This is a genomic window from Lactiplantibacillus garii, from assembly GCF_003885105.1.
GTDB lineage: Bacteria > Bacillota > Bacilli > Lactobacillales > Lactobacillaceae > Lactiplantibacillus > Lactiplantibacillus garii.
The window spans coordinates 1-43,435 of the sequence record NZ_QWZQ01000026.1; the positions used below are offsets into that span (position 1 = coordinate 1).

37 protein-coding genes are annotated in these 43,435 nt (G+C 50.7%); 29 read left to right on the forward strand and 8 right to left on the reverse strand.

Annotated features, from left to right (window positions below; translation table 11 throughout):
- Positions 1 to 341 precede the first annotated feature (341 nt).
- The 11 genes from D1831_RS08495 to D1831_RS08545 all read left to right on the forward strand — a co-directional run bounded on the left by D1831_RS08495 (position 342) and on the right by D1831_RS08545 (position 11,579).
- The gene (locus D1831_RS08495; protein ID WP_125072506.1) at positions 342 to 860 is read left to right on the forward strand and encodes a VanZ family protein; all 519 of its coding nucleotides are present in this window, start codon (positions 342 to 344) and stop codon (positions 858 to 860) included.
- A gap of 188 nt (positions 861 to 1,048) precedes the next feature.
- Positions 1,049 to 2,026 (forward strand): NAD(P)-dependent oxidoreductase, encoded by a 978-nt coding sequence (locus tag D1831_RS08500; protein ID WP_125072507.1) that lies wholly within the window; start codon positions 1,049 to 1,051, stop codon positions 2,024 to 2,026.
- 295 nt (positions 2,027 to 2,321) lie between these two features.
- Positions 2,322 to 3,167 carry a BglG family transcription antiterminator LicT gene (licT, locus tag D1831_RS08505; protein WP_125072508.1) on the forward strand — a complete coding sequence of 282 codons (846 nt, stop codon included), beginning with the start codon at positions 2,322 to 2,324 and terminating at the stop codon, positions 3,165 to 3,167.
- A 117-nt stretch (positions 3,168 to 3,284) separates the two neighbouring features.
- Entirely contained in the window at positions 3,285 to 5,168 is a 1,884-nt protein-coding gene (locus D1831_RS08510) for a beta-glucoside-specific PTS transporter subunit IIABC (RefSeq protein ID WP_125072509.1), read from the forward strand.
- A complete protein-coding gene (locus D1831_RS08515) occupies positions 5,161 to 6,621 on the forward strand; it encodes a glycoside hydrolase family 1 protein (RefSeq protein WP_125072510.1) in 1,461 nt (486 codons plus the stop codon). Before D1831_RS08510 ends, D1831_RS08515 begins: the two co-directional genes overlap by 8 nt.
- Before the next feature lie 316 nt (positions 6,622 to 6,937).
- A complete protein-coding gene (locus D1831_RS08520) occupies positions 6,938 to 7,522 on the forward strand; it encodes a TetR/AcrR family transcriptional regulator (protein WP_125072511.1) in 585 nt (194 codons plus the stop codon).
- 178 nt (positions 7,523 to 7,700) lie between these two features.
- Complete coding sequence (locus tag D1831_RS08525; RefSeq protein WP_125072512.1) at positions 7,701 to 8,078, forward strand: nuclear transport factor 2 family protein; 378 nt, start codon at positions 7,701 to 7,703, stop codon at positions 8,076 to 8,078.
- A 10-nt stretch (positions 8,079 to 8,088) separates the two neighbouring features.
- Entirely contained in the window at positions 8,089 to 9,543 is a 1,455-nt protein-coding gene (locus tag D1831_RS08530) for an MFS transporter (RefSeq protein WP_125072513.1), read from the forward strand.
- Between the two features lie 125 nt (positions 9,544 to 9,668).
- Positions 9,669 to 10,109, forward strand: a complete 441-nt coding sequence (locus D1831_RS08535; protein ID WP_225422833.1) for a nuclear transport factor 2 family protein — start codon at positions 9,669 to 9,671, stop codon at positions 10,107 to 10,109.
- A gap of 1 nt (position 10,110) precedes the next feature.
- On the forward strand, positions 10,111 to 10,713 hold the full coding sequence (locus D1831_RS08540) for an NAD(P)H-binding protein (protein WP_125072515.1): 603 nt from the start codon (positions 10,111 to 10,113) through the stop codon (positions 10,711 to 10,713).
- Positions 10,714 to 10,724: 11 nt separating this feature from the next.
- Positions 10,725 to 11,579, forward strand: a complete 855-nt coding sequence (locus D1831_RS08545) for an aldo/keto reductase (RefSeq protein ID WP_125072516.1) — start codon at positions 10,725 to 10,727, stop codon at positions 11,577 to 11,579.
- A gap of 682 nt (positions 11,580 to 12,261) precedes the next feature.
- Here D1831_RS08545 and D1831_RS08550 read toward each other — a convergent pair.
- Positions 12,262 to 12,606 carry a DUF2200 domain-containing protein gene (locus D1831_RS08550; RefSeq protein ID WP_125072517.1) on the reverse strand — a complete coding sequence of 115 codons (345 nt, stop codon included), beginning with the start codon at positions 12,604 to 12,606 and terminating at the stop codon, positions 12,262 to 12,264.
- 163 nt (positions 12,607 to 12,769) lie between these two features.
- The gene (locus tag D1831_RS08555) at positions 12,770 to 15,646 is read right to left on the reverse strand and encodes a mucin-binding protein (protein WP_125072518.1); all 2,877 of its coding nucleotides are present in this window, start codon (positions 15,644 to 15,646) and stop codon (positions 12,770 to 12,772) included.
- A 284-nt stretch (positions 15,647 to 15,930) separates the two neighbouring features.
- Between D1831_RS08555 and D1831_RS08560 the strand changes: the two genes are divergently transcribed.
- Complete coding sequence (locus D1831_RS08560) at positions 15,931 to 16,350, forward strand: hypothetical protein (protein WP_125072519.1); 420 nt, start codon at positions 15,931 to 15,933, stop codon at positions 16,348 to 16,350.
- A 174-nt stretch (positions 16,351 to 16,524) separates the two neighbouring features.
- Here the strand turns inward: D1831_RS08560 and D1831_RS08565 are convergent, their stop codons facing one another.
- Positions 16,525 to 17,439: an NAD(P)H-binding protein gene (locus D1831_RS08565; RefSeq protein WP_125072520.1), complete on the reverse strand. Its 915-nt coding sequence runs from the start codon at positions 17,437 to 17,439 to the stop codon at positions 16,525 to 16,527.
- A gap of 129 nt (positions 17,440 to 17,568) precedes the next feature.
- On the opposite strand from D1831_RS08565, the gene D1831_RS08570 reads away from it, so the two are divergent.
- Both D1831_RS08570 and D1831_RS08575 read left to right on the forward strand, forming a co-directional pair.
- Entirely contained in the window at positions 17,569 to 18,150 is a 582-nt protein-coding gene (locus tag D1831_RS08570; protein ID WP_125072521.1) for a TetR/AcrR family transcriptional regulator, read from the forward strand.
- A 405-nt stretch (positions 18,151 to 18,555) separates the two neighbouring features.
- The gene (locus D1831_RS08575; RefSeq protein WP_125072522.1) at positions 18,556 to 19,650 is read left to right on the forward strand and encodes an Ldh family oxidoreductase; all 1,095 of its coding nucleotides are present in this window, start codon (positions 18,556 to 18,558) and stop codon (positions 19,648 to 19,650) included.
- Between the two features lie 69 nt (positions 19,651 to 19,719).
- Here D1831_RS08575 and D1831_RS08580 read toward each other — a convergent pair whose 3' ends face one another.
- Entirely contained in the window at positions 19,720 to 19,908 is a 189-nt protein-coding gene (locus D1831_RS08580; protein ID WP_125072523.1) for a hypothetical protein, read from the reverse strand.
- A 320-nt stretch (positions 19,909 to 20,228) separates the two neighbouring features.
- Between D1831_RS08580 and D1831_RS14395 the strand changes: the two genes are divergently transcribed.
- The 3 genes from D1831_RS14395 (at position 20,229) to D1831_RS08590 (ending at position 22,350) form a co-directional block, all read left to right on the forward strand.
- Positions 20,229 to 20,372: a hypothetical protein gene (locus D1831_RS14395; protein ID WP_158610654.1), complete on the forward strand. Its 144-nt coding sequence runs from the start codon at positions 20,229 to 20,231 to the stop codon at positions 20,370 to 20,372.
- 217 nt (positions 20,373 to 20,589) lie between these two features.
- A complete protein-coding gene (locus tag D1831_RS08585) occupies positions 20,590 to 21,930 on the forward strand; it encodes a sensor histidine kinase (protein WP_125072524.1) in 1,341 nt (446 codons plus the stop codon).
- Positions 21,931 to 22,002: 72 nt separating this feature from the next.
- The gene (locus tag D1831_RS08590) at positions 22,003 to 22,350 is read left to right on the forward strand and encodes a hypothetical protein (RefSeq protein ID WP_125072525.1); all 348 of its coding nucleotides are present in this window, start codon (positions 22,003 to 22,005) and stop codon (positions 22,348 to 22,350) included.
- A 98-nt stretch (positions 22,351 to 22,448) separates the two neighbouring features.
- On the opposite strand, the gene D1831_RS08595 is transcribed toward D1831_RS08590, so the two are convergent.
- Positions 22,449 to 23,072, reverse strand: a complete 624-nt coding sequence (locus tag D1831_RS08595) for a GyrI-like domain-containing protein (RefSeq protein ID WP_125072526.1) — start codon at positions 23,070 to 23,072, stop codon at positions 22,449 to 22,451.
- Between the two features lie 181 nt (positions 23,073 to 23,253).
- On the opposite strand from D1831_RS08595, the gene D1831_RS08600 reads away from it, so the two are divergent.
- The 4 genes from D1831_RS08600 (at position 23,254) to D1831_RS08615 (ending at position 26,000) form a co-directional block, all read left to right on the forward strand.
- Positions 23,254 to 23,919 carry a nitroreductase family protein gene (locus D1831_RS08600; protein ID WP_125072527.1) on the forward strand — a complete coding sequence of 222 codons (666 nt, stop codon included), beginning with the start codon at positions 23,254 to 23,256 and terminating at the stop codon, positions 23,917 to 23,919.
- A gap of 381 nt (positions 23,920 to 24,300) precedes the next feature.
- Positions 24,301 to 24,615 carry a metalloregulator ArsR/SmtB family transcription factor gene (locus tag D1831_RS08605; RefSeq protein WP_125072528.1) on the forward strand — a complete coding sequence of 105 codons (315 nt, stop codon included), beginning with the start codon at positions 24,301 to 24,303 and terminating at the stop codon, positions 24,613 to 24,615.
- Positions 24,616 to 25,045: 430 nt separating this feature from the next.
- Positions 25,046 to 25,369, forward strand: coding sequence for a hypothetical protein (locus D1831_RS08610; RefSeq protein WP_125072529.1), 324 nt, complete (start codon positions 25,046 to 25,048; stop codon positions 25,367 to 25,369).
- Positions 25,370 to 25,493: 124 nt separating this feature from the next.
- On the forward strand, positions 25,494 to 26,000 hold the full coding sequence (locus tag D1831_RS08615; RefSeq protein WP_125072530.1) for a thioredoxin domain-containing protein: 507 nt from the start codon (positions 25,494 to 25,496) through the stop codon (positions 25,998 to 26,000).
- Positions 26,001 to 26,060: 60 nt separating this feature from the next.
- On the opposite strand, the gene D1831_RS08620 is transcribed toward D1831_RS08615, so the two are convergent.
- The 3 genes from D1831_RS08620 to D1831_RS08630 all read right to left on the reverse strand — a co-directional run bounded on the left by D1831_RS08620 (position 26,061) and on the right by D1831_RS08630 (position 28,017).
- Complete coding sequence (locus D1831_RS08620) at positions 26,061 to 26,957, reverse strand: peptidylprolyl isomerase PrsA (protein ID WP_125072531.1); 897 nt, start codon at positions 26,955 to 26,957, stop codon at positions 26,061 to 26,063.
- A 250-nt stretch (positions 26,958 to 27,207) separates the two neighbouring features.
- On the reverse strand, positions 27,208 to 27,552 hold the full coding sequence (locus D1831_RS08625; protein WP_125072532.1) for a hypothetical protein: 345 nt from the start codon (positions 27,550 to 27,552) through the stop codon (positions 27,208 to 27,210).
- Positions 27,553 to 27,564: 12 nt separating this feature from the next.
- The gene (locus tag D1831_RS08630; protein ID WP_125072533.1) at positions 27,565 to 28,017 is read right to left on the reverse strand and encodes an HIT family protein; all 453 of its coding nucleotides are present in this window, start codon (positions 28,015 to 28,017) and stop codon (positions 27,565 to 27,567) included.
- 184 nt (positions 28,018 to 28,201) lie between these two features.
- Here D1831_RS08630 and D1831_RS08635 point away from each other — a divergent pair, with 184 nt between their 5' ends.
- From D1831_RS08635 to D1831_RS08670, 8 genes are all read left to right on the forward strand, one after another.
- Positions 28,202 to 28,939 carry an ABC transporter ATP-binding protein gene (locus D1831_RS08635; RefSeq protein WP_125072541.1) on the forward strand — a complete coding sequence of 246 codons (738 nt, stop codon included), beginning with the start codon at positions 28,202 to 28,204 and terminating at the stop codon, positions 28,937 to 28,939.
- A complete protein-coding gene (locus tag D1831_RS08640) occupies positions 28,932 to 30,137 on the forward strand; it encodes an ABC transporter permease (protein WP_125072534.1) in 1,206 nt (401 codons plus the stop codon). Before D1831_RS08635 ends, D1831_RS08640 begins: the two co-directional genes overlap by 8 nt.
- Positions 30,138 to 30,251: 114 nt before the next feature.
- A complete protein-coding gene (locus D1831_RS08645; protein WP_125072535.1) occupies positions 30,252 to 31,037 on the forward strand; it encodes a phosphotransferase family protein in 786 nt (261 codons plus the stop codon).
- Between the two features lie 84 nt (positions 31,038 to 31,121).
- Positions 31,122 to 31,772, forward strand: coding sequence for a tRNA (guanosine(46)-N7)-methyltransferase TrmB (gene trmB / locus D1831_RS08650; protein WP_125072536.1), 651 nt, complete (start codon positions 31,122 to 31,124; stop codon positions 31,770 to 31,772).
- Positions 31,773 to 31,974: 202 nt separating this feature from the next.
- Positions 31,975 to 38,670 (forward strand): immunoglobulin-like domain-containing protein, encoded by a 6,696-nt coding sequence (locus D1831_RS08655; protein WP_125072537.1) that lies wholly within the window; start codon positions 31,975 to 31,977, stop codon positions 38,668 to 38,670.
- A 214-nt stretch (positions 38,671 to 38,884) separates the two neighbouring features.
- Complete coding sequence (locus D1831_RS08660) at positions 38,885 to 39,352, forward strand: PH domain-containing protein (protein WP_125072538.1); 468 nt, start codon at positions 38,885 to 38,887, stop codon at positions 39,350 to 39,352.
- The gene (locus tag D1831_RS08665; protein WP_125072539.1) at positions 39,342 to 40,811 is read left to right on the forward strand and encodes a PH domain-containing protein; all 1,470 of its coding nucleotides are present in this window, start codon (positions 39,342 to 39,344) and stop codon (positions 40,809 to 40,811) included. The genes D1831_RS08660 and D1831_RS08665 overlap by 11 nt, the downstream gene beginning before the upstream one ends.
- Positions 40,812 to 41,392: 581 nt before the next feature.
- A complete protein-coding gene (locus D1831_RS08670; RefSeq protein ID WP_125072540.1) occupies positions 41,393 to 43,267 on the forward strand; it encodes an FAD-binding protein in 1,875 nt (624 codons plus the stop codon).
- Positions 43,268 to 43,435 lie beyond the last annotated feature (168 nt).

Genomic DNA, 43,435 nt, shown 5'->3' on the forward strand with positions numbered 1-43,435 from the left:
GTCTCAATGATTATTAATACAATATAATTTGATAAAAATAAATATTTATACACAAATTGAATAAACCAACGCTCTTAAAATCGCCCGTAGCGGGGCATCAGACTAAATTGACGGGTGGTCGTTTGCATAAAAATAATTATTAATCAAAATCAAATTAGCGATTAAAAATCGGCGAAACTGTGACCAAAGTTTTAATAATCGGGGAAGGCCGTTCGCGGGACCTTGCGTTTTTTTTAAGGCAACGAAGAAACGCTAAAGTTCACGGAAAACGGCCCCACCTTTCCCGGTTATCAGTTAAGATGGTGGCACACTTTAAATTTACCGAAAGGAGCGTGGTGCGGATGCGTTGGTTACCACTTGTCATCATTTTAAGCTTAGCCGGATTAGTGGGGGTCCGGTTGGTGCACAATAACCGGGGGACGCGTCAGTTGACCTGGCGCCTGCTGATCCTCAGTTACTTTACCGGTCTTGGGGTGATCCTCTTCACCCCGTTGTCCTTTGACGGCACCGCCGTTTACGTCATGCCGGCGGGAACTGGGCAAGTCAATTTGACCCAGCTCAACCTGTTGGACGTCGGTTTTGGACAAAACATTATTCTGACGATGCCGCTGGGCTTATTAATCAAACGGGCGTTTCCGCGCGCCAGTCTCCTGACGGTCGGGGTGCTGGGGTTGATGATCGGCAGCAGCATTGAGATCACCCAACACTACCTGTCCATTTACTGGCTGATCAACCGCAGCAGTGACATTAACGACGTATTAGCCAACGGCATTGGCGTCGCGCTTGGCGGATTGGTGATGGCCGGCGTGGCCCACGCTTTCCCGCGGACCCCGATGAAACACGCCTTGACGACGGATTAAACGCAAAATAAACCGGATGAGACCGGGATAAAACTATAAAAATCGCCAATGACTCACCATCAATCTGAGTCATTGGCGATTTTGGGTTGCCGCGATGCCCAACCGTTTTTCCGGTAGTTGACAGCGCTTAACTAAATCGACATACTAGGGTTAACTAAGTGATTAAGCTAATAAAGGAAGCGGTTACGATGAGTAAGGTATACATTGCGGGACGAATTCCGAAGGCGGCCGAAGCGACCCTGCGGCAAGTCGAGTTAGACGTGGACGTTTATGATGGGGAGCAATTGATTGATCCGCAGACGCTTCGCAGCCACGTCGCCGACGCCGATTACCTAATTACGCCCTTATCAACGCCGGTGGACGCGGCTACCTTGGCCCACGCCCCCAAACTCAAACTGATTGCCAACTTTGGTGTCGGCACCAGCAACATTGACGTGCAAGCCGCGCTGGACCGGGGGATTGCGGTGACCAACACCCCGGACGTGTCGGCGGTGGCGACCGCGGAATCGACGGTCGGTCTGATCGTTAGTTTGGCTCACCGGATCGTGGAAGGCGACCAGTTGATGCGCACCCGCGGCTTTAACGGCTGGGCGCCGCTATTTTTCTTAGGCCACGAGTTGCAGGGCAAAACGCTCGGGATCGTCGGCCTGGGCCAAATTGGGCGCGAAGTTGCCAAGCGGCTGCACGCCTTTGACATGCCGATCGTGTACTACCAGCGCCACCGCCTGCCGGTCGAACAGGAGGTCCAGTACGGGGCCCGCTACGTTTCCTTCGACGAGTTGTTGACGCAAGCCGACGTGGTATCACTGCACCTGACCAATAACGCGACGACCCGCCACATGATCGGAGCGGCTGAATTTAAGAAAATGAAACCCAGCGCGCTCTTCATTAACGCGGCGCGCGGTCAGATCGTCGACGAAGCGGCGTTGGTTAACGCGTTGACCGCTCACGAAATTGCCGGGGCGGCCCTGGACGTTTACGAGCACGAACCGGCCGTGGAACCGGCGTTAAAACGCATGGCCAACGTCATCCTGACGCCGCATCTAGGCAACGCGACCGTCGAAGCTCGTAACGCGATGGCGGCCATCGTGACCAATAACGTGCTGGCCGCGGAAAGTGGTCGCCCGCTGTGTCACCTGGTGACCGGGGTGCAGGGCATCGACTGAGATCGAAGCGGGGCGGGAAACCCGTGCGCGGCAATTTTTTTGCATCGGCGGCAACCCGCGTCACGGCGCGTTCGCTGGAAGAACTTTTCATCAAAAGCGTAAATAATTGAAACTTAGCCCTTGCAATCGTTTTCGGTAACCGCTATACTTGCTAATTGTAAATAAGGATTGTTACCGCTATCAATGGTAGTGGGCAAAACCTAACGTTTTCCAACCGTGGTACACTAGGTGTATCAGAATTGGTGAACTTTAGGTTTTTTTCTTTATTTAGGTATGAGAGTCGAGGAGCGTGCGCATGCGAATCAAAAAAGTTTTTAACAACAACGTGTTACTGGCTGACAAGCAGGGGCGCGAAGTTGTCCTGATCGGTAAGGGGATCGGGTTTCAGAAAAAAAGTGGCGCGACGGTTGATGAAACCAAGGTTACCAAGGTTTACACGCCGGCGGGCGATAATTGGATCGCCAATTTTCAAACGCTGATGGCTGACATTCAGCCGGAATACTTCGAAGTGGCATCGCAGATCATTGAGTCGGCCGAACAGCAGTTGCAAACGACCTTTAACGTTTACCTGTTGATCTCGCTGACCGACCACATCCACTTCGCCGTGTACCGCCACTTGCACCAGATGGATATTCGCAACGAGATCCTGTGGGAAACGAAACGGATCTACCACCGTGAATTTCAGGTCGGCTTACAAGCCCTTGACCTGATCCAAGCCCATTTTGACGTCCAGTTGCCGGAAGACGAAGCCGGCTTCATCGCGATGAAGTTCGTGGAAAATAGCATGACGAATTCCAACGCGGACCAAACGCTGGCGATGACCAAGCTGATCAACGACGTGTTAAACATCGTGAAGTACCAGCTTTCGTTGACCATGCCGGATGACAGCATCAGCTTGCAGCGGTTCTTAGTCCACCTGCGTTTTTTCGCGGAACGGCTAACGCTCAAACAACCGGACCGTTATTCGGGCAACGACGATAATTTTTTGTTTGAACACTTGTCAAAGCAGTATCCGCGGGCCTTTGCCTGCGTGCAAAAGATCGCCTTGTTCGTTAACAAAACGACCGAACAAACCGTCTCGGTCAACGAGCGGATCTACCTGATCATGCACGTGCAGCGGATGTTAAACGAGGCCCAATAAAATATCGGGATTGTTACTATTCAATTAGGCAAAACCCAAACAGTTGTGAACCGCACCTAAACTAGGTGACGAGCGCACGCTGTTTGGGTTTTTGTGTTTTTTAAGGAGGAACCTTTCATGGACTATTCAGCTTTAGCCCAAGCCATCTTAACCAACATTGGTGGCAAGGACAATATTAGTAAGGCGTGGCACTGTGCCACCCGCTTACGGTTTAATTTGAAATCAACTGACCAGGCCAACACCGAAGCCATCGAAAATTTGGACGGGGTGATCACGGTCGTTCAAAGTGCCGGCCAATACCAGGTCGTCATTGGTAACGCGGTCGCCAAAGTGTTTGCGGCCTTAGCGGAACTGGCCGGGTTAGATAACCCGGACGCCGCGTCCACCAGCGCCCAACCGGCCGAACCAGCGGAAAAACAGAACGTGCTCAACCGCTTCATCGCCTTTATCTCCGGCGTCTTTTCACCGTTCTTGGGGGCCTTAGCCGGTGCCGGGATCTTAAAGGGGTTATTAGCCCTCGCCGTGGCCTTTAACTGGATCGCCACCAGCAGTGGTCAGTATAAGATCTGGTACGCTGCCGGCGACGCGCTCTTCTACTTCCTGCCGGTGTTCTTAGCCATTACGGCGGCCAAACAGTTAAAGGTCAACCAGTTCGTGGCGGTGTCACTGGGGGCGGCGCTACTTTACCCGACGTTGGTGACGGTCATGAGTCAGTCCACCACGCTACACTTCTTCGGTATTCCGGTGATGCCCACGACGTACACGTCGACGGTCATTCCGATTTTACTGACCGTGTGGGTCTTGTCCTACTTGGAACCGTTGTTGGATAAGTGCTTCCCGAGTTCCATTCGCAACATCTTTACGCCGCTGTTTTCACTGGTGATCATGGTCCCGTTGACCTTACTCGTTGTTGGTCCAATCGGTGGTTTGATTGGGAACGGGTTAGCCACCGGCGTGATGGCGATTTACAACTTCATGCCGATCGTTGCCGGCATTATTATGGGGGCTTTCTGGCAAGTCTTTGTCATTTTCGGGGTGCACTGGACCTTCGTGCCGCTGATGATGAACAACATTGCTAAGATGGGTTACGACACGTTACTGCCAATTTTAAGTGCCGCCGTATTATCCCAAGCCGGCGCGGCGTTGGCCGTCTTTTTCCGCTCAAAGGATACCAAGATGAAGGCCTTGGCCGGTTCCTCGTTTGTGACCGCCTTATTCGGGATCACTGAACCGACAATCTACGGGGTCACGCTAAAACTAAAACGGCCGTTCTACTGTGCCATTGCCGGTGGGGCGCTCGGGGGTGCCATTATTGGTGCTGCCGGGACCCACGCCAGTTCGTTTACTTTACCAAGTCTGTTAGCCTTACCGACCTTCTTAGGTCGCGGCTTCATGGGTGAAGTCATCGGTTTATTGGTCGCCTTTTTAGGGGGCTTGTTCTTCACCATGTTCTTCGGGATGGGCAAAGCCACCGCAAACAAACCCGCCGATAACCAAACACCGGTCGCGCACTTGGATAACGATACCATCACCGCGCCGGTTGACGGGACGATCATCCCGCTAACGAGCGTGCACGACGAAGTGTTTGCTTCCGAAGCGATGGGGAAGGGTTTAGCCATCGTGCCGACTAACGGGGAAGTCAAGGCCCCGGTCGACGGGACGATTACCGCCGTTTACCCGACTGGTCACGCAATTGGGATCACGTCTAAGAGTGGCGCTGAGATCCTGATCCACGTGGGGATCAACACCGTCCAACTCAACGGCAAGTATTTCGAGACCTTAGTCAAACAAAACCAGGCCGTTCACCGCGGTGACGTGCTGACGAAGTTTGACGCCGCCAAGATCAAGGCCGCTGGTTACGATACGACCGTGATGGTGATCATCACCAACACCAACCAGTACCAGGCCGTGACGGCGACGGATGCGACCGAAGCCGACCATAACTGGTTATTGAAGTTACAACCAAAGCCAAATTCAAAAGGAGCGACTGTTAATGTATAAACCAAGTTTTCCCAAAACGTTTCCCAAGGACTTTTTGTGGGGCGGCGCGACCGCTGCCAACCAGGTCGAAGGGGCCTGGAACGTTGACGGCAAGGGGCTGACCACCGCCGAAGTCGTTAAAAAGACGACCGACCGCAAACACATGTCAATGGACGACGTGACCACGGAATCGATTAAAACCGCGGTCGCGGATAAAACCGACACCCTGTACCCGAAGCGCCGCGGGGTCGACGCCTACCACCACTACCAAGAAGACATTAAATTGTTTGCCGAGATGGGCTTTAAGGTCTACCGGTTCTCAATTGCCTGGTCCCGGCTGTTTCCGCAGGGCGATGAAACCGAACCCAACCAGGCTGGTTTGGCCTTTTACGACCGGGTGATCGATGAGTTGCACAAGTACCATATCCAGCCGTTAGTCACCTTATCCCACTACGAAATGCCGATCGGGTTGACGCTCAAACAAAACGGCTGGGCCAGCCGCGACACGATTGCCGACTTTAACCGCTTTACGCGGACCGTTTTCACTCACTTTAAGGGCCGGGTCCCGTACTACTTGACCTTTAACGAGATCAACACCGGTACCTGGGGCTTTCACGCGACCGGGGCCATCGACACCACGTTGTCTAAGCACGACCAGCTGCAACTGCGCTACCAAGCCTTACACCACCAGTTCGTGGCCAGTGCCTTAGCGACGAAGCAGCTCCACGAGATCGACCCGGACGCCAAGATTGGCTCCATGCTGGCCCGGATGCAAACGTACCCGGCAACGCCGAACCCGGTGGATGTCCGCGCGGCTCAGTTGGAAGATGACAAGAACCTGTTCTTTACCGACGTTCAGGCCCGTGGCGAATACCCCGAGTTTATGAACCGTTACTTCGCGGAAAACGGGATCAAGTTGGCGATGGCGCCGGACGATCAGGCCACGTTAGCCAAGTACCCGGTCGACTTCATTAGTTTTAGTTATTACATGACGACCGTGACGAAGGCCGACGCCGCCGAGCAGGTCAACGGGAACATGGCCACCGGCGGGCGCAACCCGTACTTAAAAGAATCCGACTGGGGCTGGCAAATTGACCCCGTTGGTCTGCGGATCACGTTGGACGAACTCTGGGACCGCTACCGCAAGCCGCTGTTTGTCGTGGAAAATGGGTTGGGGGCCGTGGACCAGTTGACGGCTGACCGGCACGTGCACGACAGCTACCGGATCGACTATTTACGGCAACACATTCAACAAATGAAGGCCGCCGTCGCTGACGGGGTCCAACTCATGGGTTACACGATGTGGGGACCCATTGACTTGATTAGCTTCTCAACGTCCGAAATGTCGAAACGTTACGGTTTCATTTACGTTGACCAGGACGACGCTGGCAAAGGTAGTTTGGAACGCATCAAAAAGGATTCCTTCTACTGGTATCAAAAAGTGATCAAGTCAAACGGTGAAGATCTTGACTAACTTGTAAACTGATTGAACTGAACGGCCGTTTTTAACTGACTTGCCGCTGGACAACCGCCTACCCGGGAAATGATACTGGGCAGCGTTGTCCCAGTTGGGGACGTTCGGCCGGTTTAAGCAGAAACAAGCAAAGTTCGGTACGGAGCCGGAGAATTGATAAGTTAAAAAGTTGTTCCGTTGGCCTACGATTGAGGCCGTTGGCGGGACAACTTTTTTTGGTTGAACGCGGTTTTTAGATGCTGAGTGGTTAAAGCTTAATTGAAGGTTAGTTTTAAAGTATAATTAACCTAATAGTTTAACGATGGAGGTCAATGGTATGCAGGTGAATGACTATCAGGATTTACGCGTTCAGCGGACCATCAACAGTATCTACGACGCGTTTAAGCAGTTAATTTGTGAAAAGGATTACCAAAAAATTACGGTGACCGAGTTGGCCAAACTGGCGCAGGTTAATAAGAAGACGTTTTACCGTTATTACCCGACTTTGGACGATTTATTGAGCGAATTACAGGCACAATATTCCCAGGATTACTTAAAAGAGGTCCGGGATTTTCAATATCCCCGGGACCTGGCTAAGAGTGTAACGACCTTTTTTACGTACTCGGCAAAGCAGGGGGAAGCTTACGACCGGATCACCACTTGTGCGGTGGGGTCGTACGTGGGGATTCGCCAACAAATGATTGACGAAGTGATGAATAAAACTTGGGGGCAATCGCCGGAATTTAATCAGTTGGCGGATTGGCAGAAACGAATTTTACTTGATTTTGTGCAACAAACCGGTTTAAAAGTCTACACCACCTGGGTTAACCAGGGGCGGGTGGAGCCGTTGGCGGCCGTCATTAACGCCGCGACCGCTTTAATGCAGGGCGGAGTTGAACGGTACTTAAATGCAAATAATTAGCAAGTTACGGTGATTATCGGAAATCTATTCCGCTTAATCACCGTATTTTTTGGTTTTATGCGCCTACTTTAAGGAAAGCGTGGCATATGTCCCGCTTTTGAAAAGATTGCCCATTTTTTCATGACGGCCGCCGTTGCATAATGAATTCATCAACAAACGAAGTAACGGGGGTTATGAAATGACAGCACAAATTAATGAAGAACGGGCGGTCGCCCAAATCGTGCACCAACAAGTTCAGGGCATGTTAACTAAGGACCTGGACTTACTTGACCGAGTGATTGCATCCGACGCTAAGTTCGGCCACATCACGGGTCAGGTACAGAGCAAGGCGGAATGGCTACAGCAGATTCGGTTGGGCCGGATGCGTTATTTCGGCAGCCGGGAAGTGCTGTTTCAAGTTACAATCCACGGTGATCAAGCTCAAGTGGTTATGCGTAACGAATTGGACGCCCGGATTTACGGCTTTCGGAATACGTGGCCCTTACAATCCACGGTGAAATTACTTAAAGGTGCCCACGGTTGGCAAATTGTTGAATCGCGCGCTTCCATGTATTAGGGGGGAAATTATGACAAAAAGAAGAATGGCAATCGCCACGGTGGCGTTGTTGATTGCAAATTTCATGGGTGGTCTCGACGCCACCATCGTTAACACGGCGTTGCCGGCCATTACTAGTGACCTGAACGGAATTCGCCTGATTGGTTGGATCAGTTCCGTCTTTTTACTGGGAACGGCGGTTACAACGGTTTTGTGGGGTCGGGTCGGTGAAGTCATCGGCAACAAGTTAACTTTTCAAATTTCAGTTGTTTTATTTATCGTTAGTTCACTAATTGGCGGACTGTCCACCAACATGTTGATGCTAATTATTGCGCGGGCCTTTATGGGAATTGGCGCCGGTGGGATGGTGTCCATTCCGTTCATCATTTACGCCGACCTGTATGAAAATCCCGCCGAACGGGCCCGGGCGTTGGGCTGGGTGACCGCGTTTTACACCCTCTCAACGGTCGTGGGACCACTAATTGGGGGCTGGTTGGTCGATACGTTATCTTGGCACTGGGTATTCTTTATTAATTTACCGATTGGGATCGTCTCACTACTATTGTTACAGTTCTCCTACCAAGAAGGGGCGCGCGCTACCAACCAAACCCGGTTCGATTACCTGGGGTCGGGAATGCTGATAACGACCCTGGTTGTCCTACTATTCGCCAGCGACGCGATTGCGACGAACGCCACGCAAGCCCTGATTTTATTCATTATTGGGTTAGCATTGATGGTCGTATTCTATCAAGTTGAAAAACGGCAATCGAACGCCCTGGTTCCGACCGAACTCCTCAAGGACTGGCGGATTCAGTCACAAAACGTCATCATGTTTTTGATCAACGGCTTTTTCATTGGTTACAGCGTTTACGCGCCGATGTGGTCGCAGGGGTTGTTAGGAACCAACGCGACGCTCGGTGGTTTAACGCAAATTGCCGGTTCGGTGCTATTACTGATTGGGACCCGCTACACTGCGCATTTAATGGGAAAATTACCGTATAAGCGCATCGTAATGATTGGGAGTTTCAGCGTGCTGCTTTCAGCGCTGGCGATGGCCCTAGCCACCCAGTTCGCGCCGTACTGGTGGTTACTGGTGAGCGGCGGCTTTAACGGTTTAGGAATGGGCTTGTCGTTTACACCGATGCAGGTCTCATTGCAAGACGGAGTTCGCCGGGAGTTGATCAGTGTATCAACGACCTTTGGTTTATTGTTCAGAACGTTGGGTCAAACCTTCATGTCCGCTATCTTTGGGGCGGTGCTCAGTTTGAGTACGGCCAGCCAAGTTGGTGGTCGGGTGACGACCCACATGATTAATCAGTTGACCGATGCGAGTTCGGCGCGGACTTTACCACAAGCTCTGTTACCACAATTACACACCATTTTGTTTAACGGGATTCATTTGATCATGGTCACTGGTTTAGTCCTCGTCGTGGTGGCAATTGTCATTAACCTGACCCGTAAAGAACCGGTTAAACAACCGCGATAAAAACGATAAGCGTCGTTTACGGGCCAAGCGTGGCATAAGCCCCGGTTTTAAAAAAATTGCCCATGTTTTTCGTGGGGAGAACGACCGATAATAAGGTTGTTAATTAAGAAAGGAAGTTACAAATAATGAATACTCAAGAAATTGCGGACCGATTAGCTTTAAAGGAAGTCGTTGATTTATTCTCAAATTATTCCGATACCAAGGAAAATGACAAGCAGGTTCAACTGTTTACGCCTAACGGTAAAGTCAACATTATCAATGACGGCAAGGTAACGTTTACGCTGAACGGTCGTCAGGAAATCTTAAACGCTTTTAGTTCTTCGATGGAAGACTACGTCGCCGTTTTTCACATGAGCGGACAACAAACGGTTAGTTTTAACGATCACACCCACGCAGACGGGGTTGCCTATAACTACGTCACGTTAGTTAAGGTCAATGATCAGGGTCAAACAGTCACGACTAACGAAGGAGTCCGTTATCAGGACAAGTACGAAAAGATCGATGGTCGGTGGTACATCGCTGAACGAAATTCCAACTTTATTTGGCATACCGAGGAGGTTCACTAGCATGAAAAAAGGCTTGATTATTGGCGCGACCGGTTCGATTGGGAGTGCCGTTCGACAAACGTTATTAGCCCAAACCGACGTTCAGTTAACATTGTATTCTCGCCGGGCAGACCGGCTCAAACTTACGGCTGACCGCGAAACGGCCATTGCCGGCAGTGCGACAGATGATGACCAGCTAGCGCGGGCTGTTCGGGGACAGGACTTCGTGTTCGTAGCCCTGAGCGGTGACATGGCGAGCTTCGCGGCCCACATTGTTGCGGTAATGGAGCGGGCTAACGTTCAGCGGCTGATTTTTATCACCACCATGGGAATTTACCAAGAAATCCCGGCGTGGTTGGGTGATTCACCGGAACCGTACCACAACCCAATTTTAAAATCGTTTCGAGAGGCTGCTGACCAGATTGAACAATCGGGTTTAAATTACACGATTATTCGACCCGGCTGGTACACGAATGGTCCGGTTAATTACGAGCTGACCCAGAAGGGCGAACCGTTTGGGGGTCACGACGTTTCACGGGCAAGTATTGCGGCGTACGTCGCTAAGTTAGTGTTGGAACCGACGCGTGATAATCGCGCCAGTGTGGGGATCAATACCCCGGAATAGGAGCATAACTCATGAAAAATGAAGTCACTTTAAATAACGGACTCAAGATGCCTGCGTTGGGATTCGGTGTTTTTCAAATTCCTGATTTTGATGAATGTAAACGAGTGGTCTTAACGGCCTTGAAGCAGGGCTACCGGCTGATCGATACGGCCGCCGCGTACGGTAACGAACGGGCGGTCGGCGCGGCCATTCGTGAAAGCGGCGTTGCCCGCGACGAAATTTTTGTGACGACGAAGCTATGGATTCAAGATGCCGGGGAGCAACAAACGAAGTTAGCCATTCAAGCTTCCCTCGACCGACTGGGGTTGGACTATATCGACCTGTACTTGATCCACCAACCGTTAGGCGACGTTTACGGTTCGTGGCGTGCCATGGAAGCCGCATACCGCGCGGGTCAGTTGAAGGCTTTGGGAGTTGCTAACTTTGAAAACGACCGGTTACAGGATTTAATGATGCATAATGAAATTAAACCGGCAGTCGACCAAATTGAATTGCACCCGTTTTACCAACAGCCGCAACGTGTTCAGTGGTTATTAGAACACGACATTGTACCGGAAGCCTGGGGACCGTTCGCGGAGGGCAAGCAGGGCGTGTTCACCAATCCCACGATTCAAGCAATCGCGACGGCGCACGGTAAAACAACCGGTCAAGTCATTTTAAAATGGTTGAACCAGCGACAAATTGTGGTGATTCCTAAATCAGTTCACGAAGCCCGAATTATTGAAAATGCTCAAATTACGGACTTTGAGTTAACGGAAGCCGAAATGCAACAAATGGCTGATTTGGATGAAAAGCAGAGTTTGTTTGGCAACATTCATGATCCGGAAGCGGTTAAACAACTTGGAAACTTTAAATTTAACTATTAATTGAAGAGTGGCTAAATTTCAGTCGCTACTGGATGTCGATGGGACACTCGGTAGTGACTTTTTTGTACAAAAAAGGGCTCGACCGTCACGCGGCGAGCCCGAGGAGTGAGCGTGAAACAAGGCAAAGATTGATGTCTGCTGACCTTGGCATTGATTGTAGCATACGCCCGTCACGCGTGAAAAACTAGGGTTTACATGCTTTTTACGACTGATTTTTGGGCGTTATGCGGGCCTTGCGGTTAAATAAATGAACTTATAAAACGGGTGATTGATTTTTAGGAGCCGGTCTTTAGTTAAACGCAATGATTGGTGGACCAAGCTTGTTATTGAATTAAAATTGGTGTTGGAGGAATTTGTTACTAACAATTAATTTAAATTTGACGGATAAAGGCGCTCCGCCTGAAGTGAAAGTATAGCCAATTTTGGGGATGCGCTGAACCGCTTAAATACCACGCAACCTTGAAATTGCTAGATACAATTAATAGTCAAATTCGTGCGGACGATGGCGAAAGGACGGCGCCTATCCTGGGACGGTTAATTCGGCAGTCGTTCTGCTATCACGTGTAGCGAACCGGTGGCTGGTCGTGGCGGTGCCATTTTTCTGTGCGGTATTATCACGAACTTGGTGCGTACAACTAAAAAATATGGTTGGCGTTGGCGGGCAAGCTTATTAATACGAGGACTAGCTGCGCAGGACCTTAGTAAGCGGGCGTCCCTTGGCCAGCTCGTCGACCAGTTTATCGAGGTAGCGGATACGTTGCATTAGCGGGTCCTGCACGTTTTCGACCCGGACGCCACAGACGACGCCCGTAATTTTACTAGCGTTGGGGTTGAGCTGTGGAAGTTGGCCAAAAAAGGTGGCGACACTGACGTCGTGAGCCAGTTGAGTTTGTAAGTCGGCATCCGAATAACCACTCAGCCAGGTGATGACTTGGCGTAATTCGGCCTCGGTGCGGTTTTTACGCGTCAGTTTATTGACGTAGGCACCGTAAATGGTCTTAAAGGACATTGTAAAAATTTTTGTCATAGCTGCGGCACACCTCCAGTTGTTTGCTAACAGGATAGCACGGACTAGCCCGATTAAGCGAATTATAGATAAGAAAACGTCCGGTTACGATGGCTCCTCGTGGAACCTCGTGACCGGACGTTTAACCGTTTAACTACAACCTGATTTTAATCCAAAATAAGCCCTATTTATGCGCCGGGTGCCGCCGGAACAACCGACCGGCCGCGGCTAATAAACCCGTGCCGGCAAGCAGTAACCAGCCGATTAACGTGGTTGGCCGCTGCTCACTAGTTTGTGGGAGGGCAGTCGTCGGTTGGGCCGCGCTTGTGGCCGGCCGGATTCGACTAGGCGTGGTAAGTTTGGCCGCTGGCTGCGGTGATGCCGGTTGAGCGGTCGTCGTCGTTGAACGCGTTGGTTGGCTAGTTGTTAAGTGCGTTCTCGGCGTGCTGGTCGTGCTTGCGGTTGCCGTAGTTTGCGGTGTCCCGTGCGCCAGCTTAGTTGGCGCTACCGCGGTCGCAACGGACGTAGCCGGGTTGGTTGGTTGGCCGCCCGTGGTGTTAGTTGACGTTGGCCGGTACGTGATTGTACTCGTCACGTCCGGACTCGTCGCGGCAACGGTGTTGACGGCGCTAGTGGCTGGGCTGGTAGCTTGATAACCACTAATTGTCGGTGCCGTGACGGCCTTAAAGCTGGTAAAACCAGTGGCAATCCACGGCCCGTAAGTAATTTGCCCGGTCACCTCGTCCAGCTCGCCCAGGCGGTCAAAGGTCACCGTTTGGGTGGTAGCCGGTGCCAGGCTCTGCCCGGTCGTGGTTTGGTAACTCGTCGTGTCGGTCACGGTCTTTTGTAAGTCAGCGTCGCTGGGCAAATCCGTGCTACCCGGCGTGAGCGGCCGCAGGACGTGACTGAGTTCAATGGTGTAAGTCCCGGTTGGTGTCGGCGTTTCAAAAATCTGGCCGTCACTCGGGAACGGGTCGGCGACGAGTTGGTAACCGGTGGCCAAGTACTCGCTGATCGGCACGACCGGTGAGTACGGTGATTCACTCAGGTACGGCCCGCTCAGCGTTGTGGTTTGGAGTGTTTTGCCGGTTGTCGTGTCCAGGTAAACGACCGTCCGCTGCAAGGTGTCGGGTACGTACTGGTAATCAACGCTGGTGGGCGTGGTGGTGACGGTCACGTCGTCCGGCAAAGTTGTGGTGGTGTAACCGCTAAACGTTTGCGGCGTGGTGTCCACCGTATCGCCCACGTAGTCCCGGAACGTTTCGGCGGGGGCCAGCGCCTGACCGGTAGTGCTGAGGTAGTTGACGGTCACGGTCCCAACCGCCCGCGGGTCGAACCGGAACGTCAACGTTTGCGGATCCTGAGTATAAGTCCCGGTTGGTAAACTGCTGCGGGTTTGGTCAAACAGGTAGTCGGTCGCCGGCGTCGTCAGGTCCGTTAAGTCAAATTTTTGACCGATGGTGGTCCCGTCAAGGGTGGTCGGGGCCTTCAAAGCTTGGCCGGTCGTGTTGTTGACAAACTGAACCGTCACGCTCGGCGCCGTTTGCCAGTTGGCCGGCTGGTAGACCGTGGTGTCGTAACGGAAGGTCGTCCCGTTAGGATAGTTGATATTGATGTAGTTAGCCGGGTCACCGGTAAACGGGAACATCCCGTGGAACCCGTACTCAAACCACTGACTGCCGCTCGCTGCCGGGTAGGCGGCCGCAATGTTAAAGGTGTGGCCGCTGACTAGTGTGATCGGCGTGAGCGTCGTGTTGGTCGTGCCGTCGGTTGGGGTGGCGGTGCCGTCAAACGTGTCCTGGTAGTGACTGGTGAGGTCTTCACCCTGCATCCCGGTCAGCGGGATGGCCGTAAAGTTGCCGGGTTGCCCAATGACAAAGTTGGTTGCCGGGACCTGGGCGTCGGTGCGCTGACCGATGGCAACGAGGTAGGTCCCCTTGGTAAAGTTAGCCAGTGGAGCGAAGTCGGTCAGCGAGTTATCGTCCAAGTTGATGCTGTACAGGGTGCCGGTCGCGTCCATCGCGGTCAACCACGGGCCTAATTGAGCGAGTTGCGCGTTGGTCATGCCATCGGGGTTGGTCAAATAGTCGTCGTTGCCGCCGTCCTGGCTGGACCCGACCAGTTGAAGTTCGTCGATGGTCGCGGGATTGATCAGGGTCAGCGGCGTCAGGTCAACTTGGCCGAGGTCGTGGTCCATCAGTGAAAAGTCGGAGAAACGGTCCTTGATCAACGGGGTGAGATCAACCTTGGGCGTGTTATAGGCCGTCACGAAACTAATGGTGGCCTTAGTTGGCAAACACTGTAAGTACTGCATCCCGGCTAAGGTGCCGGTGACGGTGAGTGGCGTGTTGTCGTTGCCGATGGCTAAGCTTGTGCCCTTGTAATTGCGAATATCACCGAGCGTGACGTCCCCGGTCACGCCCACCCCGGTTTGAACCGCCTGCTGGATGCCACTGTCGCCAAACGTCACGACGGTGGTGTCGGGCATGGCCGCGATGGCGGCACTGGTACTGTCCGCGGCGGCCGCCATCGCGCTAGTAGAAAGGGAGGTCGCGCTGCTTGGCGCGCTACTGGTTGCTAGCGAATCGCTTGTCGAACCGCTTACTGCGGAACTAGTGGGGTTAGTCACGGTTACCTGGACTGTACTGGTCACGCTGCTCGAAGCAGCCGTGGATTTGACCGCCGTCGCACTGACGGCGCTGGCCGTGGGTGCCGACAAACTAGCTGTGCTGGTAGTGGTTGCGCTAGTAACGGACGGACTCGCGGAAGCCGTGGCAACGGCGGGGTTGCTGGTGGCCGCGGTCGCACTGGCTGGGACCGGGGCACTGCTAGTGACCGCTGGCGCGCTACTCGTTGCCGCCGACGTCGTTAACGTGGGCGCGGCGCTGCTAGGTGCGACCGTAGTCGGCGTGCTGGCGTGGACCGGTTGGGTCAAGAACACGCCCCCGAGGCTGGCACTGCTAAGTAAAATAATTAACGCTGCCGTCCAGCTTGCTGGCGAAGTTTGCCGGTGGTAGCGCCGACTAATGGTTTCAATTTGTTGTAATTTTTGTAAACGCATTCAATAAAACTTCCCCTCGAACCTATTTTTGCTACGTCTCTGGTGTACAACTTTTAACGGGAAACCCCCACTCTGCGGTTCAGAATGGGGCCATTCGTGGGTGATTCGTGCCCGGATTCGGTTTGGAAAGCTAACTTAAATTAACTGGGGGGGGTGGCGGTTAAACGGGCTATTGGTCGGTAAAATGGTCCTGAAAGTGACTGCCATTTTGAGTTAAATATTGCTAAAATAATAACTAGAAAGAGTTGGTGACACCGTATTGAACTGTGAAGGGGGAACTCAGCATGCAGCTGCACCGTAAAGTGGGGAACGTTTTTTTCATAAGTACATTATTAATTATTATCATCGGTTACGCGTTGAATTTAGACCAAGTCGTTCCGCTGCCCGTGATCATTAGTTTGTTAATTGTCCTGTGGTTGGTGATGGGCCTCGGGTGGGATGAACAGGGTTTGTTGAACCAGTACGTGGTCCAAAGGCTTACTGGACACCGGGTCCGCCTGCAGTGTCAACATCGGCAGTTGTCAAAATTGTCGCCAAAACGGGTACTGATCGGCGTGGTCGCATTAGCAGTGACCGTGTACGTGCTACGCGTCTTCACGCTGGATACTAGCTGGCATATTTTGATAACCGTAGTTTTGGTAGCGGGACCGTCCTGGCTAAGTCGGGAGTTGAGCCGCCACTTTGGCTGGATCACGGTAAAATAATTTTGGGCGATATCATATGGATAGTGATGAATATCATAAATCTCAACCTAAACGTCAAGGGAAGGTTGTTAATGTGCGCCTTGTTAAATTAATTATTGATAAAAACGCGGCCCCACCAGTTACTCATTTGAAGTAAGCTGGCGGGCCGCGTTTTTATAACGATTGATGTTGAAGTTAGTCCGCAATCGTATGTGAACGGTGCTGCCCCTGACCGTTGTATGCCTCCACGTAAGTTTGAACGAAGTCGGCTAATTTAACCTGACCGGCGGGGGTGTGGCGGGCCGTTAAGTCCGCGTAAACTTGTTCGGGCTGGCGTTGATAGTGGCTGGTTTGCAGCAGCGCCGCCGCGATTTTAGTGGGAACGCCGTGGCTGGTCAAGTTGGCCAAATACTGGTCGTCGGAAAGCTGCACCCACTTCAGGTCGGGCAAGTTTAGCGCGGTTCGCAGCGCTGCCACAAAGTCGTTACCGGTGAAGGTGTCGCTAAAGGCGTAGTGCACGCTGGTGCCGGCGGGTGTGGCGGTGATCAGCGGGTAAACGACGTTGGCGATGTCGATTGGGGCGACGTATTTTTGTGCTAAGTCTGGGGCGTTATTGGCGTAGATGGCGTGGTCGGTTTGAATACTGGCTACGTTGGCGAATAGGTTGGCGTAAAAACCGGTCGGGCGCACGCAGGCGAGGTTGACGTCCGGGATGGTTTTTAAAATGCCTTCAATCAAATTGTAAGCATGCAGGGAACCGGCAACGGGTCCCGCGTCGGCACCGACACTGCTTAAATCGACCACGTTTTTCACGCCGGCGGTAAGTAACGCCCGTTTCCAAATTTGAGCCTGAGTGACGGCGCTAGCGAACGGATCGTCACCCACGCCGCCGGATAACATTAGATAAACCACGTCCTGACCGCTAAAGGTGTGGGCCAAAAAGGCCTCGTCCTGCATGGTACCCACGGCCGCACGGGCACCGCGGGCTTCAATGGCGGCGCGACGCTGCGAGTTGGTGGTGACGACGGTGACGGCGTGACCAGCAGCGACTAAGCGGGGAAGCACGAGCCGGTTGATGTTTCCTAGCGAACCTAACATTGCAATTTTCATATAAGTAACCTCGAATTTTATAAATTTAGCAGTTAAAAGATAGGACTATCTTTAACGGTTATTATCATAAAAGATAGCTCTATCTTTGTCAACCTTGAAAAAGATATTGTTATCTTTTATACTTAAAATATGAAAAAGAAAGATATGAGTAAACAAGCAAAAATTCAAGACGCCGTGGCGGCTATCATCTTAAAAGAGGGGCCGGCGGGCGTTTCCACTACCAAGGTGGCGCGACGGGTGGGCATTGCCCAGTCAAACGTGTACCTGTACTTTAAAAATAAGCAGGCGTTGATTGACAGCGTTTATCAGCGGGAGACCCAGCGAATCATTAACACCACCGCCTTAGCCGCGCTGGCGGACGAAACGGTGGCTTTACCGGAACGGATTCGGATGTACGTGCAACAGGTCTACGACTATTCACTCGCCCACCCGGACAGCTTGACGTTGTTACAGCAAATTAAGTCGTTAAAGGGTCAGGGGATGGAACTAACGGTGGGCGCGGACGATCCAAATAACGTGGTCGTCCGGCTCTTGACGGCGGGCGTGACGGCCGGGGTGTTAAAGCCGTTACCGGTCAACTTATTTATGAGCCTAGTCTTTGCCGTGATCCACACCCACACGACCAACGTTAAAAACGGGCTGACATCATCAACCGCGGTCAACTTTGACACCCTTTACCCGCTGATTTGGGACGCCATCCGCCTTGGATAACGGGACGGTCGGTACTAAGTTGTATTGCAAGTGAGGAACGTTCTGCATCGGCTACTTAATAAAAACTACTGTAAACCACGCTGATGGCTATTCATTGGCGTGGCTTTTAGTTTGCTAAAAATTGGGCCACTTACAGTAGGTAGCGTCTTCCTTAACCGGGAAGTAGGGTCTCTTAACCGTGGTCTAAAACTAAACTTCGCGTCACGTGACTTAAAAATGAGTAAACCTATTAGTTAAATGAGATTTAGACTTGAAGTTTCTCATTAAAAGCGACATAATTAGCTCTGTTGATGTCATTTTTGTTTAGAAAATAATGAATTTACGGTTAAAACGTTTGCTAATGAAAGTAATTACATCTAATTAATAGACGAACGCAACGTTTAACGAATAAGGGAGCGGTTTGAGATGCGAATTAGTGCAGAAACGGAACGAGAATTTTTACAGGCGGTTTTTAAGGCCCAACATTTTAGTGATCAGGACGGGGCGTTACTGGCCGATACCTTAGTTGACGCCGACTTGCGGGGAATTTCTTCCCACGGGATCCAACGCCTAGCTTGGTATACCCGGATGATCAAGGACCACACCCTGGAACCCGAACAACAACCCAAGATTTTAAAGGAATCGTCAACTAGTTTATTGATCGACGCCAACAAGAGCATGGGCCAAATCGCGTCAGCCTTCACGATGAACAAGTTGATTGCTAAGGCAAAGCAATCGAGCATTGCGATGGCCGTGATTCGCAACTCCAACCACTTCGGGACGGCCGGGTACTATTCCCGGATGGCCGCCAAGCAGGGTTTGATTGGGATTTCAACCACCAACACCCGGCCACTGGTCGTACCAACCAATTCGCTGGAAGCTTTCCTAGGTTCCAACGCGTTGGCCTTCACTTTCCCAGCCGACCCGCACCCGTTCGTGTTTGACGGCGCGACCGCGGTCGTTTCGAGTGGGAAGATTCAAGTTTTGGCCAAAAAGGGTGAACAGATCCCCGGTGACTGGGCGGTTGATGAGAACCGCCACGTCCTCCACGATGCCAAAACGGTTGAAGACAACCTCGCCAAAATCGCCTTTTCCGAGGAACGGCCCGGTGGTGGGGTGTTAACGTTAGGTGGTCAGGACGAAGTCAATTCCAACTACAAGGGCTTCGGGAACTCCTTGATCATTGAATTATTGACCGGGATTTTGGCTCAGGGGTCGTTGTCGGCCGATACCAACACCGGGAAACACGACTTCAGTCAATTCTTCATGGTCATTGACCCGGCCTTCTTTGGCGACCTCGACGTTTTAAAGGCCAACGTCACCAACATGTTTGACCGGATTCGCCACTTAAAGCACTTACCGGGCACTAAGATCATGATCCCGGGCGACCGTGAATACAAACACTATGATGAAAACCTCGTTCAAGGGGTTTCAATTGACGAAGCCACCCTGGATGAAATGCGGGCGGTCGGTGATGAATTTGGCGTGACCGTGCCAAGTGAAGCGTCCGTCGAAGACTAATTCAAACCAAATCAAGGACCCGTTGCGAGCAACTAAACGCTCACAGCGGGTCCTTTTTGGTTGGGCTAACTAGATTGAAAACAGGTGGTCGTGCGCGATGCGTGTGGCGGGATCCCCGGCGCGTTCGCAGTAGTCATCCAGCCAGTTCAGGCTGAATAAATTGACGACGGCGGCTAGTTCACGGGCAACGCTGGTGCTTAACCGGGCGGGATGCGCTTTGACAACGGTTGGGGTGCTAATATAACTGGAGTTTTTCATGGTAACGCCTGCCTTCCGGGTCCTTAAGGAAAATCATTATGGTTAAGTCTAACGGTTAAAAATTACGCGCCAGTGCGTAAATTGTGGGGGTTATCTGAACAATTTGTGATGCTGAACGGTTAGTGAGTAAATTTGGCCACTTTGCACGGGTTGCTAACTCGACGACTTGAACTGGTCGCAGACGAGTGAAAAAATGAAAAGGCTTCGTTGACAAGTTGGGGGCTAATTATTAAGCTATTGATGATGCGGCAACTTGGGTCGTTAGCTGGGCTCAGCGACTACTGGAAGCGAATGCTCAGGAGGGCGAGATTAGGCAGCAATTGAAGGCGGCGGTTACGACGTTTAACGGCGAACTGTTCCAGCTCTTGAACCGTTACCCGTGGCTCGTGCCGGCCACGGTCGGGACGTACGGTTTTTGGAAATTTGCCCAGGAATGGCTGGCTCAGCGGTCGGGGACGAAATGATTGTCCCGTGTGGCGACTTTTGCTTAGTGCTAACTTTAACTGCTTAGCATAATTTTTTTAATGTGCCACACCGCTAACTTGCAGTAGAATGACAACTAGTAACGTATAATATAAATAGTTGATGACACTAGTTGAAGTGAGTAAAGCCATTCCACGGGGTGGTGGACTTAGTTTAGTAAATTAGCATAATTAACAATTAATGGACGGGGGTCGTGACATGTCGGTAGGATGGTTATACGTTTTAACGTATATTTCGGGAACGTATGAATTTCTTTTTATGATCATTACTTTCCGGGAATACTTAACGTGGAAAATTGGGTTAGTCTGGTTCGGTTTAGTGGTCGGGGTGTGCTTAGTGCTGTTTCCAGCCATTAGCAGCCTGTTACCGGGTGTGCCGCTGGTGTTCTTCTACATCATCCCGTTAGTCGTGACAACGACGGTGATGAGTTCCAAAATGTTGCAGACGAACTGGTTATTGATGTTACCACTGGCAATTTTTCTAAACGCGGCGAAGCGGTTGATTGGCGCCATCTTTGGCAACCTGGTGAAATATTTAACGCAGTCCACGTCACCGATGCTCACGCAGCAGGTGCTCCATTTACAGCGGGTCGAGGATCTCAACTTGTTTTGGGCGGTGGTGATCGGGCTACCGTTCATCATCATTTTGGCGTTGGCGGCCCACCACTGGGTCGTTAAAGTTTCGGCGGCGGACTTTTTGCGGCGGACCCGGGTGGAGCGGAGTGACTACTTATTAGTCAGTTTGTGTTTCATTATGTATATTTTTGTGTACACGTTTGCCATGGAGTCGTCGATCACCAACCAAACATACGCCGCCATCGTTGCCAGCATTGTTTTTGGCGGGGTGGGTCTTTATTTGGTCTTGAATAAGAGCTCCCGGTTGAACGACCAGCAATTAATGGACTCTTTAGGAAAGTATAACCAACTACTAAGTCACCACAACCAAACGCTGCACCTGTTTAAACACGACTACGAAAACATTCTACTCAGCTTAGCGCACTTCATTGAAACGCGGGATATTGACGGTTTGAGCCGCTATTTTAAAGCTGAAATTGAACCGACTAAGGAATTATTTGGTGAAAACACGGGCTTAAGTAGTCTGCGGTTTTTGGAGATTCCCGAATTAAACGGCTTGATCTATTCCAAGTATGACGAGGCGCTGGCCCGCCACGTGGACCTGCGGATTCTGGTGTTGGAGCGGGTCAAATTAGTTGATCAGCCGCTCGTGCCGGTCATCCGGATCTTAGGGAACTTATTGGACAACGCAATTGACGCGGCAGAAAGCGCGGACCACGTCGTCCGGTTGACGATTGACCCGAGTACGCCGAACCAGTTGCGTTTCAGCGTCCAAAACCAAGTGGCTCCCGGCACGGACGTGGACTTGCAAAAACTAAGTAAGAGCCGCTATACGACCAAACCCGGCCACCTCGGTTACGGCTTACAGAGCATTCAATCGTTGACCAACGCGCACGTTCAGGTCCATTACCAAGTGCAGGACCAAACTTTTAGCGCCACCTTGACCTTGACGGCTAGTCACTAATTGCCAAGTGGGGTTTACTTGCCATATAATTTAAATAATAAGAGCGGTAAAGGCTGACGATTGGCAAGGGGGATGAGCGTATTGGATTACACGAAGTTATATTACCGGCAAGCCTATTCCGCGTACTGTTTTTTGGCGGACTTGCCCGAAGCAACGGCGAAGTTTCAAGCGGACCGCAAACTCCTGTGGGCGTTAAACGACGGGCCAACGGCGGATGCGGCCCAGCGGGTGGCGCTAGAACTGACGGATAACGTTGCGGCGTTAGAGGTGGATGACCACCGGCATTCGCCGGCAGCGGTTCAAACCATCAACTTGCAACGGGACAACGCAACGCAGGGGCTTAACCAGCTCGCCCGGCTATTCGGTGCCTATCCCGCTAACACGGTGATTGGAACGCTGGATAACTGGGACTGGCGGTAAGGATTGCCGCGTCGTTAAGTAATTATGATTTTGGTTGATAATAGGAAAAACAGGCGCGTGAGGGTCCAACACCATCACGCGCCTGTTTTTTAAGTTGATCACTGGACTTGGTACCGGAGCACGGTCCTGAGGCGTTCCGGGGCGACCCGGCGCGCGTCCGATAAGTAAATTTCACGGTGGACTTTGCTGACCCGGGTCAGTCCGCGCTCGGCCACCAGCTGGTCGATCTTAGCAAAACTGGCCGGTTCGTCGTCGTAGCGGCCCACGTGCAAGACTTCGGCAGCTTGCATAGCCGCAAACCGTTTGAGGCCGAGGTCCTGGGCTAACGGGACGTCCGGTTTGGCTTGAACGGTCGCTAAAACTGAGTTGATCAGGTCGGTGGGGACGAAATCCGGCACGCGGATCATCAGGTCGTAACTGAATTCGTTTTTGTCAAGGTGGTCGAGTTGTTGGCCCTTACTCGTCAGTGACCAGACGCCTTCCAGCGGGAAAACGACGTAATCGTTGTACGGCAGGTCGCCGGTGGCCGTCTTTTTAAAGGTCATCTTGATGCCGTACGCCGCGGCGTAGAGGGCTTGGACTTGTGCCTGAAACGCCGGGTTAGTGTTCGGGTTGCCGGTACCGTGGAGGCTCACAAAACGTTGTGCCGGCACGTCGAGAATTACCGGGGTCGTTTTGGGGAGGTAGCGGGCTTTTTCCAGTTTGCGCCATTCGTATTTCATTTAAATCAGCTCCGTTTCACGAAAAATATATTGGTTATTTTTATTATACGTGAGGGTCGCTACCAGGTGGTAAGTAGTTGGTAAAAAAGTTTTAGTTTAAAAGTTTAAGCTTTTAAACGTTTGAACGATGTGCTATACTGCAATTGTTCAAATCAATTAATCAACATTGGAGGAATTGACAATGACAACTAAACCAGACGCAGCACTTGGTAAGGCAATGGAAACGCGGCAATCTGTTCGGAATTTTGACCCGGACGTGCGCATTCCGCATGCTGAGGTGACAGAGATGATTCAAGAAGCGATTTCCGCACCGTCCGCTTGCAACTTACAATCGTGGTATTTTGCCGTGGTGGATACGCCGGCGGGTAAGGAGCAGTTACGGTCGTTTTTCCTGCCATTTAATCGGCCACAGCTGGACACCGCTTCGACGATCGTGATGATTTTTGGTAACACTAAATCGCACGAGGCTTACCGGGACTTGTGGCAAAAGGCGTATGAAAATGGTCAAGTCACCGCTGAAAAGCGTGATGAGATCCTCAAGACTTTTTTACCGTTTTATGAAAGCGCTACCCAAGACTTCCTGAAGAATGATGCCACCGTTGACGCGTCGCTAGCAGCGATGCAGCTGATGTTAGCCGCGCAACTGCACGGTTACGTTACCAACCCAATTGGCGGCTACGATCCAAGTAAGGCGGCGATTGCCATGGGACTGGATCCTAAGCAGTACGTCCCCGTGATGGCCGTAGCCATTGGGAAACCAGCACCAGCCGGCAACTTGGGTGAAAATTTAGCGGTCAAATCGATCCGCTACGCGCCGGAACAAGTGATGAAGTTCATCACGGATTAGGTTCAGGGGGCACCCCTTACAATTTGGATCATCGTAAGGCGGGGCCTTATCAAGTCGTTACTTGGTCACGGACGTAACCAGTTTATCAAATCCCTAATGAGGCTGTGACAAAAGTCACAGCCTCTGTTGTATCTCCGTACAATTATTATCGAAACGTGCGCCAAAAGTCAGCGGCCTCCGCTTAACCACGTATGCCAAACAATCCAAGACCAGGATTATTCGTCATACGCCGTTAATGCTCACCAGCTAACCGACTTTTGGCACACTCTGATTTTTAATTTAAATTGTGCAACCGGGAATAATTGACATCACAGCCGAAAGAGGGTTTAATGGTTTAAAACCATTAACGTAAACCAAGCGTTCTCGTAAGGAGGAAACTGAATGTCTGAAGAAACCTTAGCATTATTTAAAACGGGTATTCCGATTTTTACGATGTTAACGGATGAGAACCGGCAAAAAATTTTAGTGATGCTCTGCCAAGTTGATAAGATGAGTGTCTCAGAGATTACGGAAAAACTGGCATTATCTCGGCCGGCAGTATCCCATCACCTAAGTTTATTGCTTAACGCCGGGTTACTAAAAGTGACTAAGATTGGAACTGAACGTTACTACAGCAACAGTATGGGGGCGACCCTGACGCTGTTAAAACGGTTGACCAATTCGTTAGAGGCGGATATTGCTGAGCACAACCGGTAAGCATTGCGTGAAAAAATAATAGCGAGATGTTCAATGGCATTACCAAGACTAAAGCGGCTAGGTAGTGCCATTTTTGTCGTGTTGGCTGTCATGACAAAAAAAGTCCCCCCAAACTGTTCCAGCAGTTTGGGAGGAGACAACGAAACATCAGTTTCGCTAACGATTTTCGTCTTTGATTGTACCAAGTCTGGCGCTGGCATACAATTGTTTTTTGAAGAAAATTGCAATTACGCGCGAACGAACTAAAAATACTGTCAGGGTTATCGTGTCAAAATCAACGGCAACGACTTCGTTAGCTAGTTTAGAGTGATGTTTAGCATAAATGAGTGGCGTGATTAAAGAGCCCGTGAAAACGCTTTAATTTAGTTGCTCACAGCCGCACAAATGGGTGTATAATCAATAGAAATGAGCCAAAACGGAGGAAAGCATCATGACTGAAACCACGGTATGTCAGCAATTTGATCGGGTCGTGCGCCAAATGCCAGCTAAGGAACGGGTCGCGTTTTATCACTTCTGGCAGGCGTTTTTGGACGCGCACTTGGAACGGCTGATGATGAAGTACGACTGTACCGACGTTTACGAATTAGCGACCCACCATCCCGAAGTTTACCGGGAATGGATCGTCCAGTTTAAGACCCTGCTGTACGTGCACGGGGTCAACGAGCACCACGCCGCCGATCTCGGGTACGACGAGGTTGGTAACCTCAAAATTAATAAAGCCCACGGCACGCTGACCATTCCAGTCGGGGCGTAGGGGCAGTCGGTTCGTTTAGCGATACGCTGACGGGCCGTTTTTATTGTTACGAAAGGGCTGGCGGTTGACACGCCGTGAAGCGGCACCGTATACTGACAAAAAGCAATGCAGAAAGGGTGATTTCATGGCAACTTATCAAGTTGATACGCGCGCGGCGACGACCCTTAATTTAGGTGTGGCGAACGCGCCGCATACGCTGACGGCGTTTTTTAACCTCGTGTGCCCCGATACCCTACAGTGGTGGGCGAATAACCACGCGGTCATCACGGACGCGGTGGCGGCGGGCCAGCTGGCCGTCCACCTCAAATTCTGGAATAAACCGAAGGAAGCGTTGGCCAACGGTAACGTCGCCCACCGCTACGTGGATTACGCCCACCCGCAAGCGGCGTTGGCGTTTGTCACGACGATCTTTGACCACCAGGACGACCTACGCGAACTGTCGAGTGGGGACGTGCCGCAATACCTCGAAACCCACTACCAGGTGAAACCGTACGGTAACGCGGCCAGCGTCCAAGCGGCGGTTGACCAAGACGTCGTGACAAACGGCGTTTTAACGGTACCAACGCTGATTCTAGACGATCAAAAGTACACCGGTGACAGTTTGCCGCTGCTTAAACCCGCCTTAGCATAAGCTCAAACCAAAAGGGCCCCGCAAATTAATGCGGAGCCCTTTAAACGTGGTCTAATTTAATTAGTTCGAGCTTGATGAAGATGAGGTTGAAAGGTATGAAGATAAGATATCTTTCAAGTCGCTATCCTTGATAGAAACGTTCCCACCCTTAAGCACTTTAGAAACAACGTTGTGCAAGACGGTTGAGTCGCTCATGTCGTTGTCCCAGATTTGTTGCTTCAAGTCACTGGTATGATCAGACATCTTACCCTTACCAGGGTTCTTGATCATCCGAATGATTTCGTAACCGTTGCTGGTCTTAATGGCAGAAGTGGTGTATTCACCGTTCTTCAACTTGAAGGCTGCGGTCAAGAATTTGGATGAATAGCTGGTGTTCGTGTTATCAAAGGCGGATAATTTCCCACCATCGTTCTTGGTAGTGGTATCAGTCGAGTACTTCTTAGCTAACTTGGTGAAGTTGGCTTGGCTCGAATCCTTCTTCAACGCCTTCAAAACGGTGTCAGCCGTTGAACTCTTGGCAACTAAAATGTGTTGAACCGTTACTTTAGGTTCGTAAGACTTCCACTGTTTCTTCAAAGCGGCGTTCGTGATCTTGACCTTATCCTTAACGGCTTCCTTTAAGAGTAAGTTAGAACGTAATTGTTCCTTGAAGCCCTTAGCCGTCAAACCGTTTTGTGATAAAACGGTTGAGAATGAACTCCCGTATTGGGACTTGTAAGTGTTGTATTGCTTGTCAACGGCCTTACTTGAAACCTTGGAACCGTAGTCCTTTTCAAGAACCTTGTTCAGGATCATTTGTTGCAAGACTTGCTTACCTGAAGAAGTTCCCTTCATACTACTGTAATATTGACTTTCGGTGATCTTACCACCGGAAGTTGACGCAACTGTCTTGCTACCGCAACCGGCCAACGTAAACGTCATTAAAACGCCGGCAAGGGCAATAAGCCATTTTTTCATACCAAAAACACATCCTATTCTTGAAATCTTCTGCACTAGCAGACTTACCAGACTACTATACCATATCTAGCAGGGCTTCTGCAGGTCGTTGCAAATCTTTACAAAATTTTCAGAGAATTCACAACGTCTTCACAAGTGTAACGTTTTAACTAATTATTGCAAGCAATTATTCGGAATTAGCTCGATTTTGCCCGGGTTGGTTGAGCACATTAAAAAGGCCGTGAACACTAGTTGCTCACGGCCTTAACGCTTATTTTGATTGGTCGCCGCTTAAATGGTCCAGCGTCGCTTGCAAGTGGTCGGCGTGTTTTTGCAGCAGGGCGACGTGCGGTTCGATTTTAAACTGAAACTTATCGATGTCGGTCTGAATGTCGTCAAACACTTCGGCGGCGTGTTGCAGCTGCACGCCCAAATTACTGGTCGCGTCACTGAAGTCTTCGCGCGCCGTTTGTAAGTCGTCGGCCGCGTCCAACACTTCCTGGACGTAACTTTTAACGTCGTGGTAAACGTCCTTGGGCGTTTTTTGATTGATCAGCATGTACGCCGCGGCGCTTAAACCGATCCCAATCAATCCGTTGCGAATAAATTTAGCCATTGCGAGGACCTCCTAGTTTTGCAATTCCGCCTTAATGGCGTTTTGTAACCGGGTATAGTCGGTTTCGTCGTACTTTTTGGCGTTGTCCTTGAAAATCATCCGGAAATCATCCTTGTCACTGTAACGCGGAATCAAGTGGAAGTGGGAGTGGAAAACGGACTGGTAAGCCACGGCGCCGTTGTTGTTAACGATGTTCATCCCAATGATCCGGTCGTCGGCCGCTTTGATGGCGCGGGCGATTTCGGGGATGCGGGCGAACACGAGACTGGCTAAATCGCGGTCGTAACCGAAAATGTCGGCGACGTGGGTCTTCGGAATCACCAGCGTGTGACCGGGCGTTCCCTGGGAAATGTCGAGGAAGGCCTTGACCATGTCGTCTTCGTAAACGGTGTAGCTGGGGATGTCCCCCTTAATAATTTTGCAGAAAATACAATCATCATCGAGTTGCGGTTCAAAAGCGTTCATTCGATAACACCTTCTAGTTTAAGATTTAGTTAATTGAAAAGTTGCTTTCATTATACACTAATCCAAACACCGTTATCAAAGGGAGTTGGCACCGGTTGCAGTTGTCGGGGGAGCGCGGTTCAACCATTGGCGCGGCCTATGCTATAATGGATGCACTTAGATGATACAGAAAGAGGTTAAGACCATGGCATTAACGGTGAGTCACTTAGTCGGTGGCTATTCACAAATTCCGGTTTTAAAAGACATTAGTTTTGAAGTTCAACCCGGCGAATTAGTCGGGTTGATTGGGTTAAACGGGGCTGGTAAGTCGACCACCATTAACCACATCATTGGGTTACTCACGCCGATGAAGGGAAAAATTACACTCAACGACGTGACGTTAGCGACCGATCCGCAGGCCTATAAGGCCCAGATTGCCTACATTCCCGAAACGCCCATATTATATGAAGAATTAACTTTAAAGGAACACTTGGAAATGACGATGCTGGCGTACGGCCTGGACCAAACGGCGGCCTGGGAACGCGCCAACGAACTGTTAAAAATTTTCCGGTTGGATAATAAGTTGGACTGGTTCCCGGCGAACTTTTCCAAGGGGATGAAACAGAAAGTCATGATCGTTTGCGCGTTCATCACCAACGCAAAGTTGTTTATCATCGACGAGCCGTTCTTAGGACTCGATCCGCTGGCGGTCCACGACCTGTTACATTTGATTGCGACCGTTAAACAGCGTGGCGCCGGGGTTTTGATGTCAACGCACGTGCTGGACACCGCCGAAAAGGCCTGCGACCGCTTCGTCCTGCTGCATTCCGGGGAAGTCCAGACCCAGGGGACTTTCCAAGAGATCAAGGCCAATTACCCGGACGCCGGGGAGTCCTTAAACGACATCTACCTGAGCTTGACTGGGGTGACCCGTCATGAATGAGTTATACCAACACCGTTTACAACGGCACTTGCGGCAAATGCTGCGCTACTTACGGTTGGTGTTTAACGACCACTTTGTGATTGCGCTGATGTTTTTCGTGGGTGGCCTGGGCTTGACCTATTCCAACTGGCTTAAAACGGTCGGGCCGCAAGATACTTGGATCATTGCCGTTGTGGGGCTGCTGTTGTGGGGCGGCCTCGGCATTGGCCGGGTGGCGACGCTGCTGGAACCGGCCGACACCGTCTTTTTGTTGCCGCGTGAACGCGACCTGCACGGCTACTTGGTGCACGCCTGGCATTACAGCTGGTGGCTGGCCCAGATCGTGCAGGTTTGCTTAGTGATTTTAACGCTGCCGTTACTCGTCCTCGTTGATAAAATTGCCGGCGCGGCACTGGTGGCCCTCCTCGTGACCCAGTTGGCGTTAAAGGATAGTCAGATGACGTTAGCCGTGACCCACCTGTACCGATTGACCGTGACCGCTAAACGCTGGTCGAAACCACTTAACTGGTTAGTCGCCCTCGTGATCTTAGCACTCGGGTTATTAGTGTCGCCGTGGCTCAGCTTAGTGCTGGCGTTAGCGTTGGCCGGGGTTCAGCGGGTTTGGCACAACCGGCTGTGGCCGCACAGCGTGGTTGCTTGGCGCGACGATGTTAAACTGGAAGCCAACCGGATGCTCGGCATTTACCGTTTCTTTAACCTGTTTACCGACGTGCCGATGGTGCAGGGGAGTGTCAAACGCCGGCGCTACCTCGACTGGGTGCTGCGCTGGTTGCCGAAAGACCAGGCCCACGCGTTTGGGTACCTGTTTAGCCGCGGGATGTTGCGCGGGACCGAATTCAGCGGGTTAGTGGCCCGTTTGACCGTGATCGGCGCCATCCTGCTGTATTTCAGCGGTCACGGCTGGTTAGCCATGGCGTTGGACGTCGTTTTTATCTACTTAATTGGGTTCCAACTGTTGCCGTTTTATAAGCGTTACGATAATATAGTTTTTACACACATTTATCCGTTGAGCGCGAAACGGCGCTTGGCAAACTTTCAACGGCTGCTGACAAACGTGTTAAGTGTGACCGGGGTCATCTTTTTAGCGGCCTTCTGGTTAAGTAACGCACCGTTAGTCCAAGTCGGGTTTTTACTGGTGATCAACGCGGTTGAAATCTATCTCTTAGTTGCTTGGTATGCCAAGTTGCGATTAGCTTAAAACGCCGACGTAGCAACGCTTAAAAAGGACTTGACGCGAGCCGGTTTGGTCTTTAGAATGTGATTGTTGAGTAAGTTGAATGAGTAAATAAATTTTTTGAGAGGAGTGGGGCTGATGGATTTCGAACTCGATGACGGCTGGGACATTTATCCGATTTATGGGAATACGAACAAGGCGTTCATGGGCAAAAAAGATCACCAACGATTGTTCCTTAAACGTAACGCTTCGCCGTTTTTAGCGGCGCTGTCGATGGAAGAAATTACCCCGCGATTGATCTGGACAAAACGTATCTCGAGTGGGGATACGTTAACGGCCCAAGAGTGGCTGAATGGTCAAACTTTAACGAAGCAACAAATGCGGCTGCCTGAAGTGGCGCATTTATTGGCACGTGTGCACAATTCCAAGTTGCTTCACCGGATGTTAACCAAGGTTGGCGGTCAGGTCGTCCGACCGCACCAATTTATTCGCGAATATTTGAGCGATTTACCAGATGATTTGCGTCAACACCCGTTGATGGCAAACGTCTTAACTGAATTACAAGGGACCCTGCCGACTTTACCAGTGGCGGATTACCGAGTTTGTCACGGCGATTTGAACCATAAGAACTGGTTATTATCCGATCACCGGCAGCTCTACTTAGTTGACTGGGACTCCGCGCGCTTCGCGGACCCGGCCTCCGACATTAGCATGTTACTGTGCGAATACGTGCCGCTAAGTGCTTGGCAGGCGTGGTTCAAGGAGTACGGCGAAACCATGACCGCGGATCTGCGGACCCGGGTGGTTTGGTACGCTAAAATTAATTTATTATTGAATATTAAGGACAACTACTACCGGAATCAGTACCACCAAATGAATCACGAGATTATTTTTTTGGAAGAACTTTCCCAGTACGAAGTCTAATTAAATGGCAAGCAAAGGTCGCCGCGAGTCCCGGTTGGAATTCGCGGCGATTTTACGGACACCGATAAGGAGTTATTAATAGTTATGCGTGTAAGAAATAAACCGTGGGCGCCAAAGTTAATTGCCGCCCACCCGGAACTGATCACCGAAGACCCGACCCAGTTAAAGGGTCAGTGGCAGAGCCGTTTTGAAAAGGCCCAACCGTTACAAATTGAAGTCGGCAGCGGCAAGGGCCAGTTCATCATCAACATGGCCAAACGCCACCCCGAGATCAACTACGTGGCCATTGAAATTCAAACGTCGGTGATCGCCGTTATTTTGAAAAAATTGGTTGAAGAACCGTTACCGAACTTGCAGCTGGCCCACGCGGACGGTCAGGCCGTCACGGCGTTCTTTGAACCCCACGAAGTCGACCGGTTATACTTAAACTTCTCCGACCCGTGGCCGAAAGCCCGGCACGAAAAACGGCGCTTGACTTACAAGTCGTTTTTGCAATCGTACCAAGAGGTTTTAAAGCCCAACGGTCAAATCGAATTTAAGACCGATAACCGCGGCCTGTTTGAATTTTCGTTGACCAGCATGAATAACTACGGCCTGCACTTTGAACAGGTCTGGCTGGACCTCCACGCGGTCGTGACGCCCGAAGAAAACGTCGAGACCGAATACGAACAAAAATTTAGCGCCAAGGGTCCGATCTATAAGATCATCGCGACTTTCCCGGCGGACAAAGAATAGTGACCATTAAATATTGAAGTTTCCCAAGCAATTTCGGGGAAGCTTCTTTTTGTTTATAAACTGGTCGTTATTATGGGGTAAGAATTTAAAATAAAATGGTGTAAGCGCTTTATATCGTCCGCTCTTTCGGCTACAATGTCGTTAGGTTTATTTTATTTTACATTAGTTGCAATCGAATCAACCTTTGGAGGGAGCGAACACCTTGGAGAGTAAAAGTCAGGTTACGATGACGCGGGGCAAGGCGACGAGCCGGGTTTGGTTAATGACCGGTGCGGCGCTTTTGGCGTGGCAGATCAACCAGCAGTCCGTGCAGGCCGATACGGGGAACGCGGCACAAACGAGCAATGACAAGACGCTAACGGTCACCCAACCAGATACGACAACGGCTGGAACAACCGTGTTGCGTACGGGGCAGACGGCTAGTCCAACTAGTGAAAAAATGAATAATTCTGCAGAAAACGTTACCAACGAAACTGAGCAGTCGGGACAGTCAACACCGCCCGCAACCACGAGTACAACGGATGATGGTACTGGGGCCGACGCTGCGGCCGACCAGGTAAATGCGGATACGGTTAGTGAACAACCGGCAACGAGCGCAGACGCTAAGTCAGCCAATACACCGGAAGTTTCGGCAACAAACGGGGCCACCACGACCAGTGAAGTGCCGGTAAGTGCGACGGATAACCCGTCGGCAACGAATGTTACGCCGACTGCGGCTGAAGAGGAGCCCGTAACGAACAATACCGAACCGGAAGTGACCGAATCAGAGCCAACCGAAGTCGAACCGACTACTCCTGCCGAACCTGAATCCACGACATCGGGGACGTCGTCGGAACCAGTCATCGCAGTGAGTGGGGAGGACGCAACGGTGACGCCAAATGGACTTAAGGGAGTCCAGCTGGCGCACGGTTCCGTGCGACCGTTGATGGCGAAAGCCGCGCTGGTGGCTGCTGAACCCGTAGCGGTAACGGACTACGACGGTTACAACGCGGCGGCAGAAGACCGTCGTGGTATTTGGGGAACCAGTGAATGGTGGCTGGACGAAAACAACGTTTTAAACATTGGTGGCGGTCAGTTAACGGATACCAATGTGAAAATGGATCAAGACGGTAAGGTGACGGACTGGGGGAACATTGGGTGGCAAAAGTGGCTGACTAAGGATCCCACCAAGGACGAAAACTTACTTATTCAGGATGTTAAAATTTGGGACACGGTCCGGGTTGGTAGTGACGCAACCCACCTATTTTCGGGTCTTAGATTAACTGGTGACCCGGAGTTTAATGATGAGAATCTTGACACAAAGGGTACGACCAACATGGCCTATATGTTTTCAGAAATAGCTGGTAATCATTCGTTGCCAACTTCGATGACGGTTAGTTTTGATACGGGTAACGTTACCAACATGCAAGGAATGTTTTCCAACATAAACGGCAGACGCATTATCATTAATATCGATTTTGATACGAGTAACGTTACTAATATGTCCCATATGTTTTACAACGTTGAAAATTTGCATAAATTGTATTGGACTAAAAAATTTAAAACAAGTGCAGTTACAGATTTATCTTATTTTTTTGCTAATTGTGCATTCGTTGTAGAAATGAGTCCGGTTGATTTTGATACCAGTAACGTTACCAATATGAGCTATATGTTTTTTCACACAACTCTTCCCGACGATCTAAGTTTAAGTAGTTTTAAGACGGACAATGTGACGGATATGTCCCACATGTTTGATAGTTTTAGTTACCTCAGTCATAACGCAGTTGATATCAGTAATTTTGACACCAGTAAGGTGACTACCATGGCGGGCATGTTCAAAGCATATGACGGTTTTTATTCTGGGCTTCTTGATAATTTGAATACAACCAGCGTGCAGGATATGTCGGAAATGTTTGCGAACCAAAACTTTTTGGAACAGTTAACTTTACCGACAAGTTTTGATACTAGTGGTGTCCTGGATATGCACGGAATGTTTAGAAATGTTAATCAAATGACGAGCCTAGATATTTCACAACTGGATACTAGCAAGGTTACCGATATGAGTTTTATGTTTGCTGGCATGATTGCTTTAACTGAAATCAATTTGTCACCGCTCAAGACTGACAAGGTTACGAATATGGCCGGTATGTTTATGAATGACTGGGCGCTCACTAATCTGAATGTATCAGATTTTAACACTAGTCAGGTCGTCAACATGTCCCAAATGTTTCTGAATATGACTAGCTTAACGAGTTTAAATGTATCTTCATCTTCATTTGATACTAGTCAGGTCGTGGACATGTCCACGATGTTTGCAGGAATGCCCGGACTAAGGGAACTCGACGTATCATCGCTTATAACAACTAACGTTAAAAATATGATGGGCATGTTTATGGGCGATGCCGGAATTGGTTCATTAGATTTAACCAATTTTCACACGCCTAACTTGACGGATGCCAATGCTATGTTTTTTTTGATGCCAAATTTAACAGACTTGAATTTGACTCACTTTAATCAAAAAAATAGCCGGATAAATTATTGGGATGGTTTGGGAGTACCATTGAAACTAAACGGTATGTTTAGTTTGGATAAAGCGCTGGGGAACTATCTCGTTGATGTGGGAACTTTAACGCCAGAAATACTAGATGTTCCCGTTAATTTAAGGGTACTAACCCTAAGCAAGGATTCCCGGCTAACGTTACCGGGAACTATTAAAACTTTAGAGGATATCTACTATGTATCTGAAGATGATGATATGACCTTGGATAAATTACTTGCTAGTATGGGGTTGACGGACGTTTCCGAATTATCGGTCTTACTGAAAGCGGGTCTAAATGACGCTGAGGGACCAACTGGGCGTTGGATGAATACGCGCACGGGCGAGGCGTTAACGGCGGCGGAACTGACCGCTCGCTACAGTGATGCACAGGCGGATTTGGCGACAACCGATACTTGGACTTGGCAAGCTGAAATTATCGGGCACGATATTACGAAGATTGCCGATGCAACGACCAGCTGGAAATTGGCTGACAGCGTTGTAAGTGCGCGTGATAACGCTGGTACCCCGTTAAATATGGATCAGTTAGGTATTACCATTACGGATTTGATCACTGGTAAAGTGGTGGCCGTTGGGGATGTTCATCCAGACCAAACGGGACGTTACCAAATCACCGTGACTTACACGGATCCAACCAACGTGGTTCAGGCCATTGAGAAGTTCAGCCTGCAATTTGTTGCCAATCAGGCCGCTATCGACGCCGATAATTCGGTAATTACGGTGGGTGAGACCTGGTTGGGTGATAATTTAAAAGCTGCTACCGACGCGGATGGTAGCACGGTTGCTTTGGAACGGATAAATGTAAGCGGTTCCGTAGACGGTCAAACGCCGGGCGTTTACCAAGTGACGTACCAATTTAATGACCAATTTAAAAATTTAGTAACTAAAACGGTGCAGGTGATCGTTAAGGGCTTGACACTGACTGAGGACACTAAAACCGTGTCCACTGATGATCACTGGGACCCGCGGACTAACGTGGCATTAGTTTTTGACGCACTGGGGAACCAACTTGCCGGTACGGACGTGGACGTTCAGTTGATCAACGCGGCGGGTGAAACGGTCGTTAAATTGAACCGTCCGGGCGTTTATCAGGTAGTGTACAGTATTCCGGATGGGACCGGTACGCTCAGTCAAACGGCTACGGTTACCGTTTTGGCCGGAGAAAACTTGGCTAAGCTGCAGTTAAAAGACTCGGCAATTTTCCTTTATCAGTGGGATCAGTGGGACGCGTTAGCTAATGTTGAGAGCGCTACGGATTCCGACGGTACGGTGTTAGACCCGACCACTATTCAGATTACGAACCCGGTAGATTTCCAGCAAGTCGGCACGTACGACGTTAATTACACGTTTGTCGATCTGTTTGGTGAACGCCAAACAGCGACGGCCACGGTCACCATTTTAGCGAACCAAGCGGGTCTGGCCTTAACTACGTCGCAGCAAACTTTCTACGCGGGTGATCAGTGGGATGCAAAATCGTTTGTCACCGCTACCGCGATCGACGGCACGGACGCGACTGCCCAGGTTAAAATTACGGACACGGTTGATCGGCTTACACCGGGGACGTACACCGTTTTATACGGTTATACGGATAAACAGGAAACGCTGCACTCAGCTAAATTAATCGTGACCGTTTTGGCCAACTTAGCCGGTTTAGATGTCAAGGAGCCGACAGTTCAACTTCGCGCTGGTGACAAGTGGAGTGCTATCGAAAATATCAAGCAAGCACTGGATGTAGACGGAACTGATCTTACTGATAAGGTCCACGTTACCGGTAAGGTGGACTTGGCGCACGTTGGCAAGAATACTGTGACCTATGAATTAACCGACCGTCAAGGCAATATCCACCGTGCAACAACAGTTGTGGAAGTGCTAGAAAACTTAGCCGTTTTAGATGTCAAGGAGCCGACAGTTCAACTTCGCGCAGGTGACAAGTGGAGTGTGATTGATAATATTAAGCATGCACTGGACGTAGACGGAACTGATCTTACTGATCAAGTCAACATCACAGGTAATATTGACCTCACAACAATTGGCACGAACACCGTGTCCTATGAATTAACTGACCGTCAAGGCAAAATTCACCGTGCAACAACGATTGTAGAAGTGTTAGAAAACTTAGCTGATTTAAGGGTTAAGGCGACCGAAGTTGAATTACGGGTTGGTGATAAATGGAATGCTACTGAAAATATTGCGCATGCACTGGAAGTAGACGGAGTTGATATTACTAATAAAGTTCACGTTATCGGTACTGTTGACCTCACAAAAGTTGGCACGACCAACGTGACTTATGAATTGACTGACCGTCAAGGCACGAAACATACTGCGACAACTAACATAAATATCTTGGAAAACTTAGCTAAATTAGACGTGAAGGAGCCAATGATTGAACTGCGGGTTGGCGATAAATGGAGTGCCCTCAATAATATTGCGCAAGCACTAGACGTTGATGGAACTGATCTTACTGATCAAGTCAACATCACGGGTACTGTTGACCTCACAAAAGTTGGTGCGAATACTGTGACCTATGAACTGACTGATCGTCAAGGCAATAAATACGCTGTAACCACGAACGTGAAAGTGTTAGAAAACTTAGTTAGTTTAAGGGTTAAGGCGGCTAATGTTCAGCTACGAGCTGGCGATGAGTGGGACGCCCTTGATAACGTCATTCAGGCACGAGATGTCGACGGAACAAACGTTATTGACCAAATTAAAATAAGTAATAACGTTGATTTGACTATTCCTGGTGAAGGGACGGTCAGCTATGAATTTGTTGATCAGCAAGGATTCCAGCATACGGCAACCACGACCATTACCGTTTTAGAAAACTTGGCCAATTTAAACGTTAAACAAGAAACGATTAACCTTAGGGTCGGTGATGTGTGGGATGCACGGACCAATTTGCAACGAGCTGCGGACGTGGACGGGACCGATGTTACTGACCGAGTTGTCATTAGTAGTACCGTTGACACGAGCAAAACTGGTTCAGGCACGGTAACGTACGGGTTCGTGGATCAGCATGGAATCGAGCACTTGATCACGACAGCGGTGACGGTGCTGGAAAACTTAGCCGATTTAAGTGTTCAGGATTCGAACGTTGAACTCCGGGTTGGTGATCAATGGAACGCTATTGATAATATTCAACGAGCCACGGACGTAGACGGAACTGATGCGACTAATCAGCTTACGATTAACAGCACGATCGATTTAACCACGGCGGGTGTGGGTACGGTCACGTATGAGTTTACGGATCAACAGGGCGTTAAGCATCTCGCAACGACTGAGGTACGTGTCCTAGAAAACTTGGCCAACCTAAGCCTTAAGCAGTCAGTGGTTGAACTCCGGGTCGGTGACCAGTGGGATGCAAACGACAATGTTGCTCGGGCTACGGACGTAGACGGAACTAAAGTCACGGTCTCAGTGAACGGAACAGTTGACGCAACGGTTGCTGGAGATTACCGGTTGACTTACAGCTTTGTGGACCAGCAGCAAAAACGGTGGACGGCCACAGCCGACGTGCGCGTTTTACCCAATGAGGCCCAGCTGCAATTAAACCAAACCGCCGTTCAACTGTCTGTCGGTGATGCGTGGGACGCGTTGGCTAACGTTTTAGTGGCCCGTGACGTGGACGGTAGCACCGTGCCACTTGACCGGGTCCAAGTTAGTGATCCAGTTAATACGGCCACAGCGGGACAGTACCAAGTAACTTACTGGTTCACTGATCAGCAGCAGCGACGCCAAAGTGCCACGGCGACCGTGACAGTGAGTGCGCCGGAAGTACCAGTGGATCCGGATAAACCGGTTGAACCGGAAGTGCCAGTAGACCCAGAAAAACCGGTCAAACCGGAAGTACCAGTGGATCCGGAAAAACCGGTTGAACCAGAAGTGCCAGTAGACCCGGAAAAACCGGTCGAACCGGAAGTACCAGTGGATCCAGAAAAGCCGGTCGAACCGGAAGTTCCAACTGATCCGGATAAGCCAATTGAACCGGAAGTCCCGGCGAACCCGGATAAACCGGTTGTGCCCGAGACCCCAACGGCTCCGGAACGGCCAGTTGAACCAGCAACACCAACGACTTCAACTGAACCCGGTGTGCCCGTAACGACGGTCAAACCGGATCAGCTAAGCGGTACGCCGAAAGCAGCGTCACCGGTCACGACTGAAGCAGTTAGCACGCCGGTTCGCTTGGCCCCAGCACAGTCAGCGCTTCGGCGGGAAAGTAACGCACCTGCTAAAACCAGCCGGGTGACTCGTCAGGCGACGTTACCGCAGACGGACGAAGACGCGCCTACTAGCAAGGTCGGCGCCGTTCTATTGAGCCTGATCGCGTTGCTAACGTTCTGGTTCCCACGACGCAAGCGGTAAACGTTATTTTGATAATTGGATTGTTCATTACGGCGCAAGCAGTGCCAGAAATTTAAATCACGACCAACCGGCAATCATTCGCAAACGAAGCGTTGCCGGTTGGTCGTGATTTGGTTCAACGGAGGTTGACGTCGTTTCAGTCTTAGTGGTCATTTTAAAAGCGTGACCACTATGCTAAACTTTGGGGGACGAGACTTAATTTGGAGGGTGTTAAATGCAAGCAGAACAGTTACCGCGGCGGATCAAAACCGTCTGGTGTTATGCGGCCTTGATCAGTGGTGGGGTCGGCCTACTGATCAGCGCGGCTCTTTGGTTGGCGCACACTTATTGGCACTGGTGGGGGTGGTTACCGGTACTTGGGGTGGTCTTAAGCCTGTTGGACGTCGTGGTCGAACTTGGATTGATTCCGTACCGTTACGCTTTTTGGCGTTACCGAATCACTGAAAACGCGGTGTATTTAAGTAGCGGGGTCTTTTTTAAAAAACAGGTCGCGATCCCAATCGGTCGCATTCAAAACGTGACGTTAGCGGCCGGACCACTACTGCAACTCGTGAAATTACAGGCGGTAACGGTCGAAACGGCCGCGGCGAGCGATAAAATTGACGGGGTCACGCCAGCGGTGGCCGACCAATTGCGTGAGCAGATCATCCGGTTAGCGCGGGAGGCCCGCGATGAAGCCTAAACACTTGGCCTGGCCGGCATTAATTCAATTTTTATGGCGAACGGGCCGCAACTTGGTACTACTATGGGTGCTGGGCTTTTTCCTGCTGGACAAACTCGCCACGGAAACCGCGGTGTTCTGGGGACTGGTCGGCCTCGGGGGACTTACACTGTTAAGCGTGGTGGCGACCGGCGTCCGTTACTGGCGTTTCACTTACCAGGTGACCCCCGCGGGCGTGACGATTCAGCGCGGTTTATTCGTGCGGCAAGTCACCCACATCCCCTACGCCAAAATTCAAACCGTTCAACGCAACCAGTGGTTCTATTTAAGACCGCTGCATTTAGAGCGTTTGACGATTGAAACCGCCGGCAAGCAGGACGACGATGGCGAGGGGCAGTTGGCCGTGGTACCGCAAAGCGTGGGCGATTTGATTGAAGCCTACCGGCACGGTCAAGTTCACCCGGTCGCTGCGTTGGCTCAATCGGCGGATACGGCGCTTAGTCAAAACCCGTCGGAGCCGCGCTATCAAATTAGTTGGTCCGCCTTAAATACTTACGCGCTCAGTTCGTTAGGCGTGGTACCAATCATTTTGGTGCTGGGCTGGCTATACGACAAGCTCACGAAGTTGGCCCCCGAACGCACCGTTGACCAGTTAGAACACCAGTTGGTGACCCTGCAAACGGGGTGGCTGATTGGTCTGGGGGTGCTGGTGCTCGTTTGCGGATTACTGGCGTCCTACGCCACCGTGGTGCAGCGCTACTACCACTTCACACTGGTCAAAACGGCGCAAACGCTCAACATGACCCACGGCTTTTTCCAAAGTAAACGGGTCAGTTTACCCGTACGCCGGATCCAAGCGGTCAAACTCAAACAAAGTATTTTACGGCAATGGTTGCGCCTGACGACCGTTCAGGCGTTGACGGCGGGGCAGGCCGGTGAAGACGAGAATGACCGGGAACTGGTGTTGTTACCGGTGATCAAACCGAATCAGGTGGACGCAACACTGGCACCGTTCATTAGCTGGTGGCCACCTAGTACCGCCTTAATTCCGGTTGGCCGGCTGGGCTGCTGGTTATTCGTGCGCAATAGCTTGCTTCTCTGGGGGTTCGGCTTGGCGGCCCTGACCGGGGTGGTGTGGTGGTGGCTGCCGAACTTACTTCGGATTGTGATGTGGTGCTGGCCGGTCGGGTTACTGATTGCAACCTTGCAGGGCCGCTACGCCGGGCGCAATGCCGGGGTCGCTTTAGCCGGCGCCCACCTCGTTTTACAAACGGGGTCGTGGTTTACCCGCGAACGCTTCGTGGTGCCGCGGGTCAGGGTTCAATCCCTAGAAGTCCGGCAGAGCGTGTGGTTACAGCGCGGCCAGCTCGCGCACCTGACCGTTAAGCTACGGGCGGGCAACGCCGCCAAAACGGTGGAGGTCCGCTACCTGGACAGGGAGACCATTGAAAAAATTCAACGCTGGTACTTGCCAGCGTAACCAAAAAACAGAGTGTGCCAAAAGTCGGTTAGCTGGTGAGCATTAACGGCGTATGGCGAACAATCCTGGACTTGGATTGTTTGACATACGTGGTTAAGCGGAGCCTGCTGACTTTTGAAACCCGTTTCGATAATAATTGTTCGGAGATACAACAGAGGCTGTGACTTTTGTCACAACCTCTGTTTTTTAGGTCGTTTTAAATGAAGGGTGGGTAACCGCTAATTGGCTGGTAGTCGGATTTTTATCTGAGAAAACCAAATTTTTGAAAAAATAATATACAAAAACAGCTATAAAAGCCAATAAGTGTTACTTATTTTTATAAAATGAGTTATACTACGTGTAAGCGCTGTACTAATGAGATATCTTGTTAAATCCAACGATGCGGGAACCGTTTGGTCGTCATTGGTGCGATCAAGTGGAGACGTTGTCAAAGTGGGTGGTCATCGATCAAGGATAAAAATAATTTAAGGTTCAGACACGTGATTGTTTTTAACGGTTTTATGATTCACCGGACACTGCCCGTAAATAAGCAAGAAAGGAACTATCCAATTTTTCTAGATTATGGATAGTGGTGGATAAAAATGAAAGCTAATAATTTGACCCGGTGGGATGCAATTTATGACGTTGTTGTACTCGGATTTGGTGGCGCGGGGGCCACGGCTGCACGCTTTGCGGCGGACGCAGGTTCAAAAGTGTTATTGGTCGATGCGGCGCCGGAGGGCCATGAAGGTGGGAACACGCGTTACGCTGAACAGGTCATCGCTTCTGGTGATGACGTGGAAGGTTTGAAAACGTACCACCGGGCCATGGCTGCACCCCTGGCGATCGATGAGGATCAGTTGGACACCTTCGTTGAGGGGTTGGTCAACATGGGAGATTACATCAAAGACGCGTTTGGGACCGAACCGTACCGTTTCAAAAAGGATCCCAATGCGGATCCATTAGTGAAACAGTTCACGGAGGAATTTCCGGAACTACCGGGAGCGGGTGCTTATGATTTGACGACCGTTCATAAAGGGTTCGGTGACAGTGGATTATGGAAGGCTTTACGTAAAGCCGTCATGGATCGTCAGGACCGTATCGACGTCTGGTACAGTTCCCCGGCCCGCCATTTACTACAAGCCGCGGATGGCACGGTACTAGGTGCACAGATCGAACGTGGACACGTCCTGCGTAATATTCGTGCCCGCAACGGGGTCATCATGACCACCGGTGGTTTTGAAAATAATCAACGGATGATCCAAGAATACTTAGGAGCCGATTATCTGGCACCAATCGGCACGCTGTATAATCACGGCATCGGGATCACGATGGCCCAAGAAGTGGGCGCCGACCTCGCGCACATGCAAAGCTATGAATCGTTAGGGCTACTGCACGGTTTATCGATCCGCACGACGAAGGGTAAGCGCGGCAAGGGGAACATGGCCGTCGTTTGTCCGCCGATCACTCAGGGAAGCGTGTTTGCGATCGGAACGGACGGAACCCGGTACTTTAAAGAAGACGAAGTTAACCGGCATGGTAAGATCAACGATCACGGTACGGCTTGGCGGGCACCGGCGGCTCAAAGCAACCCGTTCCTCATTTTTGATCAAACCAAATTTGATGAGTTACAAAACGTTGACCTGTCGAACTACCCGTTATCATTACGGGGCATCCTGACGCCTGATCTGTTTAAGACCATGACGGAACAAGCAGTCAAGGCTGATTCGGTTGCGGAATTGGCTCATCAAATTGGCGTTTCCGCGGATAAATTGACCGAAACCGTGTCAGATTTTAATTTCTTTGCGACCCATGGAAAAGACTACGCCTTTCACCGTGATCCGAAGTCGTTACGGGCGTTGGATGACGGTCCCTATTACGCGTTAGCGCTGCGGCAAAACATGTTGAATACGCAGGGGGGTGCCCGGCGGAATTCACGGACGGAAGTGCTCGATACGACCGGAACGCCGATCCCACACTTATACGAAGCCGGCGAACTTGGTGCGTTGTTTGTTAATCAGTACGCTGGTGGGGGAAACCTTGCCGAGTTATTGATCTTTGGTAAGATCGCCGGTGAAAATGCGGCCGTGCCGAAAGCTACCACCGTCCCGCTAGCTGAAAACGCGGCGCAAGCCGTTGAAGCTGAAACCACGCCGTCATCGACGGACACGCTGGGGACTGACGCAACCGCACACGAAGACTACCCGTGCGCCCCTAATCAGGCAATCGGTCGCAGTGATGCGGGAATGGGCGGTGAAGTCGTCGTCCGCGTAACGGTCGATGATGATCATAAGCTCGAAAACGTTGAAGTGTTGGAAGAAAGTGAGAGTGACGACGTGGCGTCCGCCGCGTTACAAACGTTACCCCAAGAAATGGTGGCTAAAAACACTTACGAAGTTGACGCCGCTACCGGGGCCTCGCGCTCGAGCCGGGCGTTAAAAGAAGCGGTTCAGCGAGCCTTAGTCAAATTGAGCTAATGATGTGAAAGTGTGTAAAAATAAAGAGATTAGGACATAAGTCCCAATCTCTTTATTTTTGACTCTGAAATAAACCCGATATGATATTTGTATATTTTTTAGCCTATGCAAGACCATTGAATTTAAGATGCTTAAAGAACCAATAGCCAAGAAAGAATTAATTAATGG

What these genes read in the sequence shown, in the direction of transcription:
- D1831_RS08605 (WP_125072528.1), top strand. Translation starts at nt 24,301, where the DNA reads ATGTCTGAAGAAACCTTAGCATTATTTAAAACGGGTATTCCGATTTTT.
- D1831_RS08570 (WP_125072521.1), top strand. Translation starts at nt 17,569, where the DNA reads ATGAAAAAGAAAGATATGAGTAAACAAGCAAAAATTCAAGACGCCGTG.
- D1831_RS08550 (WP_125072517.1), bottom strand. Translation starts at nt 12,606, where the DNA reads ATGACAAAAATTTTTACAATGTCCTTTAAGACCATTTACGGTGCCTAC.
- trmB (WP_125072536.1), top strand. Translation starts at nt 31,122, where the DNA reads ATGCGTGTAAGAAATAAACCGTGGGCGCCAAAGTTAATTGCCGCCCAC.
- D1831_RS08555 (WP_125072518.1), bottom strand. Translation starts at nt 15,646, where the DNA reads ATGCGTTTACAAAAATTACAACAAATTGAAACCATTAGTCGGCGCTAC.
- D1831_RS08625 (WP_125072532.1), bottom strand. Translation starts at nt 27,552, where the DNA reads ATGGCTAAATTTATTCGCAACGGATTGATTGGGATCGGTTTAAGCGCC.
- D1831_RS08540 (WP_125072515.1), top strand. Translation starts at nt 10,111, where the DNA reads ATGAAAAAAGGCTTGATTATTGGCGCGACCGGTTCGATTGGGAGTGCC.
- D1831_RS08510 (WP_125072509.1), top strand. Translation starts at nt 3,285, where the DNA reads ATGGACTATTCAGCTTTAGCCCAAGCCATCTTAACCAACATTGGTGGC.
- D1831_RS08645 (WP_125072535.1), top strand. Translation starts at nt 30,252, where the DNA reads ATGGATTTCGAACTCGATGACGGCTGGGACATTTATCCGATTTATGGG.
- D1831_RS08545 (WP_125072516.1), top strand. Translation starts at nt 10,725, where the DNA reads ATGAAAAATGAAGTCACTTTAAATAACGGACTCAAGATGCCTGCGTTG.
- D1831_RS08535 (WP_225422833.1), top strand. Translation starts at nt 9,669, where the DNA reads ATGAATACTCAAGAAATTGCGGACCGATTAGCTTTAAAGGAAGTCGTT.
- D1831_RS08610 (WP_125072529.1), top strand. Translation starts at nt 25,046, where the DNA reads ATGACTGAAACCACGGTATGTCAGCAATTTGATCGGGTCGTGCGCCAA.
- D1831_RS08530 (WP_125072513.1), top strand. Translation starts at nt 8,089, where the DNA reads ATGACAAAAAGAAGAATGGCAATCGCCACGGTGGCGTTGTTGATTGCA.
- D1831_RS08580 (WP_125072523.1), bottom strand. Translation starts at nt 19,908, where the DNA reads ATGAAAAACTCCAGTTATATTAGCACCCCAACCGTTGTCAAAGCGCAT.
- D1831_RS08520 (WP_125072511.1), top strand. Translation starts at nt 6,938, where the DNA reads ATGCAGGTGAATGACTATCAGGATTTACGCGTTCAGCGGACCATCAAC.
- D1831_RS08640 (WP_125072534.1), top strand. Translation starts at nt 28,932, where the DNA reads ATGAATGAGTTATACCAACACCGTTTACAACGGCACTTGCGGCAAATG.
- D1831_RS08595 (WP_125072526.1), bottom strand. Translation starts at nt 23,072, where the DNA reads ATGAAATACGAATGGCGCAAACTGGAAAAAGCCCGCTACCTCCCCAAA.
- D1831_RS08500 (WP_125072507.1), top strand. Translation starts at nt 1,049, where the DNA reads ATGAGTAAGGTATACATTGCGGGACGAATTCCGAAGGCGGCCGAAGCG.
- D1831_RS08585 (WP_125072524.1), top strand. Translation starts at nt 20,590, where the DNA reads ATGTCGGTAGGATGGTTATACGTTTTAACGTATATTTCGGGAACGTAT.
- D1831_RS08560 (WP_125072519.1), top strand. Translation starts at nt 15,931, where the DNA reads ATGCAGCTGCACCGTAAAGTGGGGAACGTTTTTTTCATAAGTACATTA.
- D1831_RS08670 (WP_125072540.1), top strand. Translation starts at nt 41,393, where the DNA reads ATGAAAGCTAATAATTTGACCCGGTGGGATGCAATTTATGACGTTGTT.
- D1831_RS08620 (WP_125072531.1), bottom strand. Translation starts at nt 26,957, where the DNA reads ATGAAAAAATGGCTTATTGCCCTTGCCGGCGTTTTAATGACGTTTACG.
- D1831_RS08600 (WP_125072527.1), top strand. Translation starts at nt 23,254, where the DNA reads ATGACAACTAAACCAGACGCAGCACTTGGTAAGGCAATGGAAACGCGG.
- D1831_RS08665 (WP_125072539.1), top strand. Translation starts at nt 39,342, where the DNA reads ATGAAGCCTAAACACTTGGCCTGGCCGGCATTAATTCAATTTTTATGG.
- D1831_RS08615 (WP_125072530.1), top strand. Translation starts at nt 25,494, where the DNA reads ATGGCAACTTATCAAGTTGATACGCGCGCGGCGACGACCCTTAATTTA.
- D1831_RS08660 (WP_125072538.1), top strand. Translation starts at nt 38,885, where the DNA reads ATGCAAGCAGAACAGTTACCGCGGCGGATCAAAACCGTCTGGTGTTAT.
- D1831_RS08630 (WP_125072533.1), bottom strand. Translation starts at nt 28,017, where the DNA reads ATGAACGCTTTTGAACCGCAACTCGATGATGATTGTATTTTCTGCAAA.
- licT (WP_125072508.1), top strand. Translation starts at nt 2,322, where the DNA reads ATGCGAATCAAAAAAGTTTTTAACAACAACGTGTTACTGGCTGACAAG.
- D1831_RS08635 (WP_125072541.1), top strand. Translation starts at nt 28,202, where the DNA reads ATGGCATTAACGGTGAGTCACTTAGTCGGTGGCTATTCACAAATTCCG.
- D1831_RS08515 (WP_125072510.1), top strand. Translation starts at nt 5,161, where the DNA reads ATGTATAAACCAAGTTTTCCCAAAACGTTTCCCAAGGACTTTTTGTGG.
- D1831_RS08495 (WP_125072506.1), top strand. Translation starts at nt 342, where the DNA reads ATGCGTTGGTTACCACTTGTCATCATTTTAAGCTTAGCCGGATTAGTG.
- D1831_RS08525 (WP_125072512.1), top strand. Translation starts at nt 7,701, where the DNA reads ATGACAGCACAAATTAATGAAGAACGGGCGGTCGCCCAAATCGTGCAC.
- D1831_RS08575 (WP_125072522.1), top strand. Translation starts at nt 18,556, where the DNA reads ATGCGAATTAGTGCAGAAACGGAACGAGAATTTTTACAGGCGGTTTTT.
- D1831_RS08590 (WP_125072525.1), top strand. Translation starts at nt 22,003, where the DNA reads ATGAGCGTATTGGATTACACGAAGTTATATTACCGGCAAGCCTATTCC.
- D1831_RS08565 (WP_125072520.1), bottom strand. Translation starts at nt 17,439, where the DNA reads ATGAAAATTGCAATGTTAGGTTCGCTAGGAAACATCAACCGGCTCGTG.